Origin of the sequence: Pseudomonas sp. IPO3749, assembly GCF_013386605.1 — a bacterium.
Classification (GTDB): Bacteria; Pseudomonadota; Gammaproteobacteria; order Pseudomonadales; family Pseudomonadaceae; genus Aquipseudomonas; species Aquipseudomonas azotoformans_A.
The window spans coordinates 1-57311 of record NZ_JACARN010000039.1; the positions used below are offsets into that span (position 1 = coordinate 1).

50 protein-coding genes and 2 tRNA genes (1 of these 52 running past the window's edge) are annotated in these 57311 nt (G+C 60.8%); 29 read left to right on the top strand and 23 right to left on the bottom strand.

Features of this window, described 5'->3' with window-relative positions:
• Together ptsP (HX812_RS16080) and HX812_RS16085 are read left to right on the top strand one after the other, a co-directional pair.
• The coding region (gene ptsP / locus HX812_RS16080) for a phosphoenolpyruvate--protein phosphotransferase (protein ID WP_178949118.1) at positions 1-1344 on the top strand (1344 nt) is incomplete at its 5' end.
• A gap of 2 nt (positions 1345-1346) precedes the next feature.
• On the top strand, positions 1347-1625 hold the full coding sequence (locus HX812_RS16085; RefSeq protein ID WP_038848762.1) for a PTS transporter subunit EIIB: 279 nt from the start codon (positions 1347-1349) through the stop codon (positions 1623-1625).
• A 124-nt stretch (positions 1626-1749) separates the two neighbouring features.
• Here HX812_RS16085 and mltF read toward each other — a convergent pair whose 3' ends face one another.
• Positions 1750-3210, bottom strand: coding sequence for a membrane-bound lytic murein transglycosylase MltF (gene mltF, locus HX812_RS16090; protein ID WP_033898602.1), 1461 nt, complete (start codon positions 3208-3210; stop codon positions 1750-1752).
• Between the two features lie 286 nt (positions 3211-3496).
• Between mltF and purL the strand changes: the two genes are divergently transcribed.
• On the top strand, positions 3497-7393 hold the full coding sequence (gene purL / locus HX812_RS16095; protein WP_038848646.1) for a phosphoribosylformylglycinamidine synthase: 3897 nt from the start codon (positions 3497-3499) through the stop codon (positions 7391-7393).
• A gap of 4 nt (positions 7394-7397) precedes the next feature.
• Complete coding sequence (locus HX812_RS16100) at positions 7398-7709, top strand: NGG1p interacting factor 3 protein, NIF3 (protein WP_038848647.1); 312 nt, start codon at positions 7398-7400, stop codon at positions 7707-7709.
• 171 nt (positions 7710-7880) lie between these two features.
• Here HX812_RS16100 and nagE read toward each other — a convergent pair whose 3' ends face one another.
• The 7 genes from nagE to HX812_RS16135 form a co-directional block, all read right to left on the bottom strand.
• Positions 7881-9587 (bottom strand): N-acetylglucosamine-specific PTS transporter subunit IIBC, encoded by a 1707-nt coding sequence (gene nagE, locus HX812_RS16105; RefSeq protein ID WP_038848649.1) that lies wholly within the window; start codon positions 9585-9587, stop codon positions 7881-7883.
• Positions 9588-9614: 27 nt separating this feature from the next.
• Positions 9615-12125: a phosphoenolpyruvate--protein phosphotransferase gene (gene ptsP / locus HX812_RS16110; protein ID WP_038848652.1), complete on the bottom strand. Its 2511-nt coding sequence runs from the start codon at positions 12123-12125 to the stop codon at positions 9615-9617.
• Between the two features lie 29 nt (positions 12126-12154).
• A complete protein-coding gene (locus HX812_RS16115; protein ID WP_016977702.1) occupies positions 12155-13165 on the bottom strand; it encodes an SIS domain-containing protein in 1011 nt (336 codons plus the stop codon).
• On the bottom strand, positions 13158-14264 hold the full coding sequence (gene nagA, locus HX812_RS16120; RefSeq protein ID WP_038848654.1) for an N-acetylglucosamine-6-phosphate deacetylase: 1107 nt from the start codon (positions 14262-14264) through the stop codon (positions 13158-13160). The genes HX812_RS16115 and nagA overlap by 8 nt, the downstream gene beginning before the upstream one ends.
• Before the next feature lie 10 nt (positions 14265-14274).
• The gene (locus HX812_RS16125; protein ID WP_016977704.1) at positions 14275-15033 is read right to left on the bottom strand and encodes a GntR family transcriptional regulator; all 759 of its coding nucleotides are present in this window, start codon (positions 15031-15033) and stop codon (positions 14275-14277) included.
• 263 nt (positions 15034-15296) lie between these two features.
• Positions 15297-15800 carry a murein L,D-transpeptidase family protein gene (locus HX812_RS16130; RefSeq protein ID WP_028617820.1) on the bottom strand — a complete coding sequence of 168 codons (504 nt, stop codon included), beginning with the start codon at positions 15798-15800 and terminating at the stop codon, positions 15297-15299.
• A 20-nt stretch (positions 15801-15820) separates the two neighbouring features.
• Complete coding sequence (locus HX812_RS16135) at positions 15821-16369, bottom strand: NUDIX hydrolase (RefSeq protein ID WP_038848657.1); 549 nt, start codon at positions 16367-16369, stop codon at positions 15821-15823.
• Between the two features lie 149 nt (positions 16370-16518).
• Here HX812_RS16135 and HX812_RS16140 point away from each other — a divergent pair, with 149 nt between their 5' ends.
• From HX812_RS16140 to purT, 5 genes are all read left to right on the top strand, one after another.
• Complete coding sequence (locus HX812_RS16140; RefSeq protein WP_033898592.1) at positions 16519-17121, top strand: CoA pyrophosphatase; 603 nt, start codon at positions 16519-16521, stop codon at positions 17119-17121.
• A 36-nt stretch (positions 17122-17157) separates the two neighbouring features.
• Positions 17158-17682 carry a gamma carbonic anhydrase family protein gene (locus HX812_RS16145; RefSeq protein ID WP_028617818.1) on the top strand — a complete coding sequence of 175 codons (525 nt, stop codon included), beginning with the start codon at positions 17158-17160 and terminating at the stop codon, positions 17680-17682.
• Complete coding sequence (locus HX812_RS16150) at positions 17679-17894, top strand: DUF1289 domain-containing protein (protein ID WP_038848658.1); 216 nt, start codon at positions 17679-17681, stop codon at positions 17892-17894. Before HX812_RS16145 ends, HX812_RS16150 begins: the two co-directional genes overlap by 4 nt.
• A 202-nt stretch (positions 17895-18096) precedes the next feature.
• Positions 18097-18564, top strand: a complete 468-nt coding sequence (locus tag HX812_RS16155) for a VUT family protein (protein ID WP_015885703.1) — start codon at positions 18097-18099, stop codon at positions 18562-18564.
• Positions 18565-18633: 69 nt separating this feature from the next.
• Positions 18634-19815, top strand: a complete 1182-nt coding sequence (gene purT / locus HX812_RS16160) for a formate-dependent phosphoribosylglycinamide formyltransferase (protein ID WP_017139720.1) — start codon at positions 18634-18636, stop codon at positions 19813-19815.
• A gap of 108 nt (positions 19816-19923) precedes the next feature.
• Here the strand turns inward: purT and HX812_RS16165 are convergent, their stop codons facing one another.
• From HX812_RS16165 to HX812_RS16175, 3 genes are all read right to left on the bottom strand, one after another.
• Positions 19924-21237: an MFS transporter gene (locus HX812_RS16165; RefSeq protein WP_033898588.1), complete on the bottom strand. Its 1314-nt coding sequence runs from the start codon at positions 21235-21237 to the stop codon at positions 19924-19926.
• A 222-nt stretch (positions 21238-21459) separates the two neighbouring features.
• A complete protein-coding gene (locus HX812_RS16170; RefSeq protein ID WP_038848660.1) occupies positions 21460-22698 on the bottom strand; it encodes a transporter associated domain-containing protein in 1239 nt (412 codons plus the stop codon).
• A 12-nt stretch (positions 22699-22710) separates the two neighbouring features.
• Positions 22711-23523 carry an inner membrane protein YpjD gene (locus HX812_RS16175; RefSeq protein WP_038848662.1) on the bottom strand — a complete coding sequence of 271 codons (813 nt, stop codon included), beginning with the start codon at positions 23521-23523 and terminating at the stop codon, positions 22711-22713.
• 218 nt (positions 23524-23741) lie between these two features.
• Between HX812_RS16175 and ffh the strand changes: the two genes are divergently transcribed.
• The 6 genes from ffh to HX812_RS16205 all read left to right on the top strand — a co-directional run bounded on the left by ffh (position 23742) and on the right by HX812_RS16205 (position 27809).
• Positions 23742-25118 (top strand): signal recognition particle protein, encoded by a 1377-nt coding sequence (ffh, locus tag HX812_RS16180; protein ID WP_003193965.1) that lies wholly within the window; start codon positions 23742-23744, stop codon positions 25116-25118.
• A gap of 250 nt (positions 25119-25368) precedes the next feature.
• Positions 25369-25620, top strand: a complete 252-nt coding sequence (gene rpsP / locus HX812_RS16185) for a 30S ribosomal protein S16 (RefSeq protein ID WP_003175899.1) — start codon at positions 25369-25371, stop codon at positions 25618-25620.
• A gap of 5 nt (positions 25621-25625) precedes the next feature.
• A complete protein-coding gene (gene rimM / locus HX812_RS16190) occupies positions 25626-26162 on the top strand; it encodes a ribosome maturation factor RimM (RefSeq protein WP_038848665.1) in 537 nt (178 codons plus the stop codon).
• On the top strand, positions 26144-26917 hold the full coding sequence (gene trmD / locus HX812_RS16195) for a tRNA (guanosine(37)-N1)-methyltransferase TrmD (protein WP_016977714.1): 774 nt from the start codon (positions 26144-26146) through the stop codon (positions 26915-26917). The genes rimM and trmD overlap by 19 nt, the downstream gene beginning before the upstream one ends.
• Positions 26918-26962: 45 nt before the next feature.
• Positions 26963-27313 (top strand): 50S ribosomal protein L19, encoded by a 351-nt coding sequence (rplS, locus tag HX812_RS16200; protein WP_003175895.1) that lies wholly within the window; start codon positions 26963-26965, stop codon positions 27311-27313.
• A gap of 82 nt (positions 27314-27395) precedes the next feature.
• On the top strand, positions 27396-27809 hold the full coding sequence (locus tag HX812_RS16205; RefSeq protein WP_016977715.1) for an acyl-CoA thioesterase: 414 nt from the start codon (positions 27396-27398) through the stop codon (positions 27807-27809).
• On the opposite strand, the gene HX812_RS16210 is transcribed toward HX812_RS16205, so the two are convergent.
• Positions 27810-29618 carry a sodium:proton antiporter gene (locus HX812_RS16210; RefSeq protein ID WP_038848668.1) on the bottom strand — a complete coding sequence of 603 codons (1809 nt, stop codon included), beginning with the start codon at positions 29616-29618 and terminating at the stop codon, positions 27810-27812.
• Positions 29619-29725: 107 nt separating this feature from the next.
• Here HX812_RS16210 and xerD point away from each other — a divergent pair, with 107 nt between their 5' ends.
• The 4 genes from xerD (at position 29726) to thrC (ending at position 34407) form a co-directional block, all read left to right on the top strand.
• Positions 29726-30622, top strand: a complete 897-nt coding sequence (xerD, locus tag HX812_RS16215; protein WP_016977717.1) for a site-specific tyrosine recombinase XerD — start codon at positions 29726-29728, stop codon at positions 30620-30622.
• A gap of 142 nt (positions 30623-30764) precedes the next feature.
• Complete coding sequence (locus HX812_RS16220) at positions 30765-31496, top strand: thioredoxin fold domain-containing protein (protein WP_038848670.1); 732 nt, start codon at positions 30765-30767, stop codon at positions 31494-31496.
• Between the two features lie 129 nt (positions 31497-31625).
• Entirely contained in the window at positions 31626-32930 is a 1305-nt protein-coding gene (locus tag HX812_RS16225; RefSeq protein WP_010207988.1) for a homoserine dehydrogenase, read from the top strand.
• Positions 32931-32997: 67 nt separating this feature from the next.
• Positions 32998-34407: a threonine synthase gene (thrC, locus tag HX812_RS16230; protein ID WP_038848672.1), complete on the top strand. Its 1410-nt coding sequence runs from the start codon at positions 32998-33000 to the stop codon at positions 34405-34407.
• An 81-nt stretch (positions 34408-34488) separates the two neighbouring features.
• On the opposite strand, the gene HX812_RS16235 is transcribed toward thrC, so the two are convergent.
• Entirely contained in the window at positions 34489-34710 is a 222-nt protein-coding gene (locus HX812_RS16235) for a hypothetical protein (protein ID WP_016971927.1), read from the bottom strand.
• A 313-nt stretch (positions 34711-35023) separates the two neighbouring features.
• Here HX812_RS16235 and HX812_RS16240 point away from each other — a divergent pair, with 313 nt between their 5' ends.
• Positions 35024-35308: a DUF3509 domain-containing protein gene (locus HX812_RS16240; protein WP_033898579.1), complete on the top strand. Its 285-nt coding sequence runs from the start codon at positions 35024-35026 to the stop codon at positions 35306-35308.
• Positions 35309-35478: 170 nt separating this feature from the next.
• Here HX812_RS16240 and HX812_RS16245 read toward each other — a convergent pair whose 3' ends face one another.
• Together HX812_RS16245 and HX812_RS16250 are read right to left on the bottom strand one after the other, a co-directional pair.
• Positions 35479-36348 carry a TIGR02285 family protein gene (locus tag HX812_RS16245; RefSeq protein WP_038848675.1) on the bottom strand — a complete coding sequence of 290 codons (870 nt, stop codon included), beginning with the start codon at positions 36346-36348 and terminating at the stop codon, positions 35479-35481.
• A complete protein-coding gene (locus HX812_RS16250; RefSeq protein ID WP_038848677.1) occupies positions 36348-37547 on the bottom strand; it encodes a CaiB/BaiF CoA-transferase family protein in 1200 nt (399 codons plus the stop codon). The genes HX812_RS16245 and HX812_RS16250 overlap by 1 nt, the downstream gene beginning before the upstream one ends.
• A 149-nt stretch (positions 37548-37696) precedes the next feature.
• Between HX812_RS16250 and HX812_RS16255 the strand changes: the two genes are divergently transcribed.
• Positions 37697-38239: a YaeQ family protein gene (locus HX812_RS16255; protein ID WP_016977727.1), complete on the top strand. Its 543-nt coding sequence runs from the start codon at positions 37697-37699 to the stop codon at positions 38237-38239.
• 60 nt (positions 38240-38299) lie between these two features.
• Positions 38300-40009 carry a single-stranded-DNA-specific exonuclease RecJ gene (gene recJ, locus HX812_RS16260; RefSeq protein WP_038848679.1) on the top strand — a complete coding sequence of 570 codons (1710 nt, stop codon included), beginning with the start codon at positions 38300-38302 and terminating at the stop codon, positions 40007-40009.
• 158 nt (positions 40010-40167) lie between these two features.
• On the opposite strand, the gene HX812_RS16265 is transcribed toward recJ, so the two are convergent.
• The 4 genes from HX812_RS16265 to HX812_RS16280 all read right to left on the bottom strand — a co-directional run bounded on the left by HX812_RS16265 (position 40168) and on the right by HX812_RS16280 (position 44745).
• Positions 40168-41448 carry a virulence factor family protein gene (locus tag HX812_RS16265; protein ID WP_038848682.1) on the bottom strand — a complete coding sequence of 427 codons (1281 nt, stop codon included), beginning with the start codon at positions 41446-41448 and terminating at the stop codon, positions 40168-40170.
• Positions 41448-44090, bottom strand: coding sequence for a bifunctional lysylphosphatidylglycerol flippase/synthetase MprF (gene mprF, locus HX812_RS16270; protein ID WP_038848684.1), 2643 nt, complete (start codon positions 44088-44090; stop codon positions 41448-41450). The genes HX812_RS16265 and mprF overlap by 1 nt, the downstream gene beginning before the upstream one ends.
• 279 nt (positions 44091-44369) lie before the next feature.
• Positions 44370-44446 (bottom strand) — tRNA-Met (locus HX812_RS16275).
• A 222-nt stretch (positions 44447-44668) separates the two neighbouring features.
• Positions 44669-44745: transfer RNA gene (locus HX812_RS16280), tRNA-Met, on the bottom strand.
• Between the two features lie 279 nt (positions 44746-45024).
• Between HX812_RS16280 and dinB the strand changes: the two genes are divergently transcribed.
• Complete coding sequence (gene dinB, locus HX812_RS16285) at positions 45025-46083, top strand: DNA polymerase IV (protein ID WP_038848685.1); 1059 nt, start codon at positions 45025-45027, stop codon at positions 46081-46083.
• Between the two features lie 132 nt (positions 46084-46215).
• Here dinB and HX812_RS16290 read toward each other — a convergent pair whose 3' ends face one another.
• The 4 genes from HX812_RS16290 to HX812_RS16305 form a co-directional block, all read right to left on the bottom strand.
• Positions 46216-47169 (bottom strand): hypothetical protein, encoded by a 954-nt coding sequence (locus HX812_RS16290; protein WP_028617799.1) that lies wholly within the window; start codon positions 47167-47169, stop codon positions 46216-46218.
• 20 nt (positions 47170-47189) lie between these two features.
• A complete protein-coding gene (locus HX812_RS16295; protein WP_016975522.1) occupies positions 47190-48905 on the bottom strand; it encodes a proline--tRNA ligase in 1716 nt (571 codons plus the stop codon).
• Positions 48906-49089: 184 nt separating this feature from the next.
• Positions 49090-50622 carry an AmpG family muropeptide MFS transporter gene (locus tag HX812_RS16300; RefSeq protein WP_038848687.1) on the bottom strand — a complete coding sequence of 511 codons (1533 nt, stop codon included), beginning with the start codon at positions 50620-50622 and terminating at the stop codon, positions 49090-49092.
• Positions 50623-50665: 43 nt separating this feature from the next.
• Complete coding sequence (locus tag HX812_RS16305; RefSeq protein WP_038848690.1) at positions 50666-51028, bottom strand: MGMT family protein; 363 nt, start codon at positions 51026-51028, stop codon at positions 50666-50668.
• 145 nt (positions 51029-51173) lie between these two features.
• Here HX812_RS16305 and HX812_RS16310 point away from each other — a divergent pair, with 145 nt between their 5' ends.
• From HX812_RS16310 to ltrA, 6 genes are all read left to right on the top strand, one after another.
• The gene (locus HX812_RS16310) at positions 51174-52181 is read left to right on the top strand and encodes a DUF481 domain-containing protein (protein ID WP_038848692.1); all 1008 of its coding nucleotides are present in this window, start codon (positions 51174-51176) and stop codon (positions 52179-52181) included.
• A 115-nt stretch (positions 52182-52296) separates the two neighbouring features.
• Complete coding sequence (locus HX812_RS16315) at positions 52297-53028, top strand: HugZ family protein (protein WP_038848694.1); 732 nt, start codon at positions 52297-52299, stop codon at positions 53026-53028.
• Between the two features lie 66 nt (positions 53029-53094).
• Entirely contained in the window at positions 53095-53571 is a 477-nt protein-coding gene (locus HX812_RS16320; RefSeq protein ID WP_038848696.1) for an FxsA family protein, read from the top strand.
• 247 nt (positions 53572-53818) lie between these two features.
• The gene (gene groES / locus HX812_RS16325; RefSeq protein ID WP_016975516.1) at positions 53819-54115 is read left to right on the top strand and encodes a co-chaperone GroES; all 297 of its coding nucleotides are present in this window, start codon (positions 53819-53821) and stop codon (positions 54113-54115) included.
• A gap of 50 nt (positions 54116-54165) precedes the next feature.
• The gene (gene groL / locus HX812_RS16330; RefSeq protein WP_016975515.1) at positions 54166-55812 is read left to right on the top strand and encodes a chaperonin GroEL; all 1647 of its coding nucleotides are present in this window, start codon (positions 54166-54168) and stop codon (positions 55810-55812) included.
• Positions 55813-56846: 1034 nt separating this feature from the next.
• On the top strand, positions 56847-57311 hold the 5' end (the start) of the coding sequence (gene ltrA / locus HX812_RS16335) for a group II intron reverse transcriptase/maturase (RefSeq protein WP_071534438.1). The gene runs 1227 nt beyond the window's last position; the window shows 465 of its 1692 coding nt (coding positions 1-465); its start codon is at positions 56847-56849; its stop codon lies off the right edge, out of view.

Consider the following 57311-nt stretch of genomic DNA (forward strand, 5'->3'; position numbering starts at 1 on the left):
CTGGCCGACGTCGGCCAGCGCGTGCTGAAACTGATCCTGGGTCTTCAGGACAGCGCCTGGGACTTGCCGGAGCGCGCGATCCTCATCGCCGAGCAACTCACGCCGTCGCAGACGGCCAGCCTGGATACCCGCAAGGTGCTGGGGTTTGTCACTGTCGGGGGCGGCGCGACCAGCCACGTGGCAATCCTCGCCCGCGCCCTGGGCCTGCCGGCTATTTGTGGTGTTCCGGCCGAGGTGTTGGCGTTGGCCAATGGCAAGCAGGTGCTGCTCGACGCCGACAAAGGCGAGCTGCACCTCGACCCGAACCTGGCCGAAATCGAGCAACTGGACGCTGCGCGTAAACAACAGGTGCTGCGCCATCAGCGCGATGTGGCGCAGGCGTCTTTACCTGCGACCACCCGCGATGGTCATCACGTCGAAGTCACTGCCAACGTGGCTTCGTTGCAGGAAGTCGAGCAGTCCCTGACCCTCGGGGGGGAAGGCGTCGGCCTGCTGAGATCGGAGTTCCTGTATCTGGATCGCAACCGTGCCCCAAGTCCCGACGAACAGGCAGCGACCTACACCTCGATCGCCCGTGCCCTGGGCACCGAACGCAACCTGGTGGTGCGCACCCTCGACGTCGGTGGCGACAAACCCTTGGCCTATGTGCCGATGGACGCCGAGACCAACCCCTTCCTCGGTCTGCGCGGCATTCGTTTGTGCCTGGAGCGTCCGGAACTGTTGCGCGAACAATTTCGCGCGATCCTTGCCAGCGCCGGTTTTGCGCGGCTGCATATCATGTTGCCGATGGTCAGCCTGCTCTCGGAGCTGCACCTGGCGCGCAAAATCCTTGAAGAGGAAGCGCTGGCGCTGGGGCTCACCGAGTTGCCAAAGCTGGGCATCATGATTGAAGTACCGTCCGCCGCGCTGATGGCGGATGTGTTCGCGCCCCATGTGGACTTCTTCTCCATCGGCACCAACGACCTGACCCAGTACACGCTGGCGATGGACCGCGACCACCCGCGCCTGGCCAGCCAGGCCGACAGTTTCCACCCGGCGGTGCTGCGCCTGATCGCCACCACGGTCAAGGCTGCCCACGCCCATGGCAAGTGGGTGGGTGTGTGCGGCGCGTTGGCGTCCGAAGCGTTGGCCGTGCCCGTGCTGATCGGGCTGGGTGTGGACGAGTTGTCGGTCAGCGTGCCGTTGATCCCCACCATCAAGGCCACCGTGCGCGAGCTGGACCTGGCCGACTGCCAGATCATCGCCCGCCAGGTCCTGGGCCTGGAAGAAGCCGCCCAGGTGCGTGAGGCCTTGCGCCAGTATCACGCGGCTACCGTTGAAACCTCACCTGTCGTGGAGCACTGAGTATGTTCGAGAAATTACAGCGGGCGTTCTGGAAAGCCCTGACGCCGGATTTGATTGCCGAGACGGTCGTTGCGCCAACGCAGAGCCTGTTGTCGGCCGAGGTGCTGAATGCGTTGGGTGGGGCGGATAACCTCAAGTCGCAGCAGCGTGTGGCGCTGACGCGGGTGAGGGTGCAGTTGCAGGATGCGGCGAAGGTGGATGCTGCGGCGTTGAAGGCGGTGGGTGTGCCGGGGGTGATGATGCTGACGGGCGGCGTGGTGCATCTGCTCACCGGCCTCTAAGCCCAATGGAGATTCAAATGTGGGAGCGGGCTTGCTCGCGAATACGGTGTATCAGAAACAGATGAGCTGACTGACCCACCGCTTTCGCGAGCAAGCCCGCTCCCACATAGGTTCGGTAGTACTCTTACAGTTTCGGGTTGTCTTCTGGCGGCTTGGTCTTATCCACACCCGGCACATGCAGATTGCCTTCGACCACCTGGTTGCCTTCCAGCTGCGGCTGGGTCACCCAGGTGAGAATGTCGTAGTAACGCCGGATGTTCGCCACGAAGTGCACCGGCTCACCGCCCCGGGCGTAACCGTAGCGGGTCTTGCTGTACCACTGCTTCTGCGACAGACGCGGCAGCATCTTCTTCACGTCCAGCCACTTGTTCGGGTTCAGGCCTTCACGCTTGGCCAAGGTGCGCGCATCTTCCAGGTGTCCGGTGCCGACGTTGTAGGCGGCCAGGGCAAACCAGGTGCGATCCGGCTCGGCAATGCTGTCGTCCAGCTCATCCTTGATCTTGGCCAGGTACTTGGCGCCGCCCATGATGCTTTGCTTGGGGTCCAGGCGGTTGGACACGCCCATCGCCTGGGCGGTGTTCTGGGTCAGCATCATCAGGCCGCGCACGCCGGTCTTGGAAGTGACGGCCGGTTGCCACAGTGATTCCTGATAGCCGATGGCAGCCAGCAGGCGCCAATCGACCTTTTCTTCCTTGGCATAGGCGCGGAAGTGTTTCTCGTACTTGGGCAAACGCTGCTGCAAGTGCTGGGCGAAGGTGTAGGCGCCTACATAACCCAGAACATCGACGTGCCCGTAGTAGCGGTCTTTCAGACGCTGCAACGTGCCGTTCTTCTCGACTTTATCCAGGTAACTGTTGATCTCGTTGAGCAGGCTGTTGTCTTCGCCAGCGGCCACGGCCCAGCTCTGGTTGCTGGCATTGCCGAGGTCGAACGCCACGCGCACGTTGGGGAAGTACACCTGGTTCATCGCCACTTCGTTGGAGTCCACCAGGGTCAGGTCGATTTGCCCTTCGTCCACCATGCGCAACAGGTCGACCACCTCAACGGCGTCGGATTCTTCGTATTCAATCGCAGGGTTCTGCTTTTTAAGCTCAGCCAGTTGCTCGGCGTGAGTGCTGCCCTTGAGCACCATGATCTTCTTGCCCACCAGATCGGCCGCGTTGGTCGGCCGCGACTGGCCGTTGCGGTAGATGATCTGCGGGGTGACTTCTAAATAAGGGTGGGAGAAACGCACTTGCGTCTGGCGCTGCTCGCTGCTGACCAGGCCGGCGGCTGCGAGAACCGGGCCATTGGGCTTGCCCAGTTGGCCGAACAGGTCGTCGAGATTGTCGGCGGTCTCGATCTCAAGCTTCACGCCCAAGTCATCGGCAAAGCGCTTGACCAGTTCGTATTCGAAACCGGTTTCGCCGTTGCGGTCCTGGAAATAGGTCGCCGGACTGTTCCGGGTGACCACCCGCAATACGCCATCCTCCTTGATTCGCTCGAGCGTGCTGGGTTTATCAACACAGGCGCTGAGCATCAGGAAGAGTCCGGTGGCGATGAGCCATTTGGCGCATCGCGGGCGCAAAGCAGTTGGGGAGAACATCTGCGCAGTATACGCAAACGGCCCACGGCGCCATATCTCGACAGCGCGGGTCTTGTCTGCTAGCGCCGGCAAAACTGTGCTGCAGCCCGCAGAAACGGGGCTTGGCGCGCGATTGTGACGGTTAAAATAACTGCGCCGAATGCCCGGCATGCCCCCTCGAAAGGGGTGTAATCCGGCCAACTGACGTCCGGCAGCAGCCACCGGTAGCGTTTCGGGTGCCGTTGGCGGCGGTTTACGCTAGAATGCACGGCCTCAAAGCACACCCCTTCCCGAGGCTGTCCCGAAGATGTTGATCCTGCGCGGCGCTCCTGCCCTTTCTGCCTTTCGCCACAGCAAACTCCTTGAGCAACTGAGCCAAAAGGTTCCAGCTGTTACAGGCCTGTACGCTGAATTTGCTCACTTCGCCGACGTTACCGGCGTGTTGACCGCCGACGAACAGCAAGTGCTGGCACGCCTTCTGAAGTACGGCCCAAGCGTTCCGGTTCAAGAGCCTAATGGCCGCTTGTTCCTGGTTCTGCCGCGGTTCGGCACCATCTCGCCCTGGTCGAGCAAGGCCAGCGATATTGCCCGCAACTGCGGCCTGGAAAAAATCCAGCGCCTGGAGCGTGGTATCGCGTTCTACGTCGCCGGCCAGTTCAGCGATGCCGAAGCCGAGCTTATCGCCAGCAGCCTGCACGACCGCATGACCCAGATCATCGTCAGCCAGCTGGAACAGGCTGCCGGCCTGTTCAGCCACGCCGAACCCAAGCCGCTCACCGCGATTGACGTGCTCGGCGGTGGCCGCGCCGCCCTCGAGAAGGCCAACACCGAACTGGGCCTGGCCCTGGCCGAAGACGAGATCGACTACCTGGTCAACGCCTTCAACGGCTTGAAGCGCAACCCGCACGACATCGAACTGATGATGTTTGCCCAGGCCAACTCCGAGCACTGCCGTCACAAGATCTTCAACGCCAGTTGGGACATCGACGGCGAAAGCCAGGAAAAAAGCCTGTTCGGCATGATCAAGAACACCTACGTGATGCACAGCGAAGGCGTTCTGTCGGCTTATAAGGACAACGCCTCGGTGATCGTCGGCTCCGTCGCCGGCCGTTTCTTCCCGGACCCTGAAACCCGCCAGTACGGCGCGGTGCAGGAGCCGGTGCACATCCTGATGAAGGTCGAGACCCACAACCACCCGACCGCGATTGCCCCGTTCCCTGGCGCAGCCACCGGTTCCGGCGGTGAAATCCGTGACGAAGGTGCGACCGGCCGTGGCGCCAAGCCCAAGGCGGGCCTGACCGGTTTCACCGTGTCCAACCTGCAGATCCCAGGCTTTGAACAGCCGTGGGAAGTGCCGTACGGCAAACCTGAGCGCATCGTCACCGCGCTGGACATCATGATCGAAGGCCCGCTGGGCGGCGCCGCGTTCAACAACGAATTCGGGCGTCCTGCGCTGACCGGCTACTTCCGTACCTTCGAACAGTCCATCACCACCCCGCGTGGCGATGAAGTGCGTGGTTACCACAAGCCGATCATGTTGGCCGGCGGTATGGGCAACATCCGTGAAGAACACGTCAAGAAAGGCGAGATCCTGGTCGGCTCCAAGCTGATCGTGCTCGGCGGCCCGGCGATGCTGATCGGCCTGGGCGGCGGCGCGGCTTCCTCCATGGCCACCGGCACCAGCTCGGCAGACCTGGACTTCGCTTCCGTACAGCGCGAAAACCCAGAGATGGAGCGTCGCTGCCAGGAAGTCATCGACCGTTGCTGGCAGTTGGGTGACAAGAACCCGATCAGCTTCATCCACGACGTCGGCGCCGGTGGTTTGTCCAACGCCTTCCCGGAACTGGTCAATGATGGCGACCGTGGTGGCCGTTTCGAACTGCGCAACATTCCAAACGACGAGCCGGGCATGGCCCCGCACGAAATCTGGAGCAACGAATCCCAGGAACGCTACGTACTGGCCGTTGGCGCAGAAGACTTCGCACGCTTCCAGGCCATCTGCGAACGCGAGCGTTGCCCGTTTGCAGTAGTTGGCGAAGCCACTGCCGAGCCACAGCTGACGGTTACCGACAGCCACTTCGGCAACAGCCCGGTGGACATGCCGCTTGAAGTGCTGCTGGGCAAAGCCCCGCGCATGCACCGTTCGGCCGTGCGTGAAGCCGAGCTGGGCGATGATTTCGACCCAAGCAAGCTGGAACTGGCCGACAGCATCGAACGCGTGCTGCATCACCCGGCCGTGGCGAGCAAAAGCTTCCTGATCACTATCGGCGACCGCACCATCACTGGCCTCGTGGCCCGTGACCAAATGGTCGGCCCGTGGCAGGTTCCAGTGGCTGACGTTGCCGTCACCGCCACCAGCTTCGACGTCTACACCGGCGAAGCGATGGCCATGGGCGAGCGCACGCCGCTGGCCCTGCTCGATGCTCCGGCGTCGGGCCGCATGGCCATTGGTGAAACCCTCACCAACATCGCCGCCTCGCGCATCGGTAAATTGTCCGACATCAAACTGTCGGCCAACTGGATGTCCGCTGCCGGTCACCCCGGTGAAGACGCGCGTCTGTATGACACTGTTAAAGCAGTCGGCATGGAGCTGTGCCCTGAGCTGGGCATCACCATTCCGGTGGGCAAGGACTCCATGTCCATGGCCACCCGTTGGAACGAAGACGGCGTCGACAAGACGGTCACCTCGCCGCTGTCGCTGATCGTCACCGGTTTCGCACCGGTCACCGACATCCGCCAGACCCTGACCCCGCAACTGCGCATGGACAAAGGCACCACCGATCTGATCCTGATCGACCTGGGCCGTGGCCAGAACCGCATGGGCGCGTCCATCCTGGCGCAAACCCATGGCAAGCTCGGCAGCCAGGCACCGGACGTCGATGACGCCGAAGACCTGAAAGCCTTCTTCGCCGTGATCCAGGGCCTCAACGCCGACGGCCACCTGCTGTCCTACCACGACCGTTCCGACGGTGGTTTGCTGACCAGCGTTGTCGAGATGGCCTTCGCCGGTCACTGCGGCCTGAACATCGTGCTCGACAGCGTTGCCGAGGATGCATCCGAAATCAACGGCATCCTGTTCAACGAAGAGTTGGGTGCGGTGATCCAGGTTCGCCAGGACGCTACCCCGGACGTACTCGCCCAATTCAGCGCTGCTGGCCTGGACGACTGCGTAGCCGTGATCGGCCAGCCGATCAACAACGGCGAGATCAACATCTCGTTCAACGGTGACACGGTGTTTGCCGGTCAGCGCCGCTTGCTGCAACGTCAGTGGGCCGAGACCAGCTACCAGATCCAACGCCTGCGTGACAACGCCGACTGCGCCGAGCAGGAATTCGACGTGATCCTGGAAGAAGACAATCCGGGCCTGAGCACCAAGCTCAGCTTCGACGTCAACCAGGACATCGCCGCGCCTTACATCAAGAAAGGCATCCGCCCACAGGTTGCCGTACTGCGTGAGCAGGGCGTCAACGGCCAGGTGGAAATGGCGGCCGCGTTCGACCGCGCCGGCTTCAATGCGATCGACGTGCACATGAGCGACATCCTCGCCGGTCGCGTTGACCTCAACGAGTTCAAAGGCCTGGTAGCCTGCGGCGGTTTCTCCTACGGCGACGTGCTGGGTGCCGGTGAAGGCTGGGCCAAGTCGGCCCTGTTCAACAGCCGTGCCCGCGATGCATTCCAAGGCTTCTTCGAACGCAACGACAGCTTCACCCTGGGTGTGTGCAACGGTTGCCAGATGATGTCCAACCTCAGCGAACTGATCCCGGGCAGCGAGTTCTGGCCGCACTTCGTGCGTAACCGTTCCGAGCAGTTCGAAGCCCGTGTCGCCATGGTGCAGGTGCAAGAGTCCAACTCGATCTTCCTGCAAGGCATGGCCGGTTCGCGCATGCCAATCGCCATCGCCCACGGTGAAGGCCATGCCGAGTTCGAAAGCGAAGAAGCCTTGCTGGAAGCCGACCTGTCCGGTTGCGTGGCCATGCGTTTCGTCGACAACCACGGCAAGGTCACCGAGAGCTACCCGGCCAACCCGAACGGCTCGCCGCGCGGGATCACCGGCCTCACCAGCCGCGACGGCCGCGTGACCATCATGATGCCGCACCCGGAGCGTGTATTCCGCGCCGTGCAGAACTCGTGGCGCCCGGAAGAGTGGAACGAAGACGGCGCCTGGATGCGCATGTTCCGCAACGCCCGCGTGTGGGTGAACTAAGACGGTGTACAAGCTCGCCTTCTTTGTGCCCGCAAGCCATGTGGAGACGGTGAAAGCCGCCGTCTTCGCAGCCGGCGGCGGGCGCATCGGCAACTACGACAGCTGCGCCTGGCAAGTGCTGGGCCAGGGCCAATTCCGCGCGTTGGACGGCAGCCAGCCGTTTCTCGGGCAGGTGGGCCAGGTTGAAGTGGTTGAAGAGTGGAAGGTGGAGCTGGTGGTGACGGATGAATTGATTGTGGCTGTTGTGGCTGCGCTCAAACTCAGTCACCCATATGAGACACCGGCGTATGAGGTGTGGCAGTTGGCGGATTTTTGATTCGTTGGCTGTGAAAACAAGAAACCCGCTGGGCCAGTTTGGTCAGCGGGTTTTTTGTTGGCTGTGAGGGCCCATTCGCGAGCAAGCCCGCTCCCACATTTTGAAGGTATTCACAGTTCAAAATGTGGGAGCGGGCTTGCTCGCGAAGAGGCCAAAACAGCCTCTACACCTCTAAACCCTGGCACCAACCTCACGGCCACTGACCAACCGCTCCAGAGCCTCACCCAACCCCGAAGCCTTGTCACCAATCAACAAGTGCCACACACCGCTATCCAGTTGGCTAACGCCTTGGCAACCCAGCGCAGTCAGGTCAGGTTCAGACAACCCCGAATCATCCCCCAACTCCACCCGTAACCGCGTCATCGCCACCGCTTCCAACTGGCGAACATTCCCTCGGCCGCCCAAGGCATTCAGCCATTTCTCGGCTTCCTGCACATTCACCGCCACCGGCTTATCCACAGGCGCAACTATCACCGGCGCACTGGCAACAAATGAAGGCATCGCCAAGCGAATCTCATCGGCAATGCTATCGGCCATCGGCCCGACCACGACCTGCAAACTGCCGCCATTCCCCGGTCGTACCACAGCCATGGCGCCCAGGGCTTTCAAGTCAGCATCCACCGCTTTGTTGCGGTCCACCATGTCCAGGCGCAGGCGCGTCGTGCACGCTCCCACACTCAACAGGTTCGAAGCACCGCCCAAGGCCTGGATGTAGGCCGTGGCGCGCTGGTTATCCGTCATCACCTCAGCCTGCACCACCTGGATATCTTCCCGCCCCGGCGTCTTCAGGTTGAAACGACGAATGCAATAGTTGAACACGCTGTAGTAGATCAGCGCATAGGCCAGCCCCACCGGGAACACCAGCCAGCCATTGGTGGACTTGCCCCAACCCAGCACCATGTCGATAAACCCACCGGAGAAGGTAAATCCGAGGTGGATATTCAGCATATTGGTGACCGCCATCGACAGGCCGGTCAGCACCGCATGGATCAGGTACAGGAACGGCGCCAGGAACATGAAGGCGAACTCAATCGGCTCGGTCACCCCGGTCAGAAACGAGGTCAGCGCCATCGACAGGAAAATCCCGCCCATCACTTTACGGCGCTCCGGCAACGCATTGCGGTACATCGCCAAACACGCAGCCGGCAGGCCAAACAGCATCACCGGGAACATGCCGGTCATGAACTGGCCGCCTTTAGGGTCGCCGGCAAAGTAGCGAGTCAGGTCGCCGGTGACTACCGCGCCGGTCACCGGGTCAGTGAAGGTGCCGAATACAAACCACGCCATATTGTTGAGGATGTGGTGCAGGCCGGTGACGATCAGCAAGCGGTTGAAGACGCCAAACACAAACGCACCCAGGCTGCCGCTTTCCATCAACAACACGCCGAAGCTGTTGATGCCGTGCTGGATCGGCGGCCAGATCAAACCGAAGATCACGCCCAATCCGACCGCACTGAACCCGGTGACAATCGGCACAAACCGTCGCCCACCAAAGAACGCCAGGTACTCCGGCAGCTTGATGTCCTTGAAGCGGTTATACAGCCCACCCGCCATCAGGCCGCTGGCAATACCGGCAAGCATGCCCATGTTGATGGACGTGTCCATCACCTTGAGCGTGGAGACCATCACCAGGTAACCAATCGCACCGGCCAAACCTGCCGTGCCGTTGTTGTCGCGGGCAAACCCCACGGCGATGCCGATGGCGAAGATCAGCGCCAGGTTGGCGAAGATCGCTTGCCCAGCGTCGTGCATCACCGCGATGTTCAAAAGATCAGTGTCACCCAGGCGCAGCAGGAGGCCGGCGATCGGCAGGATCGCGATCGGCAGCATCAGTGCACGGCCCAGGCGTTGCAGGCCTTCGATGAAATGTTGGTACATGGCGAGTCTCCTTTTTTCTTGTTGTTGTCAGCTCAGCGGCCAGTGGTGTTGACAGGCTTGGCGAACGGCCTTGGCGCTGCTCAGGTCGAGCAGGCCTTGGCTCAGTTGCCGGCATTGCGCCGCGTCCAGGTGGCGGACGCGGTCCTTGATTTCGCCGATCTGCGGCGGGCTCACCGACAGCTCGCTGACCCCCAGGCCGACCAGCACCGGTGTGGCCAGCGGGTCGGAGGCGAGGGCGCCGCATACGCCCACCCAACGGCCGTGTTTCGCAGCGCCTGCACAGGTCTGAGCGATCAGCCGCAGCAGCGCCGGATGCAGCGCATCAACGCGCGCGGCGAGGCCGGCGTGGTCGCGGTCCATGGCCAGGGTGTATTGGGACAGGTCATTGGTGCCGATGGACAGGAAGTCCGCGTGCTTGGCCAACTGCTCGGCCATCAGCGCGGCGGCGGGCACTTCGATCATCACGCCCAGTTCGGGACGCTGGGTCAGTTCCAGCTCCACGCACAACTCATCCAGGCGCTGGCGGATCTGCAGCAGCTCATCCACTTCACTGACCATCGGCAGCAGGATGCGGCAGCGCTCCAGTGGCGATACTTGCAGCAGCGCGCGCAGTTGCTGGTCGAGCACTTCCGGGCGCACCTGGGCCAGGCGAATGCCGCGCAGGCCCAGCACCGGATTCGCTTCGACTGGCAGCGGCAGGTAGTCGAGTTGCTTGTCGCCTCCCACGTCGATGGTGCGGATGATCACGGATTTATCGCCCATGGCATCCAGCACGGCTTGGTAGGCGTGGCGTTGCTCCTCTTCATCCGGTGCAGTGCGCCGGTCAACGAAGAGAAATTCGGTGCGCAGCAGGCCGACGCCATCGGCGCCATTTTCAAACGCCACCTGGGCTTCGGCACTGGACGCAACATTGGCCGCCACTTCGATGGTCACGCCATCAGTGGTGCGCGCCGGCTGTTGGGCCTGGGCCTGTTGCTGCTGGCGCCGCAGTTTCTGTGCGTCGCGAATCTGGTGCACTTCGGCGTGGCGTGCGTCGCTGGGCGCCAGTTCCAGGCGGCCGTTGGCGGCGTCCAGCACCACACGTTGGCCTTGCGGCACGTCGAGGACTTCGGCGCCCAACGCAACCACGCAGGGCAAGCCTTTGCCGCGCGCCAGGATCGCCACGTGGGAGGTGGCGCCGCCTTCGGCCATGCAAATGCCGACGGCCTGTTGCGCGCTCAGTTGCAGCAGGTCAGACGGGGTCAGTTCATGGGCGCTGACAATCGACCCGGCGGGCAATTCGAAATGCCAGGCTTCACCCAGCAGCGCGCGCAGTACCCGTTGTTGCAAATCCCGTAGATCGTTGGCGCGTTCGGCAAACAACGGCTTGCCCAGGGCCAGCAACACCGCGCATTGCGCCTGGATTGCATCGCGCCAGGCGTGAGTGGCTGCGCTGCCTTGTTCAATGGAACCGGTCGCGGCTTCCAGCAGGTTAGGGTCTTCCATCAGCGCGAGGTGGGCGGCGAAGATGTCTTCTTCTTCGACGTTCTTGCGCTGGCGCGCTTGATCCAGAGTGTTGCGGATTTCGCTGCGTACTTGCTCCAGGGCGGTGTCCAGGCGTTGCAGTTGTTCGTCGGCGGCGTGGTTGCCGGTGTCTGCCGGCAGCTCGATACCGGTCAGGCGGAACAACGGCCCGCAGACCAGGCCCGGTGCAGCACACACACCTTGCAACACGCCCGCTTCGGTGTTGGCTCGGCGTGGGGTGGCAACGACGGGCGCGTGGTGTTCTTCCTTGATGGCGGCGGACAACGCCGCGACCAAGGCCTGCAACGCGGCGTCCGCATCTTTGCCGCGACAGCTCACACGTACCTCATCCCCTTCGCCAATACCCAGGCCCATCAAGCCAATCAGGCTGTCACACGAAGCGGATTTTTCACCGAAATGCAGCCGCGCCTGGCTGCTGAATCCCTGGGCCGTCTTGCGGATCAACGCCGCCGGGCGCGCATGCAAACCGCCGCGATGGGTGATGCGCACCCTGGCGCTGACTTCGGCATCCGAGTTATCCACAGCGGTTTGAACCGCTGCCGTCGAACGCGCCACGACCTGCAACAACGGCTCACCCACCTTGACCGTTTGCCCGGCCACCGAACGCAATTCAAAGCGCTCGCCATTGGTCAGGATGATCAGGCTGACCAGGCTCTTGCACTGGCGCGCAATGCGGTCCAGGTCAAACTGCACCAACGCCTGGCCCTTGCTCACCCGTGCGCCTTCCTTCACCAGCAAGGCAAAGCCTTCGCCATTCAGTTCCACCGTATCGATGCCCACATGCATCAACACCTCGGCACCGTTCTCGGCGCGAATCGTCAGGGCGTGCCCGGTGCGTGCGACATGGATGATCACGCCGTCACAGGGTGCATGCAGGCAGTCATTCAACGGGTCGATGGCAATGCCGTCGCCCATGGCGTGGCTGGCGAACACTTCGTCGGGAACGTTGCCCAGGGTCAGCACGGGCCCGCTTAGCGGGGCGCTGAGGGTCAATTGATTATTGTTGTAGGACATGGGCACGGTACTCATCAGGAAAGCGCGACTCAGTGAGTGCGGGTAACTTTGCTCAGGTGACGCGGCTGGTCCGGGTCCATGCCCCGGGCCTCTGCCAAACCTGCCGCCATCACGTAGAAACTCTGGATCGCCAGGATCGGGTCCAGGGTCGGGTGTTCGGCGCGGCTCAGGGTCAGGTCGCGCTCGACGATATCGTCCGGCGCAGCCAGCAATACGCGGGCGCCGCGTTGGCGCATGTCGGCGGCCAGGCTCAGCAGGCCGGCTTGCTCGGCGCCGCGTGGGGCAAACACCAGCAGCGGGTAGTTGTCGCCAATCAGGGCCATCGGCCCGTGACGCACCTCGGCGCTGCTGAAGGCTTCGGCCTGGATCGCCGAGGTTTCCTTGAGCTTGAGCGCAGCTTCCTGGGCGATGGCAAAACCGGCGCCACGACCGATGACCATTAATTGCTGGCAGTCGCGCAGGGCGTCGATGGCAACCGTCCAATCTTGCTGGGCGGCGGCACGCAGGTCATCGGGCAGGGCGCGGCAGGCTTGCAGCAACTCGGTTTCCTGGTTCCAGTGGCCAATCAGCTGCGCGCTGGCGCTGAGGGTGGCGATAAAACTTTTAGTCGCGGCCACGCTGTGTTCCGGCCCGGCGCACAGCGGCACATGGAATTCGCAGGCGGCTTCCAAGGGCGAGTCTTCGGCGTTGACCAGCGAAATGCTCAGGGCCCCGCGCTTGCGCAACAAGCGCAGGCTGTTGACCAAATCTGGGCTCTGCCCCGACTGGGAGAAACCAAACGCCACCTGGCCGCTGACTTTCATCGGCGCTTGCAGCAGGGTCACCACTGACATCGGCAACGACGCCACGGGAATGCCGACATGCTGCATGGTCAGGTAGGCGAAATAGCTGGCGGCATGGTCCGAGCTGCCACGGGCGATGGTCATCGCCACTTGCGGCGGCTGGCGGCGCAGGCGGCCGGCGATTTCTTCCAGCGCCGGGTCCAGGCGTTGCAGTTGGGCGGCGACGGCGTCGCAGGAGGCCAGGGCCTCTTCAAGCATTTTTGAAGTCAATGGTTTCTCCTTCGACCATTACGTCGGTGAGTGTCAGGGAGCGGTCCAGGCGCACGCAGTCGGCAAAGCTACCGGGTTGCAGGCGGCCGCGTTCTTCCAGGCCCAGGTAGTCCGCAGGAAATTGCGACAGGCGTTGTGAGGCTTCGCTGATGGGCAGGCCGATCTTCACCAGGTTGCGCAGCGCCTGGTCCATGGTCAGCGTGCTGCCGGCCAGGGTGCCGTCGGCCAGGCGCACGCCACCCAGGCATTTGGTCACGGTGTGGCTGCCCAGCTTGTATTCACCGTCGGGCATGCCGGCGGCGGCGGTGGAATCGGTGACGCAATACAGGCACGGGATCGAGCGCAAGGCCACGCGCATGGCGCCGGGGTGCACGTGGAGCAGATCCGGGATCAATTCGGCGTATTTGGCGTGGGCCAACGCGGCGCCGACGATGCCCGGCTCGCGGTGATGCAACGGGCTCATCGCGTTATACAAATGGGTGAAGCTGGTGGCCCCGGCGGCAAGGGCGGCGACGCCTTCTTCGTAGCTGCCCAGGGTGTGGCCGATCTGCATGCGCACGCCGCGTTCGCTGAGGGCGCGGATCAGGGCATCGTGCCCGGCGATTTCCGGTGCGATGGTGATCACGCGGATCGGCGCCAGGCGCAGGTAGGCTTCCACTTCGGCCATCAACGCGGTGTGGGCGAAGTTGGGTTGGGCGCCGAGTTTTCCGGGATTGATGTAGGGCCCTTCCAAGTGCACGCCGAGCACACGGGCGCTGCCGGTAGGACGTTGCTCGCAGAAGGTGCCGAGCTGGCCGAGCACGCTTGAGATTTCCTCCACCGGAGCGGTCATGGTGGTGGCCAGCAACGAGGTGGTACCAAAGCGTACATGGGTGCGAGTGATCGTCTCGAAGGCATCGCGGCCTTCCATGATGTCCGCGCCGCCACCGCCGTGCACGTGCAGGTCGATAAAGCCCGGCAGCAGGTAGGGCAACTCGTTTTCAGCCGGGTCGCAGGGCGTGCCTTCGATGGCGACGACCTTGCCGTGCGCGTGCACCAGGCGGCCGCGAATCCAGCCGCTGGTCGTGAGGATGTTGTCTTCGGACATGGGCAGTTCTCTAAATTCGCAGTTCAGCGGAATAGTCGTGGCGACGCAGTTCTGCGACGAAGTCGTAGTAGTCGTTGCGGCAATAGGTGTCGGTGATTTCGATCGGCGTGTTGTCGGCGGTGTAGCCGACCCGGGTCATCAGCAGCATGGCGGTGCCAGGGGCGATGCCGACCAGCTTGGCGAACTCGTCCGACGCGTTGATCGCCTGGATATGCTGCAGGGCGCGCACCACCGGTTTGCCGATGCCTTCCAGGTATTCATATAACGAGTGGCCGATGGCTTGGGGCTGTGGCAGCACCGAGGCGGGCATGGTGGTCATTTCAATCGCCATCACCGTGTCATCCGCCTTACGCAAGCGCTTGAGGCGCGCCACTTTGTCGGCGGGCGACAGGCCCAGGCGGATCATCTCTTCGTGGGTCGGCTGGGTCAGCTCACGCTCCAGCCATTGGGAGCTGGGCACAAAACCCTTGAGCCGCAGCATCTCGCTGAACCCCGACAAGCGCGACAGCGGCTGTTCCAGGCGTGGCGAAATATAGGTGCCGGAGCCTTGGTTACGGCGGATCAGCCCTTGGGCAAACAACACTTCCAACGCTTTGCGTGCGGTGACGCGCGAAATGCTCAATTGCTCGCTGAGTACGCGTTCTGATGGCAGTGCCTGCTCGGACGTCCACTGCCCGGCATGGATCGCCGCTTCCAGTTTGCGCGCCAACTGCAGGTACAGCGGCGTGGATTGTTTGTCGTCGGGGCGCAGGGCCAGGATGGGATTCATCGTTCAGGTTTCCGATGCGGTTATTGGAGTGTTGTCGCCCGGTATGGGCCGGAAATTAATACCACTTAAATACCATGTCAATGCAGCCAAAACGGTGCAAGCATTGGTTTTAGGGCCCCGCAATGGGGCCTGGTATCAAGTGGTATTAGAGAGGTCTTTATTGCGCGCAGAACGGCGCAGCCCGCGGGGGTGAACTGGTATTCACTGGCGGGCGCGGGGCAGGGCAGGATTTTTTTTCGAATTATTTTACGAACGGTACGGGATTACGGACGAATCTCGATGAGGGTGCCGTCTTTGACCAGGTTCCACACTTCGCGCATGTCCACGTTGCGCATGCCGATGCAGCCGTCGGTCCAGTCCAGGGTGTGGAACCACTGTTCCGGGTAATCCTCGGTGTCGGGGGTGCCGTGGATCATGATCATGCTGCCGGGCTTCACGCCTTCGCGGCGAGCGCGGGCGGCGTCGCTGATGTTCGGGTAGGAGATGTGCATGGCCAGGTTGAAGCGGTCGCTGGTCTTGCGCCAGTCGATCCAGTACAGGCCCTCTGGCGTGCGGCGATCGCCCTCGATCAGCTTGTGGCCCTTGGGGTTCTTGCCCAGGGAAATGCGGTAGGTCTTGAACGGTTTGCCGTCGTTGATCAACTGCAACTGATGGGCAGACTTGAGCACCAGGACTTTTTCCACAGGCTTGCCGCCCAGGGTTTGCACCGTGGAGGCTGGCGACAGCGTGGTGAACGACAGGCAGAGCAGGGCAAGCACCCAACGCATCAAAGACGGTATCCCTAGTGTCATGGCGCGGGCTTGCCCATGGGTGGCACGGCCTCGCTGCGCACCGGGAACGACTGTTGCCTGCGGTCAGCGAAAAAGTATTCCAAAGTACGCCCGACCGTGCGGAACGCCAGCTCTGACCAAGGGATGTCGGCTTCGTCGAACAGCTGCACTTCCAGGCTTTCGGGGCCGGCGGCGAAGTCCAGGTCGAGCAGGTCGGCGCGGTAGAAAATATGCACCTGGTTGATGTGCGGCACGTCGATCAACGTATAGATATTCAAGTTGTGCACGCGGGCGCAGGCTTCTTCCAGGGTTTCGCGCATCGCGGCCTGTTCCACGGTCTCGCCGTTTTCCATGAAGCCTGCGGGCAGGGTCCAGTAGCCCAGGCGCGGCTCGATGGCGCGGCGGCACAGCAGCACTTTATCGCCCCATACTGGTACGGTGCCGGCGACGATATTGGGGTTCTGGTAGTGGATGGTCGAGCAGTGATCACACACAAAGCGCAGGCGGCCGTCGCCTTCGGGGATGCGCTGGGTAACCGGTTTACCGCACTGGCTGCAGAAATTCATGCTGGGGTTCCTGGAAAGTGCGTCTATCTTGGCGTGACGGGCAGGGCGCTGCAACAAGTTGTCGTTTAGCAACACGGCGCGGGTTTTGGGGTTGGGCACCCGCGAGCTTTGGTGCATGATGCAAGGTAGCCAACAGACCGAGATGACTCATGCTGGACGAGCTACTTCGCCGGGTAAGCAATCACACCCCCCACACGCTTGAAACCGACGGGCGTTTCCCCGAGGCCGCGGTGCTGGTGCCGATTACCCGCAGTGACGAACCTGAGCTGATCCTGACCCTGCGCGCCAGTGGCCTGTCGACCCATGGTGGCGAAGTGGCCTTTCCCGGTGGACGCCGCGACCCCGAAGACCCGGACCTGATCTTCACCGCGCTGCGCGAGGCTGAAGAAGAGATCGGCCTGCCACCTGGCCTGGTGGAAGTCATCGGCCCGCTGAGCCCATTGATTTCCCTGCATGGCATTCGGGTTACGCCGTATGTCGGCGTCATCCCGGATTACGTCGAATACCTGGCCAACGATGCCGAAATTGCCGCCGTCTTCAGCGTGCCTTTGGACTTCTTCCGACAGGACCCGCGCGAACATACCCACAGGATCGATTACCAGGGCCGAAGTTGGTATGTGCCGAGCTATCGATTCGGCGAATACAAGATCTGGGGGCTGACGGCGATCATGATCGTCGAGTTGATCAATCTGCTCTATGACGACGCCCAGATCAGCCTGCACCAGCCACCCAAGAGTTTCATCAATATCTAAGCCATCGCTTGAATGGCAACGCCGTGAGGAAACACCATGAAATACCGCCTGGGCGACGCCCGCGTCGAGACGCATCCACACAGCTGGGTGGCACCGAATGCCACGCTGGTGGGCAAGGTCAAGCTGGAGGAGGGCGCCAACGTCTGGTTCAACGCGGTGTTGCGTGGCGACAACGAACTGATCCTGATCGGCAAGAACAGCAACGTGCAGGACGGTAGCGTCATGCACACCGACATGGGCTACCCGCTGACCCTGGGCACCGGCGTGACCATTGGCCACAACGCCATGCTGCACGGTTGCACGGTGGATGATTACAGCCTGATCGGCATCAACGCGGTGATCCTCAATGGCGCCAAGATCGGCAAGCATTGCATCATCGGCGCCAATTCGCTGATCGGCGAAGGCAAGGAAATTCCCGATGGCTCGCTGGTGATGGGTTCACCGGGCAAGGTGGTGCGTGAATTGACCGATGCGCAGAAACGTATGCTTGAAGCCAGCGCCGCGCACTATGTGCACAACTCGCAGCGTTATGCGCGTGACCTGGTCGAGCAGGAAGAATGAACCCGACTGAACGCCCCGTCGCCTCGCCGTGCGTGAGCATTTGTGCGCTGGACGATGACGATATTTGCACCGGCTGCCAGCGGACCGTGGATGAGATTACGCGTTGGAGCCGCATGGACAACGGCGAGCGTAGGGTGGTGTTGGGGTTGTGCCATGAGCGGGCGGTGGCGGGTGGGTTGGTGTGGATGATGCCCGGAAAAAGCAGCGTCTGATTAGTTGATGGGCTGCTTTTTTGTGGCGAGGGAGCTTGCTCCCGCTGGGCTGCGCAGCGGCCCCCCATCAGGCCTCCCAATATCCAGATAAGTCCGCGCTGCCCTTTTTAGGGCCGCTGCGCAGCCCAACGGGAGCAAGCTCCCTCGCCACAAGGGTTGTCGTGCTTTACCCTGTGCGCATTCTTCTCAGGCTCCAAACCCCATGCTCTTCCTGATCGCCTACATCAGCAGCGTCGTGCTGATCAACTTCGCCTTCTCCACCGCCCCGCACCTGGACGTCATCTGGTCCGCCTGGGGCGGCCTGGTCTTTATCCTGCGCGACATGGTGCAAACCCGCTTTGGCCACGGTGCAATCATCGCCATGCTGGCTGCACTGGTGCTGTCGTACGTCACGTCCGACCCGGCCATTGCCCTGGCCAGCGCTACGGCGTTCGCGGTGTCCGAGTGCATCGACTGGCTGGTGTTCAGCATCACCAAGCGCCCGCTGCACGACCGCCTGTGGATAAGTTCGGCGCTGAGTATTCCTCTCGATACCTTCATCTTCTTCGGCTTGATCGGCGCGCTCACTCCAGCGGTAGCGGGCACCGCGCTGGTGTCGAAATTCGCCGGGGTCACGGTGGTGTGGCTGATCATGGCCTGGCGCATCCGCAAGCGCGCCGTCGCCAACTGAGGCCAATTGCTGCAGTTCATGTAAAATGCCGGCCTTTCTCCAAATGATCCGCTCCCCTGAGGACCTGAGATGACCCGAATCGGAACTCCATTGTCGCCAACCGCGACCCGCGTTTTGCTGTGTGGCTGCGGTGAGCTGGGCAAGGAAGTGGTAATCGAACTGCAACGCCTGGGCGTTGAAGTGATTGCCGTGGATCGCTACGCCAATGCGCCGGCCATGCAGGTGGCGCACCGTAGCCATGTGATTAACATGCTCGACGGCGCCGCGCTGCGTGCGGTGATCGAGGCCGAGAAACCGCACTTCATCGTGCCGGAAATCGAAGCCATCGCCACCGCGACCCTGGTCGAGCTGGAAGCCGAAGGCTTCACCGTGATCCCGACCGCGCGTGCCACCTCGCTGACCATGAACCGCGAAGGCATCCGCCGTCTGGCCGCTGAAGAGCTGGACCTGCCGACCTCGCCATACCACTTCGCCGATACCTTCGAAGACTACAGCAAGGCTGTGCAAGACCTGGGCTTCCCGTGCGTGGTCAAGCCGGTGATGAGTTCGTCGGGCAAGGGCCAGAGCCTGCTGCGCAGCGCTGATGACGTGCAGAAAGCCTGGGACTACGCCCAAGAAGGCGGCCGCGCCGGTAAAGGTCGCGTGATCATCGAAGGCTTTATCGATTTCGACTACGAAATCACCCTGTTGACCGTGCGCCACATCGGCGGCACTACGTTCTGTGCACCGGTTGGCCACCGTCAGGAGAAGGGCGACTACCAGGAATCCTGGCAGCCGCAGGCCATGAGCCCGATTGCCCTGGCCGAATCCGAGCGCGTCGCCAAAGCGGTGACCGAGGCCCTGGGCGGTCGTGGTCTGTTTGGTGTGGAGTTGTTCATCAAGGGTGATCAGGTGTGGTTCAGCGAAGTATCGCCGCGTCCGCATGACACTGGTTTGGTAACCCTGATTTCTCAGGACCTGTCGCAGTTTGCGCTGCACGCGCGCGCCATCCTGGGCTTGCCGATCCCGTTGATCCGTCAGTTCGGGCCTTCGGCTTCGGCGGTGATCTTGGTGGAAGGGCAGTCGACCCAGACCGCGTTCGCCAACCTCGGCGCTGCGCTGAGCGAGCCGGACACTGCGTTGCGTCTGTTTGGTAAGCCAGAGGTGAACGGTCAGCGTCGGATGGGTGTGGCGTTGGCGCGGGATGAGTCGATTGAAGCGGCTCGGGCTAAAGCGACCCGTGCTTCGAAGGCTGTTGTAGTAGAGCTGTAAGGCAGGCCCTGTAGGAGCGAGCTTGCTCGCGAAGGCATTTCAGGCGCATTGCGGCGTCGGATGTACCTTTTTCGCGAGCAAGCTCGCTCCTACAGGTGATTCGGTCTATCAGACGACCTTGTTCAAGTCATTATCCCGCGTCTCTTTCAGGCACAGCACAGCAATCAAGCTGAGCAACGCCGCTGCCGACACATACCCACCGACATAACTCAGCCCCCCCATCGCCACCAGCTTGGTCGCGAAGAACGGTGCGGCCGACGCGCCCACAATCCCGCCCAGGTTATACGCCGCCGAAGCACCGGTATAACGCACACGGGTCGGGAACAGTTCCGGCAACATGGCGCCCATCGGCGCGAAGGTCACGCCCATCAGGAACAGCTCCAGCGCCAGGAACAGCGCCACGGCCCAAGTAGAACCGTGGGTCAGCAGCGGCTCCATGGTGAAGCCCGACAGGATCGCCAGGATCGCGCCGACAATCAGCACCGGCTTGCGCCCGTAGCGGTCGCTGGCCAAGGCCGCCAATGGCGTCGCCAGTCCCATGAACAGCACCGCAAAGCACAGCAGGCCGAGGAAGGTCTCGCGGCTGTAACCCAAGGTTGAAACGCCGTAACTCAGGGAGAATGCGGTGGTGATGTAGAACAGCGCATAACACACCACCATCGACGCAGCGCCCAGCAATACCGGCAGCCAATGTTGGCTGAACAGTTCCACCAGCGGCACCTTGACCGGCGCTTCCTTGGCGACGGCGTTGGCGAACACTGGCGTCTCATGCAGCTTCAGCCGTGCATACAGGCCAACCATCACCAGCGCAGCGCTGAGGATGAACGGGATGCGCCAGCCCCAGCTGCGGAATTGTTCGTCGTTCAGGCTCATGGCCAGGATCAGGAACAGACCGTTGGCCGCCAGGAAGCCGATCGAAGGGCCCAGCTGCGGGAACATGCCGAACCAGGCACGTTTGCCCTTGGGTGCATTCTCGGTCGCCAGCAGCGCCGCGCCGCCCCATTCACCGCCCAAGCCCAGGCCCTGGCCGAAACGCAGCACACACAACAGGATCGGCGCCCAGGCCCCGATGCTGTCATAGCCGGGCAGTAAGCCAATCAGCGTGGTACACACGCCCATCAGCAGCAAGGACGCCACCAGTGTGGATTTACGCCCGATACGGTCGCCAAAGTGGCCGAACAGCGCCGAGCCCAGCGGGCGGGCGATAAAGGCGATACCGAAGGTCAGGAACGACGCCAGCATTTGTGCGGTGCCGGAGGTCTGCGGGAAGAACACCGGGCCGATCACCAGCGCAGCGGCCGTGGCGTAGATATAGAAGTCGTAGAACTCGATGGCGGTGCCGACGATGCTCGCCGTGGCGACCCGTGCAGTCGAGTTGGTCGGGGCGGCGGCGGGCGCGGCCTCGTTATACGTGGTGCTCATGGTGGTGTCCCTGATGGTCATTGCGCGTTTGGACGCGGATTATTATTGGTCGAACACCCATGGATCAGGGTTGTGCGCGGGAAGGCTCGGGATGGGAGCGAACACCGGTCAGACACGATAAAGCGGTGCCTGGACACGCTGGGTGCGGGTAGCACGCGGTCGGGCGCGGCTCTGGTAAGCCGCCCCGATTATAGGAAGGGGTTTGCGGATCCAACAAGGGGGTTAAACGGCGACCGGCATCCGGCTGGTGTGCCAGATCAGCACCTTGCTCACGCGGTTGTCCTCGGTCTCGAGGATTTCCAGGCGGTAGCGCCCGATTTTCAGGCACACCGCGCAATCCGGAATGGTCTCCAGTGCTTCGGTGACCAGGCCATTAAGGGTCTTGGGGCCGTCGCTGGGCAGGTGCCAGTTCAGGCTTTTGTTCAGCTCGCGGATAGAGGCGGCGCCATCGATGATGTAGCGGCCGTCCGGCTGGGGCTCGATGTGCGGGTTGTCGGCACTCTGTTCGCTTTCGAATTCGCCGACGATTTCTTCGAGGATATCTTCCAGGGTCACGATACCCAGCACTTCGCCGTATTCATCCACCACCATGCCCAGGCGCCGCTGCTGCTTGTGGAAGTTCAGCAGTTGCAGTTGCAGGGGCGTGCTTTCCGGGACGAAGTAGGGTTCGTGGCAGGCGGCGAGCAAGGCCTCTTTGGTCAGGCTGGCGTCGGGCAGCAGGTGTTGGATCTGCCGGGTATTGAGCACCGCCTGGACCTGGTTGATGTCACTGTGGAACACCGGCAGGCGCGTACGCTGGGAGGTGCGCAATTGCTCGATGATTGCTTCGATCGAGTCATCCAGGTTGATGCCGTCCACTTCGCTGCGCGGTACCAGGATGTCGTTGACGGTGATGTTGTCCAGGGCGTGGATTCCGGGCATGCCAGGGGTGCGGCTTTCGTCGGATTCGGCTTGCGGCTCGTCGTCATGGTCGGGCAGCGGTTCGTCGCTCTTTTTCACGATGCCGGACTTGCGTGCGAACGGGCGCAGCAGCAACAGGCTGATGCCATTGAGCAGCCAGGCCAGCGGGTAGAGGATTTTCAGCGGCACGCCCAGCAGCGTATTACCAAAGCCCAGCACGGCCTGAGGATGGCGGACGGCGAGGGCGCGGGGCAGGTAGTCGGCCAGTATCAACAGGATCGCGCAGGAAATCATCCAGCCAAGCCACGGCCCATTCTGCGCCCAGGCATAGATAGCCAGCAGCGTGCAGAGGATCACCACGGCGGCGCGACACAGGCTGTTGCACAAGATCAGGCTGTTACGCGGGAAGCTCAGGCGGGCGGCGGCCTTGTCGCCCTGGCGTGTGCCGGGGCGCAGGGCCAGCAGGTGTTGTTGCGCGGCTTCGATGGCGGTGAACAATGCGGCCCATAAGACCAGCAGGGCGATTACCGCGAGCATCGGCTCCAGGGGCAAGTTGTCCATGATGGCTGCCCGTCAGATATGCAGGATGTATTCGCGGACCAGCTTGCTGCCGAAATAGGCCAGCATCAGCAGGCAGAAACCGGCCAGGGTCCAGCGGATCGCCTTGTGCCCGCGCCAGCCGAGGCGGTTGCGGCCCCACAGCAACACGCTGAACACTACCCAGGCCAGGCACGCCAGCAGGGTCTTGTGCACCAGGTGTTGGGCGAACAGGTTTTCGACGAACAGCCAGCCGGAGATCAGCGACAGCGACAGCAGCGTCCAACCGGCCCACAGGAAGCCGAACAGCAGGCTTTCCATGGTTTGCAGCGGCGGGAAGTTCTTGATCAGCCCCGAGGGGTGCTTGTGCTTGAGCTGGTGGTCCTGCAGCAGCAGGAGCAGGGCCTGGAACACCGCGATGGTGAACATGCCGTAGGCCAGGATCGACAGCAGGATATGCGCGAGGATGCCCGGTTCTTCATCAATCACCTGCACCGTGCCGGTCGGGGCGAATTGCGCCATCAGCACCGTCAGCATGCCCAGCGGGAATAGCAGCACCAGCAGGTTCTCGACGGGAATCCGGTAGCAGGCCAGCAGGGTCAATGCGATAACGGCGGCCGCGATCAGGCTGGCGGCACTGAAAAAATCCAGGCCCAGGCCGACGGGGGTCATCAAATGGGTAAACAGGCTGGCAGCATGGGCCAGCAGGGCGAGCACACCAAAGCCGACGAGCAGGCGTTTGTCCGCCTTGGCGCCTTGGGCCAGACGAGTGCCCTGGTAGAGAGTCGCAGCGGCATACAAAAGGGCGGCGGCGAGGCTGGGTAGCAAACTGGGTGACAAAGGGAGCATAAATCCTATTAGGCAAGCCCGAAAGGCGCTGAGTTTGGCATACCCCCGCGTAACACGAAAGACTCTCAAGCCAGACAGCGGGTGTGCATGGCGGCAGTCTTCGCTATAATCCGCGACCTGCCCACGCCGCAGGCTCGCCGAGCGCTGTTTTTAATAGCGATTTACCACAGCCTGGGCCGCCATTACCTCGGTCTGAATAGGGCCAGAAAGGATCGCGCATGTTTGAAAACTTGACTGACCGTCTCTCGCAGACGCTGCGCCACGTAACCGGCAAGGCCAAGCTGACCGAGGACAATATTAAAGACACCCTGCGCGAAGTGCGCATGGCGTTGCTGGAAGCCGACGTCGCCTTGCCGGTGGTGAAGGACTTCGTCAACTCGGTCAAAGAGCGCGCGGTGGGCACCGAAGTGTCCCGCAGCCTGACGCCGGGCCAGGCGTTTGTGAAGATCGTCCAGGCTGAACTCGAAAGCCTGATGGGCGCGGCCAACGAAGATTTGAACCTCAGCGCCGTGCCACCGGCCGTGGTGCTGATGGCCGGTCTGCAGGGTGCGGGTAAGACCACCACCGCTGGCAAGCTGGCGCGCTTCCTTAAAGAGCGCAAGAAGAAGTCCGTGATGGTGGTGTCGGCTGACGTCTACCGTCCGGCCGCTATCAAGCAGCTGGAAATGCTCGCGGGCGAAGTGGGCGTGACCTTCTTCCCGTCCGACCTGAGCCAGAAGCCGGTCGACATCGCCAACGCGGCTATTAAAGAAGCCAAGCTGAAGTTCATCGACGTGGTCATCGTCGATACCGCCGGTCGCCTGCACATCGACGAAGAGATGATGGGCGAGATCAAGGCGCTGCATGCCGCGATCAACCCGGTCGAGACGCTGTTCGTGGTCGACGCCATGACCGGCCAGGATGCGGCCAACACCGCCAAGGCCTTCGGCGACGCGCTGCCGCTGACCGGTGTGATCCTCACCAAGGTCGACGGTGACGCCCGTGGCGGTGCCGCGCTGTCGGTACGTGCCATCACCGGCAAGCCGATCAAGTTCATCGGTATGGGCGAGAAGAGCGAAGCGCTCGAACCGTTCCACCCGGAGCGTATCGCCTCGCGCATCCTCGGCATGGGCGATGTGCTCAGCCTGATCGAACAGGCCGAAGCCACCCTCGACAAGGACAAGGCCGATAAACTGGCCAAGAAGCTGAAGAAGGGCAAGGGCTTCGATCTCGAAGACTTCCGCGACCAGCTGCAACAGATGAAGAACATGGGCGGCCTCGGCGGCCTGATGGACAAGCTGCCGAACATCGGCGGTGTGAACCTGGCGCAGATGGGCAATGCCCAGGGCGCGGCAGAGAAGCAGTTCAAGCAGATGGAAGCCATCATCAATTCCATGACCCCGGCCGAGCGCCGCGACCCTGAGCTGATCAGCGGTTCGCGCAAACGCCGGATCGCCATGGGTTCCGGCACCCAAGTGCAGGACATCGGTCGCTTGATCAAGCAGCACAAGCAGATGCAGAAGATGATGAAGAAATTCTCCGCCAAAGGCGGAATGGCCAAGATGATGCGCGGCATGGGCGGTATGTTGCCCGGCGGCGGCATGCCCAAAATGTAAAGAATTCGAGCAAAAGCCCGCTTTTGCTCCGACCCACAGGGACGTGGGATCTCCAGCAAACCCGCCGTTGGCGGGCGCTGACTCGCCGTTTTAACCGACGGCTCTATAGCAGATCTGAGTGGCACGCTGATAGGCGCCAGAAAAAGACATTTGCAAAAGTCCGGATATTCCTTAGAATATGCGGCCTTTCGGGCACCTATGCCCGCTGTGCATTTAGATTTGCAGCACCGACTACAGGAACGATGTTCACATGCTAACAATCCGTCTTGCCCTTGGCGGCTCCAAAAAGCGCCCGTTTTACCACTTGACCGTAACCGACAGCCGCAACCCGCGTGACGGTTCGCACAAGGAACAGGTTGGTTTCTTCAACCCTGTTGCTCGTGGTCAAGAAGTTCGTCTGTCCGTGAACCAAGAGCGCGTAGCCTACTGGCTGAGCGTGGGTGCACAGCCATCCGAGCGCGTTGCAAAACTGTTGAAGGACTCGGCTAAGGCCGCAGCCTGAGCAATATGAACGCGACGCCAGCTGTTGCTGATGATTTGATCGTTATCGGCAAGATTTACTCTGTTCATGGCGTTCGCGGCGAAGTGAAGGTGTATTCCTTTACTGATCCGACTGAAAACCTGTTGCAGTACAAGACCTGGACGCTCAAGCGCGAAGGTAGTGTGAAGCAGGTTGAGCTGGTCAGTGGACGCGGGAGCGATAAGTTCCTGGTCGCAAAGCTCAAGGGTCTTGATGACCGTGAAGAAGCTCGTCTTCTGGCCGGTTATGAGATCTGCGTGCCGCGAGACCTGTTCCCTGAATTGACCGACGGCGAGTACTACTGGTACCAGCTGGAAGGTCTGAAGGTTATTGATCAACTCGGGCAATTGTTCGGGAAAATCGATCATCTTCTGGAAACCGGCGCCAATGATGTAATGGTGGTCAAGCCTTGCGCTGGCAGCCTGGATGATCGCGAACGCCTGTTGCCCTATACGGCGCAATGCGTGTTGGCCGTCGACCTGGCAGCGGGCGAGATGAAGGTGGAATGGGACGCGGACTTCTAAGCGTGGCTAATTTGCGCATTGAAGTGATCAGTTTGTTTCCCGAGATGTTTTCCGCCATCAGCGAGTACGGCATCACCAGTCGGGCGGTGAAACAGGGGCTGTTGCAGCTCACCTGTTGGAACCCGCGAGACTACACGACGGATCGACATCACACTGTGGACGATCGCCCATTTGGCGGTGGTCCGGGCATGGTGATGAAGATCAAGCCCCTGGAAGACGCGTTGGTTCAGGCCAAGGCCGCCGCCGGGGAGAAGGCGAAGGTAATTTACCTGTCCCCTCAAGGCCGTCAGCTGAAACAGGCTGGGGTCCGCGAACTGGCGAATGAGGAAGCACTGATCCTGATTGCCGGTCGCTATGAAGGCATTGACGAGCGATTTATTGAAGCTCATGTCGATGAAGAGTGGTCGATTGGGGACTATGTCCTGTCTGGCGGCGAGCTGCCGGCGATGGTCCTGATAGATGCGGTTACACGACTGCTGCCTGGAGCTTTAGGGCATGCGGACTCCGCGGAGGAAGATTCCTTCACGGATGGTTTGCTGGATTGCCCGCACTACACCCGACCGGAGGTGTATGCGGATCAGCGTGTTCCCGACGTATTGCTAAGTGGCAATCACGCACACATCCGGCGTTGGCGTTTACAGCAGTCCCTTGGTCGGACCTATGAACGACGCGCCGATCTTCTGGAAAGCCGCTCGCTTTCTGGAGAAGAGAAGAAGCTGCTCGAGGAATACATCCTCGCGCGGGACGATAGTTAACAACGTATCGATGGTAGGTCCATTGACTTACCTTAGGAGCACAGCATGACTAACAAAATCATCCTTGCACTCGAAGCAGAGCAGATGACCAAAGAGATCCCTACCTTTGCCCCGGGCGACACCATTGTCGTTCAGGTGAAAGTGAAGGAAGGCGACCGTTCGCGTCTGCAAGCGTTTGAAGGCGTGGTAATTGCCAAGCGTAACCGTGGTGTGAACAGTGCTTTCACTGTTCGTAAAATCTCCAACGGTGTTGGCGTAGAGCGTACTTTCCAGACCTACAGCCCGCAAATCGACAGCATGGCCGTTAAACGTCGCGGTGACGTACGTAAAGCCAAGCTGTACTACCTGCGTGACCTGTCCGGTAAAGCAGCTCGCATCAAGGAAAAACTGGCTTAAGTCCAGCTTCCCGATGCAGAAAAAAGCAGCCTACGGGCTGCTTTTTTGTGCCTGAAATTTGTCCATTTGCCGGTATTTGTCCATGACCACCCGCCTCGAAGAAATCCAGCGCCGCACCGACCTGTCCGTGACCCACGTGACCAAGGCCGTGTTCCCGCCGACCACCAACCACCACAACACCTTGTTTGGCGGTACCGCCTTGGCCTGGATGGATGAAGTGTCGTTCATCACGGCCACCCGTTTCTGCCGCCTGCCGCTGGTGACAGTCTCCACCGACCGCATCGACTTCAACCACGCGATCCCGGCCGGCTCCATCGTTGAGCTGATCGGCCGCGTGATCAAGGTCGGCAACACTAGCCTCAAGGTTGAAGTGGAAGTGTTCGTCGAGAGCATGAGCGCCGATGGCCGCGAGAAGGCGATCCAGGGCGTGTTCAGCTTTGTCGCGATTGACGCCGACAAACGCCCTGTACCGGTATTGCCTGGGTTTGCCGACTGATCAGCCAGTTGTGTTGTTCTCGGGTTGGATCACGGCTAGCAAGGTCCAACCGGCTACGGGCTTCAAACTGCTGTCCGGGGTGACCACATGCACCCACCCGCTGATATCTCGTGCAAACAGCAGCGTGGCGCGTTCCCCATGAAGTGTTTGGTATTGCTCCCAGCCGAAGCCCTCTGTGAGATGCGTGCTATACAGCTCGGCGCCCTGGCCCAACAGGCTAGCGAGCTTGGTGTAGGTCAAGGGTTGACTGCCCAGCAACTGGCCACGGTGTTCATGGCTGGCCCGGTGTTTATCGGTGCGGCGGCTCTCCTGGCTGCTGCTCAGGGTGAACAGACGGTGGCCGAAGTCGTGACGAAAACGCATCGCGGCCAGGGTATTCAGTTCGCCGGACGGGGAGAGCGCCAGCAAATGCCCAAGCCCAACCAGGTCCAGGTGCGATTCGGCATGCTGGGAGGCCGGGTTGCCGAAATAGGTGGGAAGCCCTTCCATCCGACTGGCGCGGATATTTTCCCAGCTTGAGTCCGTCAGCAGCACGCGGCTGCCAAGTTGCTGCAAGGCCTTGCCGAGGATGCGGGCCGGGCCGTTCGCGCCGACGATCAGAAAGCCACTGGGGGCAGGCTCGGCGACTTTCAGCAGGCGGGCCAAGGGACGTGCGGTCGCACTTTGCAGTACCACGGTGCCGATGATCACCGCAAAGGTCAGTGGCACCAACAGCAGCGCACCGGCGTGCCCGGCTTCATCCAGACGAATGGCGAATATCGCCGACACCGCGGCCGCCACAATCCCGCGCGGGGCGATCCATGCCAGCAGCGCGCGCTCCCGCCAATTCAGTTTCGAGCCGACGGTCGACAGCGCGACATTTAAAGGGCGGGCGATGAATTGAATGATCAGCAACAGGATCAGTACGAACGGTCCCAGCGCAATCAAGGCATTCAAGTCCAGGCGTGCCGCCAGCAGGATAAACAGGCCGGAAATCAGCAACACGCTGAGGTTCTCCTTGAAATGCAGGATGTGCCGCACATCCACGCCCTTCATGTTGGCCATCCACATGCCCATCAGGGTCACCGCCAGCAAGCCGGATTCATGCATGACTTCGTTGGAGGCGATAAATACCCCCAGCACCCCGGCCAGCGTCGCCAGGTTATGCAGGTATTCCGGCAACCACTGCCGCCGCATGATCTGCCCCAATACCCAGCCGCCAGCTATCCCGAACAGGCTACCGCAGACGATCACCCCGCCGAAGGTCAGCAGGCTATGGCTCAAGCCATCGCCGGAAGCACGGCTGATGATGAAGCTGTACACCACGACCGCCAGCAGAGCGCCGATAGGGTCAATGACAATGCCTTCCCAGCGCAGGATGTTGGCGATGGAGGCCTTGGGGCGCACCACGCGCAACATGGGAACGATGACGGTCGGGCCTGTGACCAAGGTCAGCGTGCCGAACAGCAGTGCGAGCATCCAGTCGAAACCCAGCAGCCAGTGAGTCGCCAAGGTGATCACCGCCCAGGTCGACAGCGCGCCGAGCGTGACCAGGCGATGCACCACGCTGCCGATTTCCTTCCATTCCGACAGGTGCAGGGTCAGGCTGCCCTCAAACAGGATCAGCGCCACCGCCAGCGACACCAGTGGCATCAGCAGCGGGCCAAACATTTCCTGTGGGTCGAGCCAGCCCAGTATCGGTCCTGCCAGAATCCCGCTCAGTAACAGGAACAGAATGGCCGGCAGTTTCAGGCGCCAGGCCAGCCATTGGCAGCCGAGTGCGGCCACGCCAATGCCGCCAAAGGCCAGCAAAATCTGTTGTTCGTTCATTAAAGCTTCCTGTTCCTTGAAGTAGCGGGCTATGAAAGACTAGTGACCCTAATCACAGTTCACTAATTAATTGCCGCAAAGCCCCGTGCCGCGTCGCTTGAGTGCCCATGCCTGCCATTGACCACTTGCTTATCGACCGTTTTCTCGACGCCCTCTGGCTGGAAAAAGGCCTGTCGGACAATACGCGCCAGGCCTACCGCAGTGACCTGGCCCTGTTCAACGGTTGGCTCCAGGAGAAAAACCTCGAGCTGATCAATGCTGGGCGCGAGCTGATTCTCGACCACCTGGCCTGGCGCCTTGAGCAAAACTACAAGCCACGTTCCACGGCGAGATTTCTCTCCGGAGTGCGTGGCTTTTATCGCTATCTGTTGCGTGAAAAGTTGATAGCGGTGGATCCGACTCTACAAGTCGACATGCCGCAATTAGGTAGGCCTCTTCCTAAGTCTCTGTCAGAAACTGACGTGGAGGCCTTGCTGGCCGCCCCTGACCTCAGCGAAGCCATCGGCCAACGCGACCGCGCCATGCTGGAGGTTCTATACGCCTGTGGCCTGCGGGTGACCGAGTTGATCAGCCTGACCCTGGAGCAAGTCAACCTGCGCCAGGGCGTGCTGCGGGTGATGGGCAAGGGCAGCAAGGAAAGGCTGGTGCCCATGGGCGAGGAGGCGATTGTGTGGGTCGAGCGTTACATGCGTGATGCCCGCAGCGAGCTGCTTGGCGGACGGCCCAGCGACGTACTGTTTCCCAGCCTGCGCGGCGAGCAGATGACCCGGCAAACGTTTTGGCATCGCATCAAGCACCAGGCCAAGGTCGCCGGGATCGGCAAGACCCTGTCGCCGCACACCTTGCGCCATGCCTTTGCCACGCATTTGCTCAACCACGGGGCGGATTTGCGCGTGGTGCAGATGCTGCTCGGCCACAGCGACTTATCCACAACCCAGATCTACACCCATGTTGCCCGTGCACGTTTGCAGGATATGCACGCCAAGCACCACCCACGCGGCTGAAAACCGCCAATTTATCCCGCCACGGGCTGCCCTGCGGCCCAACTGTGGTAGGCTTTGCCGGTTAGCAAAGGCGACGGCACAAACCTGTGTTTTCAGTTCAGTATTCTTGCTCCCGTCCCTGCATCTGCCTTCAGGAGTTCCCATGCGCTTGACCCAGATTATTGCCGCCGCAGCCGTTGCGTTGGTTTCCACCTTTGCGTTTGCCGATGACGCTGCCGAGCAGACCATCCGCAAGAGCTTGGCCAACCTGCAACTCGATACCCCGATCGAAAGCATCAGCGCCAGCCCGATGGCCGGCCTGTATGAAGTCAAGCTCAAGGGCAGCCGCGTGCTGTACGCCAGTGCCGACGGCCAGTACATCGTCCAGGGCTACCTGTTCCAACTGAAGGACGGCAAGCCGGTCAACCTCACCGAGAAAGCCGAACGCCTGGGCGTGTCCAAGCTGATCAATGGCATTCCGGTAGCCGAAACCGTGGTTTACCCGGCCATTGGCGAGACCAAGACCCACATCACCGTGTTCACCGACACCACCTGCCCGTACTGCCACAAGCTGCACGCCGAAGTGCCGGCGCTGAACAAGCTGGGCGTGGAAGTCCGCTACGTGGCGTTCCCGCGCCAGGGCCTGGGTTCGCCGGGTGATGAGCAGCTGCAAGCGGTGTGGTGCTCGGCCGACAAGAAAGCGGCCATGGACAAGATGGTCGATGGCAAGGAAATCAAGGCGGCCAAATGTGCCAACCCGGTTTCCAAGCAGTTCGCCCTGGGTCAGTCCATCGGCGTGAACGGCACACCGGCCATCGTTTTGGCTGACGGCCAAGTGATTCCGGGCTACCAGCCGGCACCACAAGTTGCCAAACTGGCGCTCAGTGCCAAATAAATCAGTATCGTCGAAACGTCGACGATCAAGGCTCGCTGACATGTCGGCGGGTCGTTAATTGCAAGCCGCAGTCGTGCGGCTGTTTTCCACGGCCGACCTAGCGTCGGCCGTTTCATGGGGAGTTCTTCAGTGAAACCGGTCAAAGTAGGCATCTGTGGGTTAGGGACCGTCGGTGGCGGCACCTTTAACGTACTTCAGCGTAACGCTGAGGAAATTTCCCGCCGTGCAGGTCGCGGGATTGAAGTGGCGCAAATTGCCACGCGTTCGCCAAAGCCTCAGTTCGAAACGACCGGTATTGCGATTACCAACGATGTCTTCGCCGTTGCCACCAACCCTGAAATCGATATCGTCATCGAGCTGGTCGGCGGCTACACCGTGGCCCGTGAGCTGGTGCTCAAGGCCATCGAGAACGGCAAGCACGTGGTCACCGCCAACAAGGCGCTGATCGCCGTGCACGGCAACGAGATCTTCGCCAAGGCGCGCGAGAAGGGCGTGATCGTCGCGTTCGAAGCCGCCGTGGCCGGTGGTATCCCGGTGATCAAGGCGATCCGTGAAGGCCTGTCCGCCAACCGCATCAATTGGGTGGCCGGTATCATCAACGGCACCGGCAACTTTATCCTTACCGAAATGCGCGAGAAGGGCCGTACCTTCGAAGACGTGCTGGCCGAAGCCCAGGCCCTGGGTTACGCCGAAGCCGACCCGACCTTCGACGTGGAAGGCATCGATGCGGCGCACAAGCTGACCATCCTGGCCTCCATCGCCTTTGGTATCCCGCTGCAGTTCGACAAGGCCTACACCGAAGGCATCACCAAGCTGACCACTGCCGACGTGAACTACGCCGAAGCCTTGGGCTATCGCATCAAGCACCTGGGCGTGGCGCGTAGCACACCGGCCGGTATCGAGTTGCGTGTGCACCCGACGCTGATCCCGGCCGACCGCCTGATCGCCAACGTCAATGGCGTGATGAACGCGGTGATGGTCAACGGTGACGCGGCGGGTTCGACCCTGTTCTACGGCGCCGGCGCCGGTATGGAGCCGACCGCTTCGTCGGTGATCGCCGACCTGGTGGACGTGGTCCGCGCCATGACCAGCGACCCGGAAAACCGCGTGCCGCACCTGGCCTTCCAGCCAGACTCGCTGTCGGCGCACCCGATCCTGCCGATCGAAGCCTGCGAAAGCGCCTACTACCTGCGCATCCAGGCCCAGGACCATCCAGGCGTGTTGGCCCAGGTTGCGAGCATCCTGTCGGAGCGTGGTATCAACATCGAATCGATCATGCAGAAGGAAGTCGAGGAGCAAAACGGCCAGGTGCCGATGATCCTGCTGACTCACCGCGTGCTCGAACAGCATATCAATGATGCCATCGCCGCCCTGGAAGCCCTGCAAGGCGTGGTCGGCCCGGTGGTGCGGATCCGCGTCGAACACCTGAACTAATGGTTTTGCTGCAAGGGCCCCGCAGGTTCGGCGGCCCTTGTTCAAGAATGCTCTAGAGGAGCCAGTCATGCGTTATATCAGCACCCGCGGCCAGGCACCGGCCCTGAATTTCGAAGACGTTTTGCTGGCAGGCCTTGCCACTGACGGCGGCCTGTACGTGCCGGAAAACCTGCCACGCTTCACTCAGGAAGAAATCGCTTCCTGGGCCGGCCTGCCGTACCACGAGCTGGCGTTCCGCGTGATGCGCCCGTTCGTCACCGGCAGCATTCCGGATGCGGATTTCAAGAAGATCCTGGAAGAGACCTATGGCGTGTTTTCCCACAACGCCATCGCACCGCTGCGCCAACTGAACGGTAACGAATGGGTACTGGAACTGTTCCACGGCCCAACCCTGGCGTTCAAGGATTTCGCCCTGCAACTGCTGGGTCGCCTGCTCGACTACGTGCTGCAGAAGCGTGGCGAGCGCGTGGTGATCATCGGCGCCACCTCCGGTGATACCGGTTCGGCCGCCATCGAAGGGTGCAAGCACTGCGAAAACGTCGACATCTTCATCCTGCACCCGCACCAGCGCGTGTCGGAAGTGCAGCGTCGCCAGATGACCACCATCTTTGGTGAGAACATCCACAACATCGCCATCGAAGGCAACTTCGATGACTGCCAGGAAATGGTCAAGAACAGCTTTGCTGACCAGAGCTTCCTGAAGGGCACGCGCCTCGTAGCGGTGAACTCGATCAACTGGGCGCGGATCATGGCCCAGATCGTCTACTACTTCCACGCGTCCCTGCAGTTGGGCGGCCCGGCGCGTTCGGTATCGTTCTCGGTGCCGACCGGCAACTTCGGCGACATCTTCGCCGGTTACCTGGCGCGCAACATGGGCCTGCCGATCAACCAGTTGATCGTCGCCACCAACCGCAACGACATCCTGCACCGCTTCATGAGCGGCAACCAGTACGTCAAGGAAACCCTGCACGCCACGCTGTCGCCGTCCATGGACATCATGGTCTCGTCGAACTTCGAGCGCCTGCTGTTCGACATGCACGGTCGCAATGGCGCAGCCATTGCCGGCTTGATGGACACCTTCAAAAGCGGTGGCGGTTTCAGCGTTGACGAAGAGCGCTGGACCGAAACCCGCAAGCTGTTCGACTCCCTGGCTGTGGACGATGCTCAGACCTGCGAAACCATCGCAGAAGTCTACGCCCAGACCGGTGAGCTGCTGGACCCGCACACCGCTATCGGTGTGAAGGCCGCCCGCGAATGCCGTCGCAGCCTGGACATCCCGATGGTGATCCTGGGCACCGCCCACCCGGTCAAATTCCCGGAAGCGGTAGAGAGGGCGGGTGTTGGCAAGGCGCTGGAATTGCCGGTGCACCTGACTGATTTGTTTGAGCGTGAAGAGCGTTGCACCGTATTGGCCAATGACTTGAAGGCTGTGCAGGCGTTTGTCAGCCAGCATGGCAACCGTGGTAAGCCGTTGTAAGGCGCACCGCGCAGACAAAAACGCCGCTTTCCCTTCCTTGGGTCAGCGGCGTTTTTTGTTTCTGGCAGGCCGGGTCAAGCGTTACGAGAATAGTTTCTGAGCGACGACGATTACGGTGCCGACTGCGGCATAGAATCCCGTCGCGATACCCACTGGGTACCAGAAAGTCTCACAGGTTATCTTCAGGGACTCTTTATTGAGTTTGTTCTGCTCTGCATTCATACGTGCTATTTCAGCAAAAATACGTGATACCTCGGCGTGCATTCTGTCTGTCGATGTCTGCTGTTCATTTTGTTCCGCCATCTTGATCATCCTTCGTAGTAACGGCCTTTTGACATGCGCTTTTGCCTGCACCGCAGCACCACCAGCGCCTACCGAGTATAGGATTCATCTCTGGCCCCAGCCCTCGGCCAACCCCAAAACAGCCGCCCATTGCGTAAGCAGTTATGTGCCGCCGTTTTTTCCCTGTCATGTTGCAAGCGCATGCTGGAATCCGTCACCCCTGACGGCCCCATAAAGACGATAAAGCGAACTTTCCTACGTCACAAACAGTCACTTAGGATAGATGCAGCTCCCGTTGAAACGATTGTTCCCGAACTATTGAGTGGTGATCGAGATGGAAAGTATCAGCCTATTGCTCGAAGAAGCACTGAGCCCTTATCAGGTTACGCTGACCACCTCTGGTGTGCAGGACGAGTGCCTGGTAACCGTGAAGAATCCTGCTGGCGCCATCGTGGTCGAACGTGAAGTCGACCGCGCCCAATTGATGGACAAGCGCGTGCTGGTGGATGTTGTGGACTGTCTGCTACGCGACATTAAAATCGCTGAAGGGCGCCTGGAGCCCTCGGTCATCGCGGCCTTGCGCAACGCAGCCCAGACCCGCAGCGCCACTGCCGCATGAAGAATTGTTTAACTGTGGAAACTTCCTACAACGTGGCCGGTCAGATTTCGTAACAGCAAGAGCAAACATTGTGCTCCGGTGTTTGTGCCTTGTTGTACTGGTCTTTGTAGGCCACGTTTAACCCCGAAGTGTCTCCCCACGCTTCGGGGTTTCTTTTTGCCTGCGATTTGTCACGGCTCCGGCGAGTCCTGGAAAAAGCTTGGGTTATCGCGCAGATACTGTTCGCGCATGACCGGGTCCAGCCATGAGGCGTAGGACTGCTGTATCTGCTCTTGCGGGATCTCGTGCAGTACCTGGTTGATCCGCTCCATGGCCTGGCGTCCCTGAGGCGTGTCCGAACAGCCGATGTGCGTGTGTTGGTAAGGTGCCGAGCCTTGGATGGGGTAAAAGATCAGGTCGTCCGAGGCGATGCCCTGTTGCATCGCGTGATAACGGATTTCCGGCCAATAACCCAACACCGCCTCAAGCCTGCCCAGGCGCTGCATCTGCAACAGGCTACCCAAGGCGTCGTTACCGTAATGCAGTGCGAGCTTGTGCGCATCGGCGTGCTTGAGCCGTTCATCGATGACAGGCCCGTAGCTGCGCTCTGCGATGGCACCCACCCGGGCTTTGTGGGCATCGAGGAACGCCTGCAGGTCAAACTGGCCTTGGGCGATGTAGGGCACCATGGCTTCTTGCTGGTTGCGCCGCACGGTGACGCCATTGCTGGCGACCACAAATGCCTGGCTGGAAAACACGATGTACCTGGCTCGTTCGGCTGTCCATAACAATGAGGGGTCACAGGTGAACGTAGGCTCACGCAGCATTTGCATGCCCCGCGCGCGATTGACGTGCAGCACCTGGTGCCGATATTCCGGCAGGCGTTCGATGAGTATCGGCAGCAACTGATCCAGTGCGCCCTGGCCTTTACTTGGGCCTTCGAAAATGGTCAGTGGCGGCAAGTCGCGCAATAACCAGATCAGCGTTTCTTCGGCGCTGGCGGTGGTCGGGGCCCAGGCGAGCATGATGCTGAGGCAAAGCTGGGCAAGCCTGCGGACCATCAGATCGCGCCTGCCTCACGTAAACGCGCAATCGCGGCTGCGTCGTAACCCAGCCCACCCAGCACCACACTGTTATGCTCACCCAACTGCGGCCCGACCCACTCGCAGCTGCCCGGTGTGTCCGACAGCTTGGGCACGATGCCGGGCATCTTGAAGTCCTTGCCACCAGGCAACTTGGCCTTGAGGAACATCTCCCTGGCCAGAAATTGCGGGTCGCCGAGCATGTCCTCGGCGCTGTAGATGCGGCTGGCGGGTACTTCGGCCTTATTCAGGATCTCTATCACCTGATCCAGCGGTAGCGAATTCACCCAGCGATCAATTACCCCGTACAGCTCATCACGGCGGCTGTCGCGCCCGTCATTGCTGGCAAGTTCAGGGTCGTTGGCCAAATCCTCACGGCCAATAGCGGACATGAAGCGCTTGAAAATCGCATCGCCGTTGGCGCCAATCTGCACATGCTTGCCATCGGCGCTGGTGTGGATCGAGGAGGGCGTGATACCGGGCATGATGTTGCCGGTGCGTTCGCGAATAAAGCCAAACACGTCGAACTCCGGGATCATGCTTTCCATCATGGCGAAGATGGCTTCGTACAGCGCCACATCCACCACCTGGCCCAGGCCGCCGTTGACTTCGCGATGACGCAGCGCCATCAACGCACCAATCACCGCCCACAACGCGGCGATCGAGTCACCGATGGAAATACCGGTGCGGACCGGCGGGCGGTCTTCAAAGCCGGTGATGTAGCGCAAGCCGCCCATGGATTCGCCCACGGCGCCAAAGCCGGGTTGGTCTTTCATCGGCCCGGTCTGGCCAAAGCCGGAGAGGCGCACCATCACCAGCTTGGGGTTGAGGGCGTGCAGGGTTTCCCAGCTCAGGCCGAGTTTCTCCAGCACGCCGGGGCGGAAATTCTCGATCAGGATGTCGGCGTCGCCCAGCAACTGTTTGAGAATGGCCAGGCCGTCCGGGTGCTTGAGGTTCAGCGTCAGCGACTGCTTGTTGCGCGCCTGCACGAACCACCACAGCGACGTGCCCTCGTACAGCTTGCGCCATTTGCGCAGGGGGTCGCCGCCGTCGGGCGATTCGACCTTGATCACCTCAGCGCCGAATTCCGCGCAGATACGTGAGGCAAACGGGCCGGCGATCAGGGTGCCGAGTTCGATGACTTTCAGTCCGGCAAGCGGTTTGGCGTTGAACGGCATGAGGATCCTTGTCTGCGCAAGAGCGGTAATGTGATGCCTTTTAACATAGGCGGGCTGGCCAGGGATAAGGATGATGCAGCGCACGATTCGTTGAATGACCCCGCCATCGGTTAGACTGGCCGCCTTTCCCTGTCTCTAGAAGCCCGTTCATGGCCCAGCCGTCCACGACCTACAAATTCGAACTCAACCTCACCGACCTTGATCGCTCGGTGTACGAGAGTGTCAAACAGACCATCGCCCGCCATCCGTCGGAAACGGAAGAGCGCATGACTGTGCGCCTGCTGGCCTACGCCCTCTGGTACAACGAGCAGCTGTCGTTCGGGCGCGGACTGTCAGATGTAGACGAGCCAGCCCTGTGGGAAAAAAGCCTGGATGATCGGGTCCTGCACTGGATCGAAGTCGGCCAGCCCGACGCCGACCGCCTCACCTGGTGCTCGCGTCGCACCGAGCGTACCAGCCTGCTGGCCTACGGCAGCTTGCGCGTGTGGGAAGGCAAGGTCGTGCCGGTAGCGAATAACCTGAAAAACGTACACATCGCCGCCGTGCCTCAGGAAGTCCTCGAGACCCTGGCCAAGGACATGCCCCGCGTCATCAAGTGGGACGTGATGATCAGCGAAGGCACGATGTTCGTCACCGACGACCGTGGCCAGCATGAAGTGCAGTTGCAGTGGTTGGTCGGCGAACGCGGTTGATTGGATCGCTGCCGGTCACCTGTTTTATTTCCGTATCAGAAGAGAAGCTCCTGTCACCCCATGCGTATCGATCCTCGCCCGTTACCCGCCGTCCTGCCGTTTCTCGGTGAACTGCCACCGCTGTTGACCCGTCTCTACGCCGCGCGCGGGGTGCAGTCCGAGGCCGAGCTGGATAAAAGCCTGGCGCGGTTGATTCCCTACCAGCAGCTCAAGGGGATCGACGCGGCGGTGGACTTGCTGGTGACCGCGCTGGAGCAGCGCCAGCGCATCCTTATCGTGGGTGACTTTGACGCCGATGGCGCCACGGCCAGCACCGTGGGCACCCTGGGCTTGCGTTTGCTCGGTGCGGCCCATGTCGACTATCTGGTGCCCAACCGTTTCGAGTACGGCTATGGCCTGACCCCGGAAATCGTTGCAGTCGCCCTGCAGCGTGAGCCGCAATTGCTGATCACTGTGGACAACGGCATTTCCAGCGTCGAAGGCGTGGCGGCGGCGAAAGCGGCGGGGTTGCAGGTGCTGGTGACGGACCACCACTTGCCTGGCGATGAGCTGCCGGCGGCGGATGCCATCGTCAACCCGAACCAGCCTGGCTGCGAATTCCCGAGCAAGGCACTGGCCGGTGTCGGCGTGATCTTTTATGTGCTGATGGCCCTGCGCGCGCGCCTGCGCAGCTTGGGCTGGTACGAGAATAAGCCTCAGCCCAACATCGGTGAATTGCTCGACCTGGTTGCCCTGGGCAGCGTCGCCGACGTGGTGCCCCTGGACGCCAACAACCGCATCCTGGTGCATCAGGGCCTGGAGCGTATCCGCGCCGGTCGTGCGCGGCCAGGGATCAAGGCGATCCTGGAAGTGGCCAAGCGCGATGCCGCGCGTATCACCTCCACCGACCTGGGATTTATCCTCGGTCCACGCCTGAACGCTGCCGGTCGCCTGGATGACATGAGCCTGGGCATCGAATGCCTGCTCACCACCGACGTTGTCGCCGCGCGGGAAATGGCTGCGCAACTGGACGGCATGAACCAGGACCGCAAATCCATCGAGCAAGGCATGCAGCGCGAGGCCCTGGCCCAGCTCAAGGACTTGCCGGTGGAGTCGATGCCCTACGGCTTGTGCCTGTTCGACCCGGAATGGCACCAAGGCGTGATCGGGATTCTCGCGTCGCGTATGAAAGAGCGTTACTTCCGCCCGACCATCGCCTTCGCCGACGCCGGTGATGGCTTGCTCAAGGGCTCGGGGCGTTCTGTGCAGGGGTTTCATATCCGTGATGCGCTGGCAGTGGTTGCGAGCCAGCATCCCAACCTGATCGCCAAGTACGGCGGCCACGCCATGGCGGCAGGGCTGACGTTGCCCGAAGAAAATTTCCCGCTGTTTGCCGAAGCTTTCGATGCCGAAGTGCGTCGCCAATTGCGTGAAGAAGACCTGACCGGTCGGCTGCTGTCGGACGGCACCCTGGCGGTGGAAGAGTTTCACCTGGAATTGGCCCGCGCGCTGCGGCATGCCGGGCCGTGGGGGCAGCACTTCCCCGAGCCGGTCTTTCACGGTGTATTCCAGTTGGTGGAGCAGCGCGTGGTGGGTGAGCGTCACCTGAAGGTGGTGCTCAAGACTGAATGCGGGTCAGTGAAGCTCGATGGCATTGCGTTTGGGGTGGACCGTGAGGTCTGGCCGAACCCGACCGTGCGTTGGGTGGAATTGGCGTACAAGCTGGATGTGAACGAGTTTCGTGGGAATGAGACTGTGCAGCTTATGATTGCCCACATCGAACCGCGCTAAATCTCAGCGGTTTTTTTGTGGTGAGCGGGCTTGCCACGCTGGGTGGCGAAGCCGCCCCAATAAAAACGCCGCATTCTGTCAGGCAGAATGCGGCGTTTGGTTTTAGGGCTGCTGCGCAGCCCAGCGCGGGGCAAGCCCGCTCACTACATTGGGGGAGGCTATTCGGCTTTGGCCTGGTGTTTGACGATGATATCCACCAAGCGCTTCGCCAGCGCCGGGTAGTTCTCATCGAAGTGATGCCCGCCTGGCAACTTCAGCGCTTCACCCACGGCCGTCTTATCCGTGCAGCCGCTCTCGTCGACCTCTTCCGCACCGTAGATGCACACCACTTTCTCAGGTGGCAGCTTGGCCATTTCTGGCCCAGTGGCGGCTTCCTTACCGGCGTTTCCGAGCCAGCCTTCCACTTCAATCTCGAAGCTGCCCGTGCGCGCAAACGCCAGCAGGATGATCGCGTCCACACGCTGCTGCTCGTTTTCCGGCATACGGTTGTAGATGGCTGGCAACACATCGGCGCCAAACGAATAACCGGTCAATACGAAGCGCTTGGTGCCCCATTTCTGACGGTAGTGCTGCATCAGTTCGGTAAGGTCCTTGGCGCTTTGTTCCGGGGTCTTGTGCTGCCAGTAGTAGCGCAGGGTATCAATACCCACCACCGGGTAGCCGATCTTGGCCATCTCGCCAGCCACGTCGCGGTCCAGGTCGCGCCAGCCGCCATCACCGGAGAGGAACAGGGTGACGGTATCTTTCGCTTGGCCGGCCGGGACTTCAACCACTGGAATCGCCAGGCCGCCGTTGTCCGACCCTACCAGTTGCTTGCGCAACTCGTTGTTCAGCACTTGCGGGTAGTGAATGTCGTAGTCGCTGATGCTGGTGGTAGCACGCGGTGTGTCGCGTACGAAACTGGCAGCATCATCCTCAGGGTTGTCGTTCCAGGCCACCAGCCAATTGCCGTGGGCTGAGGTTTTTGGCAAAGGGTCGTTGCAGCCTGGCTGGGTCATGGCGAAACCGACGGAGATGGCGTTGGCCTTGTCGTCGTTCTGTGCGGCCAACCAGCGCCATGCCAGGCTTGCACCAGGGCCGATACCGCTGACCAGCGTCGCGGGGCCCTTGAGCTGACCCAGGGCGCTTTGCAGCGCTTGTTCCTGCAGCTTGCAGTCGTCCTTGGGCAGGATTACCTGGACGATCTGCGCCTGGCCGCCTTGGCTCAACGCAATCAGTTGGCTGTCGGTCAGCACATCGGCGGCCATCACGGCCACGGCCACGCGGGCTTTCGGCGTGCCGTACGGAGTGACGCGGGTCATCACCGAGCCATCGGCCTGGGGCAATTGCTCCAGGGTCGGCTGCGGGGCAGGGCGGTTCCAGTACCAATAGCCGCCACCCAGGACCAGGGCGAGCAGCACTACAAAGGCCAATACATACCGCCAGGAGCGTCGAATCATCAGCGTTTCACCAATCCAGTCAAGCCGCCCGCGATCAGGGCGGCGGTATCGGCCAGTGCCACCAGCGGATCAAGTCCTGCGGGCACGGCCATGTAACGGGGTTCCCAGTCAGGCTGGAACTTGTCTTTGAAGCGGCGCAAACCTTGGAAGTTATACAGTTGCTCGCCACGACGGAACACCATCGAACCCAAACGTTGGGTCAGCGGGGCGCCGCGTCGCGGTTGCAGGCCCGACAACGGCACCATGCCGAGGCTGAAGCGGGCGTAGCCGTGACTCTTATAGTGTTGAATCAGGCCGACCATCATGAACTCCATGGTCAGCTTGGGCGCATCCGGGTGGGCGCGCATCAGGTCGAGGCTGGCCAGGTCGTGGTTGTAGGTCTCGAGCAGGTTAGCGAAGGCCACCGGGCTCCCTTCGAAGCGAATGATCGCAATGCGAAAGTGCTTGAGGTAGTCGTCGCTGAAGCGTCCCAGGGAAAAGCCTTTTTCCCGCACATTCTTGCCGGTCAGCCAGGCATCGGAGATCACCTTGAGCTCGTCCATCGGCGCGGTGCCCGGTTCGCAGATCTCTAGGGACAGGCCGTCCCGCGAGCCACGGTTCCAGGTGTAACGCAGGTCCTTCATCTCTTTGCCCTTGGCTTCCAGGTCAAAGCGTTTCAGGTCGACACGGGCTTCTTCGCCCAGCTTGATGGCGGTGAGGCCGATGTCCATGTAGTACGGCAGGTTCTCGGCGCGGACCTGGTAGAACACCGGGCGCGCATGGTGAATGTCGCACAGGTCACGGAACTGCCAGATCATCTCGGCCCGTGGTTGGGTCGGGCCGATCGGGTCGTACAAGGCTACCAGGCTGCGCCCGCGGCGGGCGTACATGAGGAATGCTTCATCATTGGGGTGAAACAGCAGCGCCTTGTCACCGGTAAGCGCCAGGCCACCGTCGGGCTGGGACGAGGCCATCAGGATCTTGCTGGCGCGCTCCAGTTCGTCGGGGGTGGGCAGGTGGATTACCGGGCGCGCGGTACGTAGCAGCCAGGTCAGCGACACGATCACCAGTACCACAGCGGCGCCCAGCAGCGAGCGCAGGCCGCGTGGGGCATTGGCGTCCAGGGTGAACTGCCACCACAGTTGGTGGCTGTAAGGCACGTCTTGATAGGCGAACAGCAGCAGCCAGATCGAAGCGCCCAGCACGCAGACACTGGCCACCAGGTACAGCGGCGAGAAGGGCAGTTCGGTCAGGCGGCTGGCGCGATAAAACGAGCGTCGGAAGATCGCCAGCAGGATCGCGGTCATGGTCATCAGGCTGGCTTCTTCCCAGTCGAAACCCTTGAGCAGCGAGAGCAGGGCGCCGACCAACAGCAGCACCATGGTCAGCATCCAGGCGGCCGACAAGCGTCGGCGCAAACCCTGGGCCAGCAACAGGCACAACACACCGATCAGGCTGGCGCCAAAGTGCGAGGCGTCAATCAGGCGGTGGGGAATCAGGAAGCCGATGTTTTCCAGGCGTGAGTCGATTTCGGGCGTGGCGCCAGAGAACAGCAGGACCACGCCGGACAAAAAAACCAGCACGGCCAGCACTGGCGCGGCCAGCCCCGAGGCAACCCGCAGGCTTTGCTGGGTCTGGAACAGTCGCTGCGCTTCGTTGACCAGCAGGAACACACAGGCGATCAACAGCGGCAGCACCACATAGATCATGCGGTACAGCAGCAGGGCGGCGGCCAATGGCGCGGCACCCAGTTTGTCGGCGAAGGCCGCCAGCAGGATCGCCTCGAATACGCCCACGCCGCCCGGCACATGGCTGAGCACGCCGGCGGCCAGGGCCAGCAGGTACACCAGCAGGAAAGGACCGAACGGTGGCGCTTCCGGCAGCAGCATATAAAGAACGGTGGCGGCAGCGGCCACGTCCAGCGCGGTAATGATCAGTTGCAGGAAGGTCAGGCGGCGACCCGGCAGGCGCAGGGTGCGACGTCCGGCTTTTACCAGCAGGTTATCCGGGTAGGGTTGTTCCGGCAGGCGGCGGCGATAAATACCGATGCACAGCACGGCCGACAACAGCAGCACTGCGCCAGCAATACCGCCCAGCACAGCCTGTGGCAAATGCAGGTAGGTCGATGCGGCGGGCAGGTTGCTCAATGTCGCCAATGCAGCCAGCGGCGGCAGCGCAGTGCCGAGCGCCAGGCTGGCGAACACTGTCATATGGGCGACTTCCGAAGCCCCGATGCCATGGCGTGCATATAAACGGTAGCGTACCGATCCGCCGGAAAGCATCGACAGGCCAATCGCATTACCAATGGCGAAGGCGGTAAAACCACCCAGGGCCAGGGTTTTGGCGGGCAGGTTCACGCCCGCGTAGCGCGCACCGGAAAATTCGTAGCCCAATAGAATGACGAACCCGGCGACCGCCGCCGCAAACGCGCCGAGCAAAGCGGGCTTGGGCACTTCCAGGATCGAATCGTGGAGGGCGTAAAGGTCCAGTTCCAGTAGCAAGTGGCGGCAGGCGATCAGGGCGATGGCGAACAACAATAGAGTGACGGCCAGCCCGATGGGTTGCCGGTACTTGCTCACCAGATCCAGCCAGCGCAAACGGGTGGGTGTGATCGGTTGTTCTGCTGTGACAGTGTCTTGTGGTTCAGACGAGTTGGCGCGCATCAATCACCTCGTGGATTGTGCGCGACAGGATGGAGGTATCCAGCCAAGTTACCAATCCCTATGGACAAAATAATTACAAATATTAACGCGTATCACCGGGTGCGGCGACTGCGGCCATTGGTCGTAGAGGGTAGCGCTTGAGCATTGAGCATAGCTTGCAATGAGATGGACTCTACAAACCGCGTGCGGTTTCATGAAAGATGCCATGCCATTGTTTCAGAAGAACTTTTTCACCGGATACAAAAAAGGCCACTCTTTCGAGTAGCCTTTTTTGATGTTTGGTTGCGGGAGCCGGATTTGAACCGACGACCTTCGGGTTATGAGCCCGACGAGCTACCAGACTGCTCCATCCCGCGTCTGTGGGCGGCATTCTACAGCCCAGCGGCGAGGTGTCAACTGTTAATAGATATATCCGTCAAATAACTGCTCAGGCAACCTAAGTTTCAGATTGGAAAAGGTTTTTGTAGCGAGCGGGCTTGCTGTGGTGAGCGGGCTTGCCCCGCGCCAGGCTGCGAAGCAGCCTGCATAATTGACACGCACAAAAAAGGCCACTCTTTCGAGTAGCCTTTTTTGATGTTTGGTTGCGGGAGCCGGATTTGAACCGACGACCTTCGGGTTATGAGCCCGACGAGCTACCAGACTGCTCCATCCCGCGTCTGTGTGTCGGCATTCTACAGAGGAACGCCGGTGTGTCAACCCGTGAATCGAAGAAAAGCGCTTGTGGTTCAATCGGTTAGCTCTCCAAGGAGGCCTCCCGATACCCCGCCAGCCCAGTCTGGCTGAGGGTTTCAGCTCTATCAGCAGGGCAAATTCGATTGAGAAAATAAATTCATCTGGGATTTTTCCTACCGCTCAAGCGGAAGAATCAAACTACTGGTGCTATATACAGGTGTGAATGCGATACTGGCCACCCGTAGGTACACACCCCGTTTATATGACGCAGCGCAAAATCATCCACGTCGACTGTGATTGCTTCTACGCCGCCATCGAGATGCGCGATGACCCGAGCCTGGCGCAAAAACCGCTGGCCGTAGGTGGCTCGGCGGATCGCCGGGGGGTGATTGCCACCTGCAACTACGAGGCGCGGGCCTATGGCGTGCGCTCGGCCATGTCGTCACGCCACGCCTTGAAGCTGTGCCCGGACCTGACCATCGTCAAGCCGCGCATGGATGCCTATAAGGAAGCGTCGAAGGAAATCCAGACGATCTTTCGCGACTACACCGACCTGATCGAACCCTTGTCGCTGGATGAAGCCTATCTGGACGTGTCCGACAGCCCGCATTTCGGCGGCAGTGCCACGCGCATTGCCCAGGATATTCGCCGGCGTGTCTCCAACCAGTTGCATATCACCGTGTCCGCCGGTGTAGCGCCGAACAAGTTCCTGGCCAAGATCGCCAGCGATTGGAAGAAGCCCAACGGGCTCTTTGTGATTACGCCGGATCAGATCGAAGACTTCGTCTCGCAATTGCGCGTGAGTAAGTTGCACGGCGTAGGCAAAGTCACAGCGGACAAGCTGGCGCGCCTGGGGATCGAAGACTGCCTGCAGTTGCGCGAATGGAACAAGCTGGCGCTGGTACGCGAATTCGGTAGTTTTGGCGAGCGGCTGTGGAGCCTGGCCCGTGGGATCGATGACCGCGTGGTGCAGAACGACAGTCGCCGCCAGTCGATCAGTGTGGAAAATACCTACGACGTGGATTTACCGGACCTTTCAAGCTGCCTGGCTAAACTTCCCGAACTGATGGAAACCCTGGCCGGACGCATGGCGCGCATCGACAGCAGTTATCGCGCGGGCAAGCCGTTCGTTAAGGTGAAGTTTCATGACTTTACCCAGACCACCTTGGAGCAGGCGGGGGCAGGGCGGGATCTGGAGAGTTATCAACAACTGCTGACGCAGGCGTTCAATCGCGGCGGGAAGCCGGTGCGGTTGCTGGGGATTGGGGTGCGGTTGCTGGACCTAAGCAGCGGTAATGAACAACTCGAATTCTCTTGGTAGAAATCGGGAGCACAAATGTGGGAGCGGGCTTGCTCGCGAATGCGTTGGTTCAGCCTACTCATGCGGTGACTGACACTCCGTATTCGCGAGCAAGCCCGCTCCCACATTTAGATCTTCAACAGGCTTTAGATCTCAGCGAGCGCCAGGATCTGCGACGAGTCGCCCCGCATCCTTGGTCAGTGCTTGCAGGAATTCCTGCTGCAACTCGGGATCATTGCGGGTCAGTTCGATCAGGCTTTGTTCCAGCTCACTGGCTTCTTCTTCCAGGCCCAGTTCAGACAAGCGCTTGACGCGGTGCACCCACTGGCTGACTTCGTCGTCTTCCAGATCGTCGTAGATCAGGCCGTGGGCTTCCAGCAACTTGTTGCGCAAGGTGCTGCTCACCGCCAGTGTGGAGTCCGAATGCACGTCATCCTGACCATCTTCCACGCTGATCTTCAAGGTCGTGACGCGGTTCAGGTCCTGCTCGGCAAATGGGCTGTCCAACAGGTTCAGGCGCAGTACGCCGTTACGGTCGGTGGTCAGCTCATGGACTTGCTTGCCGGCGGTGACTTGCACCGGGCGTTCGCTCCAGGGCAGGCTCGAATACTCCACGCGCTTGTCGCGCTGGACTTCATCAATGCCCGCCAGGTTCTGTTGCGCACGGCCGTGGGACTGCACGTTCATGAACGGGTTTAGGCCGTCCACGCCGTAGATCAGCCAGTCACGCGTCACACTGGTCGGCAGGTTGCCAAGGGCGAATACGTTCACCACATTGGCGCCCGCGCCGGCCACCAGGGCTACGGCACCCAAAGGCATCTCATAGAGTTTGCGCCAGGGCTGGTAGGGCGTGTAGCGGTCGTAACGACGGGTGACTTCGAACTCGGTGACCTCAAAGGTCTTTTGCTCGTGAATACGGACCCGGCGTTGCGGCAGTTCCAGCACTTTGGGTTCGCCTACATCGATCTGCAGGCTGTGGTCGAGCAACTTACGCTCGACCCGCTCCTCGTGCTCACTGCGTTGCGACATCTGGTTGGCGCAGCCGCTGACCAGCAGGGCGCCGCACAAGGCGGCGCCCCCCAGGGCTCTGGTGTTTCGCTTGAACATGACTTCTCTTGATCTGGTTTTCAGCGACGAATACGCGCCTGAAGGAAAGACAGCACGTCAGCCACCGGCAACGGTTGGGCTTCGGCTTCGGTCCGGCTCTTGTATTCCAGATTGCCATCGGCCAGGCCGCGGTCACTGACCACGATCCGGTGCGGGATGCCAATCAGTTCCATGTCGGCGAACTTGATGCCCGGGCTGGTTTTCTTGTCCCGGTCATCCAGCAACACTTCAAAACCGGCGGCCGTCAGATCGGCATACAGTTTGTCGGTGGCTTCGCGTACTTGCTCGGTCTCATAACGCAGTGGCACCAGGGCGATCTGGAACGGCGCCAGGGTGTCGCTCCAGATGATGCCGTTCGCATCGTTGTTCTGCTCGATGGCAGCGGCGACCACGCGGGAGACGCCAATGCCGTAGCAACCCATTTCCAGGATCACCGGCTTGCCGTTCTCGCCCAGCACTTTGCAGTTCATCGCCTGGCTGTACTTGTTGCCCAGCTGGAAGATGTGCCCGACTTCGATGCCGCGCTTGATTTCCAGGGTGCCCTTGCCATCCGGGCTTGGGTCACCGGCCACGACGTTACGCAGGTCGGCCACGGTCGGAACCGGCAGGTCACGCTCCCAGTTCACACCGAAGTAGTGCTTGTCGTCGATGTTCGCGCCGATGCCGAAGTCGCTCATCAGCTCGACCGAACGGTCGATGATGATTGGCAGCGGCAGGTTCAGCGGGCCGAGGGAGCCGGCGCCGGCGCCAATGGCGTCACGCAGTTCGGCGTCGGTAGCCATGACCAGCGGGCTGGCCACGCCAGGTTGCTGGGCGGCCTTGATTTCGTTGAGTTCGTGGTCGCCACGGATCACCAGCGCAATCAGCTTGCCTTCTTCTTCGGCGCGCACGATCAGGGTCTTGATGGTCTTTTCAATCGGCAGATTGAATTTTTCCACCAGGGCCGCGATGGTCTTGGTCTCTGGGGTGTCCACCAGGCGCAGCTCTTCGGCCGGTGCTGGGCGGGAGGTTTCCCGTGGCACGGCTTCGGCTTTCTCGATGTTCGCCGCGTAGTCCGAACCGTTGCTGAACACGATATCGTCTTCGCCGGACTCGGCCAGCACGTGGAATTCGTGGGAGCCGGCACCGCCGATGGAGCCGTTGTCCGCTTCAACCGGGCGGAATTTCAGGCCCAGGCGCGTGAACACGTTGCAGTAGGCGGTGTGCATGCGGTCGTAAGTGACCTGCAGCGAGGCCTGGTCGGCGTGGAACGAATACGCATCTTTCATGATGAATTCACGGCCGCGCATCAAACCGAAGCGCGGGCGGATTTCGTCACGGAATTTGGTCTGGATCTGATACAGGTTCAGCGGCAGCTGCTTATAGCTGCTCAGCTCGTTGCGCATCAGGTCGGTGATCACTTCTTCGTGGGTCGGGCCTGCGCAGAAGTCGCGGCCATGACGGTCCTTGAAGCGCAGCAACTCAGGGCCGTACTCTTCCCAGCGCCCGGATTCCTGCCACAGTTCAGCCGGTTGGGTGCTCGGCATCAACACTTCCAGAGAGCCGGCAGCGTTCATTTCTTCACGAACGATGGCTTCGACCTTGCGCATCACCTTCAAGCCCATGGGCAGCCAGGTGTACAGGCCGGAGGCCAGTTTGCGGATCATGCCGGCGCGCAGCATCAGCTGATGGCTGATCACGACCGCGTCGGAAGGCGTTTCTTTCTGTGTGGCGAGCAAATATTGACTGGTACGCATGGTGGGCCGTTGTCGGTTGCTTGGACTTGAAATGACTCTGGATTGTACGGGCGCCGGCTGCTGGAGTACAGGCATCAGAATGCAGAGGGGTCTGTGGGAGCGGGCTTGCTCGCGAATGCGTAGGATCAGTCAACATCTCCAGCGACTGACACACCGCATTCGCGAGCAAGCCCGCTCTCACAGGTCAGTCTTCTGCCTGGGGATTCAACTTCGCCCGCCGATTCTCCTGATACCAATGCAGCGCAATCAGCGCCAGCGTCGGCACACCCAGCATGCAGGTGATCAGGAAGAAGTTGTGATAGCCGAACTTCTCCACCATCACCCCCGAATACCCACCGATCAGGCGCGGCAACAGCAGCATGATCGAGCTGAGCAACGCATATTGGGTGGCGGAGAACTTCAGGTTGGTCAGGCTCGAAAGGTAGGCCACGAAAGCGGAGGTCGCCAGCCCTGAACTGAAGTTATCCAGGGAAATGGTGAAGATCAGCATCTGCAGGTCCGGGCCCATGTCAGCGAGCATCACGAACAGCAGGTTGGTGCCGGCCGAGGCCACGCCGCCGATGAACAGGATCGGCAGGATGCCGAAACGCACGATCAGCAGGCCGCCCATGCCGGCGCCGACCAGCGTCATGATCAGGCCGAAGATCTTGCTGACCCCGGCGATCTGGTCCTTGGTAAAGCCCTGGTCGATGTAGAACACGTTGGCCATCACGCCCATTACAGTGTCGGACATGCGGTAGGTGGCGATCAGCCCCAGCAGCAACAACGCCTGCCAGCGGTAGCGCAGGATGAAGTCGTTGACCGGCGTCAGCACCGGCGCCAGGCCACGCCGACCCATGGCCGAGAGGCACAGGGAGGTCAGGGTGATATAGAGGATGGCGCGCAGGAACGCACGGTCTTCCATGAGCAAGTCCCACAGGCTCATGCCGTGGAACAGCACGCTTTCGAAATCGGTGTTGAACAGCTGGGTAAACATCGCCGGCACTGACACCAGCAACACGATCAGTACGAACACCGATGCCAGCTGATGCACGAAGCTGTAACGCCCGGCCTGCAGTTGGGTGCGCAGTGGTACATTGGGTTCGCGCATGAACAGGGTGGTCAGCAGCGCCGGGATCATCAATAAGCCGAACAGCACGTAGGTGCCGGTCCAGGCCGAGTGTTTATAGTTGAAGCCGGTAGAGCCGAAGCCTTCTGCAAAAAACAGCGCACCCGCCGTGGCGAGCAGGGCGGCGATGCGATACCCGGACATGTAGCTGGCGGCCAACGCAGCCTGGCGGCTGTCGTCGGCGATTTCCAGGCGGTAGGCGTCGACCGCGATGTCTTGGGTCGCGGAGGCGAAGGCGACGATGACAGCGATAGCGATCAGCCAGGACAAGTGTTTCTGCGGGTCGCAAAAACCCATGCCGATCAATCCGAGGATCACCAGCGACTGGGCCAGCACCAGCCAGGAGCGACGGCGCCCCAGTTTGCCGAGCAACGGCAAGCGCCACTGGTCGAGCAGCGGCGACCACACCCATTTAAAGGCATACGCCAAACCGATCAGGCTCGCATAGCCGATGGTCTCGCGCGCCACACCGGCTTCACGCAACCACACTGAAAGCGTCGAGAACACCAACATGTAAGGCAGGCCGGCGGCAAAGCCGAGCAACAACAGGACCAACGTCGAGGGGCTGGCATAGGCAGCGAGCGCGGCGCGCCAGGTTTTACGGGGCATGGGCTGGAGTCTGCCTCAGATTTGCGGAAACAAAGCGCGCACTCTAACCGCTGTGCTCTACCGGGCGCCAGCCATGGCGCTGAATATCAACGCGATTGTTCAGGATATTGACACCTTCATCGCGCAAACGCGCCCGCTGTTCGTCACCCGAAGCTCTGCCCACCGGCAGACTTATCCGACCACCGGCACCCAGCACGCGGTGCCAGGGCAACTTGGTGTCTTCGGGAAGCTGGCTCAGGGTACGGCCGACCCAGCGCGCCGCACGACCGAGACCTGCCAGGTGGGCCAGCTCGCCGTAGCTCACCACGCAGCCTGCGGGCACTTGAGCCAGGGTCAGGTACAGCGCGGTACGGCGCATTTCGGCGGGGCTTTGTGGCGTTTCAGCGGGCTGATTCACGGTGGGCATATCCATTGATACCGACGGCACAATTGTAGGAAAGGTCTGTAAGTGTGTTGATGAGAATTGAACTCAACTTAAATCCTTGAGTCAGTCCTAGCTATCTAACACGATAATCGCCCCTTTTCGCCAACCTTGAGCTCCCGATCCGCTTATGTTGTCCAGAACCCTGCTGTGCCTCGCTGTTTTCAGCGCCTCCACGCCCTTGCTGGCTGACACCGTCTGGTTGAAGAACGGTGACCGCCTGACCGGCAAGATCAAGGTCTTCGACGGTGGCAAGCTGCTGATCCAGACCGATTACGCAGGTGCCATTCCGGTGGACTGGAAGCAGGTGAAAACCCTGGAAAGTGACCAGGAGCTGCTGGTCAAGCAGGATGCCTACACCGGCGAGAAGGCCAAGTCCCTCAAGGCGGCAGATGACGGCAAAGTCGTGCTCGCCAACGGTGAAGCGCCCAAGACCGTCGATTTGGCCAGTATCCAACAGATCATCAAGCCCAAGCCCGTAGTCGAAGACCTGGTGTGGAAGGGCAATGTGGACATGGCGCTGGACTATAAACGCGCCGACAAAGACACCAACGACTACGACATCGACTTCAAGACCACCGCCCGCCATGGTCAATGGCGTCATACCGGGCAGGGCGAGTACAACCGCGAGTTCCAGGACGATGTCACCACCACCGATAACTGGGCCCTGGAATACGACCTCGACCGCTTCCTGACCGAGCATTGGTTCTGGCAGGGCCGCTTGACCTACAAGCGCGACAAGGTTGAAGACCTGTCCCGCCAACGCACCGTCGGTACCGGCCCGGGCTATCAGTTCTGGGACGATGAACTCGGCGCGTTCTCCCTGGGCTCGCTGGTCAACCGCACGGACTATGAATATGCCGACGGCGGCAAGGACAACTTCTATTCCCTGGCTATGAAGTGGAACTACAACCGCTACCTGGTGGGCAAGACCGTCGAGTTCTTCACCAACGGCGAAGTGGGCAAGCCTATCGGCGGCCCGGCCGAATACTCGCTGGATGCAGAAATGGGCCTGCGCTACAAAGTCACCGAGTGGGCTTCGCTCAACCTCAAGGCCGAGCGCGACATCATCAGTGGCGACTCCGACAGCAGCCTGAGCAAGACCCGCTACACCGCAGGCTTCGGTGTGGCCTGGTAACACGGGCGAACAAAACCTGCTTGGCAACCTTTGCCGATAATGATTACCTTGCGTTGAGATTCATTCCCATAGGCCCTATAGGCCGTGGGCGGCTGATTATCCGAGGAGTCATACGTTGAGCGCACAGGTTGCCAAGAACGCCCGAGAGCTGTTGCTCAAGGAATACCGTGGGGCTCTCTCCACACTGTCCAAAGCCATGCCTGGCTTCCCCTTCGGTTCGGTCGTGCCGTATTGCCTGGATGAGCAGGGCCGCCCGCTGATCCTGATCAGCCGCATTGCCCAGCACACCCACAACCTGCAGAAAGACCCCAAGTGCTCGCTGCTGGTGGGTGAGCGCGAGGCGGATGACGTGCAGGCCGTCGGCCGCCTGACCTACCTGGCCGAAGCCGAAAAACTGGAGGAGGGCGCTGTCATCGAGGCGGCTGCCGAGCGTTATTACCGCTATTTCCCCGATTCAGCCAACTATCACAAGGCCCACGACTTCGATTTCTGGGTACTCAACCCGGTGCGTCACCGTTACATCGGCGGCTTTGGCGCGATTCATTGGGTCGACCAGCTGACGTTGGCCAACCCGTTTGCGGGCAAGGCCGAGCGCAGCATGATCGAACACATGAACAGCGATCACACCAAGGCCATTGCCCATTACGTCGACCTCACCGGCCTGCCGACGTCCGAGCCTGCCCAGTTGGCCGGCATCGACAGCGAAGGCATGCACTTGCGTATAGGCCAATCCTTATATTGGTTGCCGTTTGCGGAGTCTTGCAACACGCCGACACAAGTACGCGAAGCCCTGGTTTCATTGGCTCACGCCCAGGTCTGGCCGAAAAAAGAAGCCGCTGACGCTTGAATTCACGAAACGGCGACGTCATCTAAGGTGGACTGGCAAGGCATTCTTGCGTTGAGGAACCATTTGATGCGCCCTTTTTTGTTGCTCTTTCTGCTGTTCCCGGTGTTGGAGCTGTTCGTATTCGTTCAAGTCAGCAGTGCGATCGGCTTTTTCCCGGCCCTGTTGCTGATCATTCTCGGCTCGATGCTCGGCGTCCTGGTGCTGCGCGTCGCCGGCCTGGCCACGGCGCTGCGTGCCCGTGAAAGCCTGAATCGCGGCGAACTGCCCGCCCAGACCATGCTCGAAGGCCTGATGATGGCCCTGGCCGGTGGCCTGTTGATCCTGCCGGGTTTCATCAGCGACGTGGTGGGCCTGGTGATGTTGCTGCCGTTCACCCGCAAACTGCTGGCCGGCAAGATGCGCCAGCGCGCCGAAGAGGCTGCGGTTCGCCAGCGTGCGTTCGCCGACGACCTGCAACCCCGTGGCGGTCCGGCCCCGCGCCAGCCGCTGGGGCGTGAAGGCGATGTGATCGAAGGCGAGTTCGAACACCGCGACAGCAAATAACCGCTTCACTGGCACGGCACCTCTGGGTGCCGTGTTGCTTTGAGCCGTCGGCACACGCAAAAAAATTACGCCGAGGCCCCTTGTAATAAGCTTATGCGCCCTTATGTAACGGTCACCGCAAGGTTTCTGGTGGCGACACCAGACAGACTTCCGCGTCTTGCTTGGCGAGGCGCGACCGGCGCAGCCGGAATACAACCCGCCGGTATTGACACCGGCCGATGAAAAACACAATTAGGAGAGATCGACAATGAGCAAGCTTCGTCCTCTGCACGACCGCGTCGTAATCCGTCGTAGCGAAGAAGAAAAGAAAACCGCTGGCGGTATCGTTCTGCCAGGTTCGGCTGCTGAAAAAGCCAACCACGGTGTGATCGTCGCTGCTGGCCCAGGCAAAACCCTGGAAAACGGTGAAGTGCGTGCTCTGGCCGTTAAAGTCGGTGACAAGGTTGTATTCGGCCCTTACTCCGGCAGCAACACTGTGAAAGTTGACGGCGAAGACCTGCTGGTCATGGCTGAGAACGAGATTCTCGCCGTACTGGAAGCGTAATTTTCCCGCTCATTTTCCCGTTACTCCAAAGTATTTAAGGATTATCGATCATGGCTGCTAAAGAAGTTAAATTCGGCGATTCCGCCCGCAAGAAAATGCTCACCGGTGTCAACATCCTGGCTGACGCAGTAAAAGCGACCCTGGGCCCGAAAGGCCGTAACGTGATCATCGAGAAGAGCTTCGGCGCTCCGACCATCACCAAGGACGGCGTTTCCGTAGCCAAAGAAATCGAACTGGAAGACCGTTTCGAAAACATGGGCGCGCAGCTGGTCAAAGACGTTGCCTCCCGTGCCAACGATGATGCAGGCGACGGTACTACCACCGCTACCGTTCTGGCTCAGTCGATCGTCAACGAAGGCCTGAAAGCCGTCGCTGCCGGCATGAACCCGATGGACCTGAAGCGCGGCATCGACAAGGCGACCATCGCTGTTGTTGCCGAGCTGAAAAACCTGTCCAAGCCATGCGCTGACACCAAGGCAATCGCTCAGGTAGGCACCATCTCTGCCAACTCCGACAGCTCCATCGGCGACATCATTGCCGAAGCCATGGAAAAAGTCGGCAAAGAAGGCGTGATCACCGTTGAAGAAGGCACTGGCCTGGAAAACGAGCTGTCGGTTGTAGAAGGCATGCAGTTCGACCGCGGCTACCTGTCCCCGTACTTCGTCAACAAGCCAGAAACCATGGTTGCCGAGCTGGAAAGCCCGCTGATCCTGCTGGTTGACAAAAAGATCTCCAACATCCGCGAAATGCTGCCAGTGCTGGAAGCCGTTGCCAAAGCCGGCCGCCCACTGCTGATCGTTTCCGAAGACGTTGAAGGCGAAGCCCTGGCGACGCTGGTAGTGAACAACATGCGTGGCATCGTGAAGGTTGCAGCCGTCAAGGCTCCAGGCTTCGGCGACCGTCGCAAGGCCATGCTGCAGGACATCGCTGTTCTGACTGGCGGTACCGTTATCTCCGAAGAGATCGGCCTGAGCCTGGAAAGCGCCACCCTGGAAAACCTGGGCAGTGCCAAGCGCGTGACCATCTCCAAAGAAAACACCATCATCGTTGACGGTGCTGGCGTAGAGCAGGACATCCAGGCTCGCATCACCCAGATCCGCGCCCAGGTTGCCGAGACTTCGTCCGACTACGACCGTGAAAAACTGCAAGAGCGCCTGGCCAAGCTGTCCGGCGGCGTAGCAGTAATCAAGGTTGGCGCCGGTTCCGAAGTTGAAATGAAAGAGAAGAAAGCCCGCGTTGAAGACGCCCTGCACGCAACCCGTGCAGCCGTTGAAGAAGGCGTGGTACCTGGCGGTGGCGTTGCGCTGATCCGTGCTCTGGAAGCGCTGGTTGACCTCAAAGGCGACAACGCTGACCAGAACGTCGGTATCGCAGTTCTGCGTCGCGCCGTTGAATCCCCACTGCGCCAGATCGCTTCCAACAGCGGCGATGAGCCAAGTGTTGTGGTCAACGAAGTGAAGAACGGCAAAGGTAACTACGGTTACAACGCTGCCACCAGCGAATACGGCGACATGGTTGAGATGGGTATCCTGGACCCAACCAAAGTGACCCGTTCCGCGTTGCAGGCAGCTGCTTCGATCGCTGGGCTGCTGCTGACCACCGAAGTGGCCATCGCTGACAAGCCGAAGGCTGAAGGCTCGGCTGGCGGCGGTATGCCAGACATGGGCGGCATGGGTGGCATGGGCGGCATGATGTAGTGCGACGAGAGTCGCTATAGGTAGAAGCACCTAGCGGGCTACATCTTAGGTGATCACCGGTTGAACCGGTGATCACTTTCCCGCAGAAACAGCTTAAAAAACCCGAAGTCCGGGCGTCAAAACCCGGATTTCCGGCACTCACAAGGTGCTTAGAATTCGGCGTAATGTCGCCTATATATCGTGATTTTCTCTCTGGAAATCATCAGAACGATATGCGTACTGAGCTTGCAGATTTTGAATCACTGCGAGGGAGGTATGGGAAATCGTGTCCAAAGAGCTGGCCTGCTCCTATCTATAGGGCGCAAGCCATAGCTGTCATTGTCTCACCCGGAAACCGCAAGGTAGAGGGGCGCGAGACCTTTTGTTCAGCCAAAAGTAGCCTAGGGATAGTGCGTCGCTGGTAACGGCGGGGTGCGAAGCTTCCTGACAATGTAGTCCCATGATTCTGTGGTGTGTGGTCGCCGCGAGGCACCATGCAGACCCTGCGAGCAACACGCGGGTGAGACGCTAGGCTGGTTGGTATGGCCAACGTAAGTGAACTGCTGATAAACACCGTCAACCGCATGGAGCCAAAGTTGCTGATAGGCTTTGACCAAAATGGTGCATGACTGGTTGTCCCTTTTACATCTGGGGGCACGCTGACATTGAGTCATCGGTGAATAGGCAGGGCCTAACCCATCCTTGTGACGGTTATGGAACTCGGTAAGCCCGTATTTTCGCCATTGGCCTGTATGGCAAGGCAGGTCGACCGTGAGGAAGACTGTTGAAAATGCGGGTAGAGGATGTCGGAAAAAGCGAATGCCTCCCTGTAATGGGGTTGGATAAGGGCTCTGCCCTGACTGGAAACGGTGCTGACTTCCGACTGGTCTTTGATCGCGAGAAGGCCTGTAAAGCCATCAAGAACAGACGTTTGTCGGTTTGACCGGCTGCGTCTAACTCATAGAAATCCCTTGCGGGGCAGTGTACTCACTCCCCCACAAGGGCGACGTGCGTCTACTGCCCTCTGGGGAAATCTTCTCTGGAGGAAAAGCAAGATGAGTGCGTCTGAAATAGAAGTACCTGCGTCCTCCCATCTGGCCATCAGTTGGCATTCGATAGACTGGGAAACAGGTCATCGACAGGTGCGAGGGCTACAGGTACGGATCGCGAAGGCAGCCAAGAATCAGCAATGGCGGCAGGTGAAAACCTTGCAGCGTATGCTGGTTCGCTCGTTTGCCGCCAAGGTATTGGCGGTTAAACGGGTCACTGAAAACCGGGGTCGCAGGACTCCCGGCGTCGATGGGGAAACCTGGAGCACGCCTGAAAGCAAATGGAAGGCAGTTTTTCGGTTAGAGCGCAGGGGCTACAAGCCCCGGCCACTGCGGCGGATTTACATTCCCAAAGCAAATGGCCAGCGTAGACCGCTGGGGATTCCGACGATGCTGGATCGAGCGATGCAGGCGTTATACCTGCTGGCACTTGAACCGGTGTCTGAGACCACAGCCGACCGAAATTCCTAT

Excerpts from the sequence above, each read along its gene's own strand:
- HX812_RS16085 (WP_038848762.1), top strand. The coding sequence starts at position 1,347 with ATGTTCGAGAAATTACAGCGGGCGTTCTGGAAAGCCCTGACGCCGGAT.
- mltF (WP_033898602.1), bottom strand. The coding sequence starts at position 3,210 with ATGTTCTCCCCAACTGCTTTGCGCCCGCGATGCGCCAAATGGCTCATC.
- purL (WP_038848646.1), top strand. The coding sequence starts at position 3,497 with ATGTTGATCCTGCGCGGCGCTCCTGCCCTTTCTGCCTTTCGCCACAGC.
- nagE (WP_038848649.1), bottom strand. The coding sequence starts at position 9,587 with ATGTACCAACATTTCATCGAAGGCCTGCAACGCCTGGGCCGTGCACTG.
- ptsP (WP_038848652.1), bottom strand. The coding sequence starts at position 12,125 with ATGTCCTACAACAATAATCAATTGACCCTCAGCGCCCCGCTAAGCGGG.
- HX812_RS16115 (WP_016977702.1), bottom strand. The coding sequence starts at position 13,165 with ATGCTTGAAGAGGCCCTGGCCTCCTGCGACGCCGTCGCCGCCCAACTG.
- nagA (WP_038848654.1), bottom strand. The coding sequence starts at position 14,264 with ATGTCCGAAGACAACATCCTCACGACCAGCGGCTGGATTCGCGGCCGC.
- HX812_RS16125 (WP_016977704.1), bottom strand. The coding sequence starts at position 15,033 with ATGAATCCCATCCTGGCCCTGCGCCCCGACGACAAACAATCCACGCCG.
- HX812_RS16130 (WP_028617820.1), bottom strand. The coding sequence starts at position 15,800 with ATGCGTTGGGTGCTTGCCCTGCTCTGCCTGTCGTTCACCACGCTGTCG.
- HX812_RS16135 (WP_038848657.1), bottom strand. The coding sequence starts at position 16,369 with ATGAATTTCTGCAGCCAGTGCGGTAAACCGGTTACCCAGCGCATCCCC.
- HX812_RS16140 (WP_033898592.1), top strand. The coding sequence starts at position 16,519 with ATGCTGGACGAGCTACTTCGCCGGGTAAGCAATCACACCCCCCACACG.
- HX812_RS16145 (WP_028617818.1), top strand. The coding sequence starts at position 17,158 with ATGAAATACCGCCTGGGCGACGCCCGCGTCGAGACGCATCCACACAGC.
- HX812_RS16150 (WP_038848658.1), top strand. The coding sequence starts at position 17,679 with ATGAACCCGACTGAACGCCCCGTCGCCTCGCCGTGCGTGAGCATTTGT.
- HX812_RS16155 (WP_015885703.1), top strand. The coding sequence starts at position 18,097 with ATGCTCTTCCTGATCGCCTACATCAGCAGCGTCGTGCTGATCAACTTC.
- purT (WP_017139720.1), top strand. The coding sequence starts at position 18,634 with ATGACCCGAATCGGAACTCCATTGTCGCCAACCGCGACCCGCGTTTTG.
- HX812_RS16165 (WP_033898588.1), bottom strand. The coding sequence starts at position 21,237 with ATGAGCACCACGTATAACGAGGCCGCGCCCGCCGCCGCCCCGACCAAC.
- HX812_RS16170 (WP_038848660.1), bottom strand. The coding sequence starts at position 22,698 with ATGGACAACTTGCCCCTGGAGCCGATGCTCGCGGTAATCGCCCTGCTG.
- HX812_RS16175 (WP_038848662.1), bottom strand. The coding sequence starts at position 23,523 with ATGCTCCCTTTGTCACCCAGTTTGCTACCCAGCCTCGCCGCCGCCCTT.
- ffh (WP_003193965.1), top strand. The coding sequence starts at position 23,742 with ATGTTTGAAAACTTGACTGACCGTCTCTCGCAGACGCTGCGCCACGTA.
- rpsP (WP_003175899.1), top strand. The coding sequence starts at position 25,369 with ATGCTAACAATCCGTCTTGCCCTTGGCGGCTCCAAAAAGCGCCCGTTT.
- rimM (WP_038848665.1), top strand. The coding sequence starts at position 25,626 with ATGAACGCGACGCCAGCTGTTGCTGATGATTTGATCGTTATCGGCAAG.
- trmD (WP_016977714.1), top strand. The coding sequence starts at position 26,144 with ATGGGACGCGGACTTCTAAGCGTGGCTAATTTGCGCATTGAAGTGATC.
- rplS (WP_003175895.1), top strand. The coding sequence starts at position 26,963 with ATGACTAACAAAATCATCCTTGCACTCGAAGCAGAGCAGATGACCAAA.
- HX812_RS16205 (WP_016977715.1), top strand. The coding sequence starts at position 27,396 with ATGACCACCCGCCTCGAAGAAATCCAGCGCCGCACCGACCTGTCCGTG.
- HX812_RS16210 (WP_038848668.1), bottom strand. The coding sequence starts at position 29,618 with ATGAACGAACAACAGATTTTGCTGGCCTTTGGCGGCATTGGCGTGGCC.
- xerD (WP_016977717.1), top strand. The coding sequence starts at position 29,726 with ATGCCTGCCATTGACCACTTGCTTATCGACCGTTTTCTCGACGCCCTC.
- HX812_RS16220 (WP_038848670.1), top strand. The coding sequence starts at position 30,765 with ATGCGCTTGACCCAGATTATTGCCGCCGCAGCCGTTGCGTTGGTTTCC.
- thrC (WP_038848672.1), top strand. The coding sequence starts at position 32,998 with ATGCGTTATATCAGCACCCGCGGCCAGGCACCGGCCCTGAATTTCGAA.
- HX812_RS16235 (WP_016971927.1), bottom strand. The coding sequence starts at position 34,710 with ATGGCGGAACAAAATGAACAGCAGACATCGACAGACAGAATGCACGCC.
- HX812_RS16240 (WP_033898579.1), top strand. The coding sequence starts at position 35,024 with ATGGAAAGTATCAGCCTATTGCTCGAAGAAGCACTGAGCCCTTATCAG.
- HX812_RS16245 (WP_038848675.1), bottom strand. The coding sequence starts at position 36,348 with ATGGTCCGCAGGCTTGCCCAGCTTTGCCTCAGCATCATGCTCGCCTGG.
- HX812_RS16250 (WP_038848677.1), bottom strand. The coding sequence starts at position 37,547 with ATGCCGTTCAACGCCAAACCGCTTGCCGGACTGAAAGTCATCGAACTC.
- HX812_RS16255 (WP_016977727.1), top strand. The coding sequence starts at position 37,697 with ATGGCCCAGCCGTCCACGACCTACAAATTCGAACTCAACCTCACCGAC.
- recJ (WP_038848679.1), top strand. The coding sequence starts at position 38,300 with ATGCGTATCGATCCTCGCCCGTTACCCGCCGTCCTGCCGTTTCTCGGT.
- HX812_RS16265 (WP_038848682.1), bottom strand. The coding sequence starts at position 41,448 with ATGATTCGACGCTCCTGGCGGTATGTATTGGCCTTTGTAGTGCTGCTC.
- mprF (WP_038848684.1), bottom strand. The coding sequence starts at position 44,090 with ATGCGCGCCAACTCGTCTGAACCACAAGACACTGTCACAGCAGAACAA.
- dinB (WP_038848685.1), top strand. The coding sequence starts at position 45,025 with ATGACGCAGCGCAAAATCATCCACGTCGACTGTGATTGCTTCTACGCC.
- HX812_RS16290 (WP_028617799.1), bottom strand. The coding sequence starts at position 47,169 with ATGTTCAAGCGAAACACCAGAGCCCTGGGGGGCGCCGCCTTGTGCGGC.
- HX812_RS16295 (WP_016975522.1), bottom strand. The coding sequence starts at position 48,905 with ATGCGTACCAGTCAATATTTGCTCGCCACACAGAAAGAAACGCCTTCC.
- HX812_RS16300 (WP_038848687.1), bottom strand. The coding sequence starts at position 50,622 with ATGCCCCGTAAAACCTGGCGCGCCGCGCTCGCTGCCTATGCCAGCCCC.
- HX812_RS16305 (WP_038848690.1), bottom strand. The coding sequence starts at position 51,028 with ATGCCCACCGTGAATCAGCCCGCTGAAACGCCACAAAGCCCCGCCGAA.
- HX812_RS16310 (WP_038848692.1), top strand. The coding sequence starts at position 51,174 with ATGTTGTCCAGAACCCTGCTGTGCCTCGCTGTTTTCAGCGCCTCCACG.
- HX812_RS16320 (WP_038848696.1), top strand. The coding sequence starts at position 53,095 with ATGCGCCCTTTTTTGTTGCTCTTTCTGCTGTTCCCGGTGTTGGAGCTG.
- groES (WP_016975516.1), top strand. The coding sequence starts at position 53,819 with ATGAGCAAGCTTCGTCCTCTGCACGACCGCGTCGTAATCCGTCGTAGC.
- groL (WP_016975515.1), top strand. The coding sequence starts at position 54,166 with ATGGCTGCTAAAGAAGTTAAATTCGGCGATTCCGCCCGCAAGAAAATG.